A 56,741-nucleotide genomic window follows, 5' to 3' on the forward strand; every position below is an offset into this window, starting at 1 on the left:
CCCAAGCACAAGCTCACCGCGAGCCTCACCTGGGACGTCAACGAGCGCTTGAGCACCACCCTGGAGGGCGAGTACTACGCCTCTCGCGAACGCTTCCCCGGCGGGCTCCCCACGTCGGGGCAGAATTTGTCGCTCTATGAGCAGGTGGGCAACAGGCTCGACGGCTATGAGCTGTTCAACCTGCGCGCCTCCTACCAAGTCTCCGACAGCGTGCGCCTGACCGGCACCGTCTATAACCTTCCCGACAAGGACTTCGGCAAGGCCGATGCCTACCAGCATGAAGGCGAGACCTACCACGCCTACCGCTTCACCCAGACCGGCCGCGCCACCGACGGCATCTACCTCGACGGCCGCAGCCTATGGCTTTCGGCCAGCTACGCGTTCTGACCCCGCGCCTGACTGGCGTTTCGCATCGTTATTTGCCCCGCCAGCGTGGCGGGGCTTTTACATGCCGACGATCCTGGCCAGGCCAGAGACGACAGCGCCCCGCACTAGGCGGGGCGCTGTGGCACGACCTGCAAGGGCGCGGTATTACAGCTTGCTCTCGAGCTCCGGCAGCACCTCGAACAGATCACCGACTAATCCATAATCCGCCACTTGGAAGATCGGCGCCTCCTCGTCCTTGTTGATCGCCACGATCACCTTGGAGTCCTTCATCCCCGCCAGGTGCTGGATGGCACCCGAGATACCCACGGCGATGTAGAGATCCGGGGCAACGATCTTGCCGGTCTGGCCGACCTGCATGTCGTTGGGCACGAAGCCGGCGTCCACCGCGGCCCGTGAGGCGCCGATGGCGGCCCCCAGCTTGTCGGCAATGCCGTCAAGCAGCTTGAAGTTGTCGCCGTTGCCCATGCCGCGGCCGCCGGAGATGACGATCTTGGCGCCGCCGAGCTCGGGGCGGTCGGACGCGGCGAGCGCTTCCTTGATGAAACGCGACTGGGCGTTGTCGGCAACGTGGTCGACCGCCTCGATGGCGGCGCTACCGGAGCTGGCAACGGCGTCGAAGGCGGTGGTGCGCACGCTGATCACCTTGAGCGGGTCGTCGCTCTTGACCGTGGCAATGGCGTTGCCGGCGTAGATCGGCCGCTGGAAGGTGTCGGCGCTCTCCACCGCGATGATCTCGGAGAGCTGGCTGACGTCCTTGAGCGCGGCAAGCCGCGGCAGCACGTTCTTGCCGGTGGTGGAGGCAGAGGCCAGCACGTGGCTGTAGTCGTCGGCCAGCGCCACCAGCAGCGCGCCCATGGGCTCGGCCAGCTGGTGGGCGTAGACGGCGTGGTCGGCGAGGCGCACCTTGCTCACTCCGTCGAGCTGGGCGGCGGCCTCGGCGGCGGCCTGGACGCCGTCACCGGCCACCAGGACATGGATATCGCCGCCGATGGCGTGGGCCGCGGCCACCACGTGGGCGGTGGCGTCGGCGAGATGGCCGTCGTGAAGATCGGCGAGAACCAGAATGCTCATATGATCGACTCCTATTAAAGCACCTTGGCTTCGTTCTTGAGTTTGTCCACCAGCTCGTCGACGGAGCCGACCTTGACGCCGCCCTGGCGCTCGGGGGGCGGGGTGACCTTGAGCAGGCTGACCCGGGAGCCCACCTCGACCCCCAGCTCCGCCGGGGTCTTGACGTCGAGCGGCTTCTTCTTGGCCTTCATGATGTCGGGCAGCTTGGCGTAGCGCGGCTCGTTCAAGCGCAGGTCGGTGGTGACGATGGCCGGCAGCGTGAGTTCGACGGTCTGCAGGCCGCCGTCTATCTCGCGGGTCACCGCGACCTTGTCACCGTCGACCGCTACCTCGGAGGCGAAGGTGCCCTGGGGCAGGCCGCTAAGCGCCGCCAGCATCTGGCCGGTCTGGTTGTTGTCGGTGTCGATGGCCTGCTTGCCGAGGATCGTCAGCCCCGGCTGCTCGTCTTCCACCACCTTGGCCAGCAGCTTGGCCACCGCCAGCGACTCGACCCGTTCGTCGGTCTCGAGGTGAATGGCGCGGTCGGCGCCCAGCGCCAGCGCGGTGCGCAGCTGCTCCTGGGCGGCCTTGGGGCCGACGGTCACCGCGACCACTTCGGTGGCCACGCCTTTTTCCTTGAGCCGCACCGCTTCTTCCACGGCGATCTCGCAGAAGGGGTTCATGGCCATCTTGACGTTGGTGAGGTCGACGTCGCTGTGATCCGGCTTGACGCGGATCTTGACGTTGTAGTCGATGACGCGTTTGACCGCGACCAGTACCTTCATAGTGTCCTCGCTTGGTTCACTAGGCAGTAGGGAAACACTGCACAAAAGTCTGCGCTTGCGTGCTCTGAGCAAGGCTCTCGCAGATGGCAGCACCGCTCGGGACTCACCCGTCGACGTCCCTCGCTTGCTGGCAACGACGATCCCCTGAGGTTCGGGTCGAACGTCGGTTACCACCTTATGTAGGGGTGTTGCAGTGCATCTATTATGCATATCATGGCCAGAAACTAGAAGCAAACGACCGTTTTAATCCAGATTTGATATAACCTGTTATGCCATCGCCTGATCAAGCACAATGACAGGCAGCGACCAGACCGTGGAGGAGAGAGCAGGTGGAACACGTAGAACGCGATTCGATGGAGGTCGACGTCGTCATCGTCGGCGCCGGGCCCGCGGGCCTCTCAGCGGCCTGCCGCCTGATGCAGCAGGCCAACGACGCAGGCCAGGAACTCACCGTATGCGTGGTGGAAAAAGGCTCCGAGGTGGGCGCGCATATCCTCTCCGGCGCGGTGTTCGAGCCCCGTGCCCTGGCCGAGCTGTTTCCCGACTGGGAGGAGCGCGGTGCCCCGCTGACCACCCCGGCGATTCGCGACGAGCTGTATCTGCTCAAGGACGCCGACAAGGCCCAGAAGCTGCCCAATGCGCTGGTGCCCAAGAGCATGCACAACACCGGCGGCGACATCCAGCGCTACGTGATCAGCGCCGGCAACCTGTGCCGCTGGCTGGCCGAACAGGCCGAGAGCCTCGGCGTGGAGATCTTTCCCGGCTTCGCCGCCCAGGAGACCATCGTCGAGGATGGCGTAGTCAAGGGCATCCTGATCGGCGACATGGGCGTGGCCGCCGACGGCCAGCCCAAGGACGGCCATATGCCCGGCATGGAGCTGCGCGCCAAGTACACCCTGTTCGCCGAAGGCGCCCGCGGCCACCTCGGCAAGCGGCTGATCGAGCAGTACGACCTCGCCAAGGGCCGCGACCCCCAGCACTACGGCATCGGCCTCAAGGAGCTGTGGGACGTGCCCGCCGACAAGCACGAGCCGGGCCTGGTGCTGCACGGTTCCGGCTGGCCGCTGGCCAAGGATACCCACGGCGGCTGGTTCCTCTACCACGCCGAGAACAGCCAGGTAGTGGTGGGCCTGATCATGGATCTCTCCTACCAGAATCCCTGGCTGTCGCCGTTCGACGAATTCCAGCGCATGAAGCACCACCCGCAGCTCAAGCAGTACCTGGACGGCGGCTCGCGAGTCGCCTACGGCGCCCGGGCGATCACCAAGGGCGGGCTCAACTGCCTACCCAAGATGACTTTCCCCGGCGGGCTGCTGATCGGCTGCGACGCCGGCACCCTCAACTTCGCCAAGATCAAGGGTCTGCACACCGCCATGAAGTCGGGCCTGGTAGCCGCCGAGAGCGTCTTCGAGGCGCTTGCCGCGGGCGACGAAGGCGGCCAGGAGCTGACCGCCTTCACCACCAAATGGGAAGCCAGCTGGGCCTACGCCGAGCTCAAGGAGAGCGCCAGCTTCGGCCCGGCGATCCACAAGTACGGCACCGTCGGCGGCGGCGCCTACAACTTCCTCGACCAGTTGCTGGGCGGCAAGCTGCCGACTGTCCACGACACTACCCCGGACCACGCGGCGCTCAAGCCGGCCAGCGAGTTCGAGAAGATCGACTACCCCAAGCCCGACGGTAAACTCTCCTTCGACAAGGCCTCCTCGGTGTTCCTCTCCAACACCAACCACGAAGAGGACCAGCCCTGTCACCTCAAGCTCGCCGACCCGGAGCTGCCGATCCGCGACAACCTGCCCAAGTACGCCGAGCCGGCCAGCCGCTACTGCCCGGCGGGGGTCTATGAAGTCGTCGAGGACGACGCCGGCCAGCCGCGTTTCCAGATCAACTTCCAGAACTGCGTGCACTGCAAGACCTGCGACATCAAGGACCCGGCCCAGAACATCACCTGGGTGGCGCCGGAGGGCGGCGGCGGGCCCAACTATCCGAATATGTAACCCGGCGCTGGCCGGGCGTTCGAAGCGCTAAGAAGACCAATGCCACTGGCCCCGGGCCGGTGGCATTTTTTTCGGCTTACCGTCCGCGCAGGGCGTCGTCCAGGGCTTCGACTACCCTCTCCTGCTGCTCCTGTTCCAGGTAGGGGTGCATGGGCAGGCTGAGCACCCGCTCGCAGGCCGCTTCGCAGGCGCTCAGCCGGCGCGCCGGGTCGGCCACCGCCGGCTGGCGATAGAGCGGACGGGGATAGTGGATGGCAGTGGGAATCCCGGCATCATTCAGCCGCGCCGCCACCGCGTCGCGCCCCTCCAGCTGCAGGGTGTACTGGGCGTGGACGCTGGCGTTGCCGGGCAGCAACCGCGGGCGATCGAGCGGCAGCGCTGCCAGCAGCCGGTCATAGCGCTCGGCCACCGCCTGGCGCTGCGCCACCTCCGCGTCGAATTCGTCGAGCTTGACCAGCAGGATCGCCGCCTGCAGCGTATCCAGGCGGCTGTTCATGCCCAGCTGCAGATGCCGGTAGCGCCCCGCGTCGCCGTGGTTGATAAGGCGCCGCAGGCACGTCGCCAGCGCCTCGTCGTCGGTGAACAGCGCCCCCCCGTCGCCGTAGCAGCCCAGCGGCTTGCTGGGAAAGAAGCTGGTGCAGGCCACCCGGCTAAGGCCGCACGAAGCACGGCCATGGCGGCGGGCGCCGAAGCTCTGGGCGGCGTCCTCTATCACCGCCAGTCCGTGGCGCTCGGCCACCGCGCCAATCACCTGCATATCGGCACACTGGCCGAACAGCGAGACCGGCATGATCGCCCGGGTACGCGGAGTGATCAGCGCCTCCAACGCCTGGGGCTCGAGCAGCAGAGTGTCGGGGGCGATCTCGGCGTAGACGGGTTTCGCCCCGCACAGTGCCACGCTTTCGGCGCTGGCCACGAAGCCGAATCCCGGCACGATGACCTCGTCGCCGGGGCCGATGCCGAGCCCCATCTGCGCCAGCTGCAGGGCCGCGGTACCGCTGCCGCAGGCGATGCAGTGGGCTACCCCGACCCGCGCCGCGAGACGCTCCTCGAGCGCTGCCACCTCCGGGCCCTGCACATAGCGCCCGTGGGCCAGCACGCCCTGGATGGCGGCATCGAGGCGCGGCTTGAGCCGTGCCTGCTGGGCGGCCAGGTCGACGAAGGCCATCGCCATGCTCACTTCCCGCCGCTGCCGACGTCTGGCGTCACGTCGAGCGTGCGCAGCCGCGGGTGCTGCTCATCGTCCCGCGGCGGCTCCGGCGTTGCCTCGCCAATCGCTTGTACCGCCGCCAGACAGGGGCGCACCGCCTCGATACCGAAGCCGCGCCCGGCGAGGATCTCGCGATAGCTAACGGTATGCAGGTCGGTGAAGCCGGCGGAAAACTCGAACGCCTCGCCGTCGCAGGTCACCGAACGGTAGGTAGGCTGCCGCCCGCGCACCTCCTCGGGGAGGTCCTCGGCATCGATGGACAGGAACCAGCGCACCCGTGCCCGGCGATACTCCAGATAGCCGCTGGCTTTGTGGGCGTCGCGATAGTGGAGCCTGAGCCGCTGCAGGTCGCCGAACACCATCTGCAGCATATCGAAGAAGTGAATGCCGATATCGGCCACCACCCCGAAGGAGCGACGCGGGTCGCCCTTCCAGCTCTCCTGATACCAGGGACCGCGGGAGGTGATATAGGTGAGGTCCACCTCATGATTGTCGCGCCCGTCACGCTCGACCCGGTCGCGCAACTCATGGATCACCGGGTGGTGACGCAGCTGCATGATCGAGTACACCCGCCTGCCGCTGTCGGCCTCCACCCGGCGCAGCTCGTCGAGCTGCTCGACGCTGGCCGCCAGTGGCTTCTCGCAGATCACCTCGCAGCCGAGGTAGAGCCCGGCGGTGACGTGTGCGCTATGCAGATGATTGGGCGAGCAGACCACCAGATAGTCGAGGGCCTGCCCCTCGCGCTTGCGCCACCAGGCGTGCTCGAGGAAGCGTTCGAACTCGGTGAAGAAGGCGCAGTCGGTGGAGATCGAGTCGATCACACCCACCGAATCGTTGATATCGTAGGCGGCCACCAGTCGATGGCCGGTCGCCTGTATTGCCTGCATATGGCGAGGGGCGATATAGCCCGCCGCACCGATCAGGGCAAAGTTCATCGCTGCCTCCCTGGCGCCGGGTGGGACGTCACAGGGGTAAAGGTAGCGGATCAGTCGCCGCTTGCCACCGGTCGCGCCGGGTCCTCGATCCACTCGCTCCAGGAGCCGGCATACAGCCGCGGCAGCGGCAGGCCGGCCACCGCATAGGCAAGGATAGTGTGGCAGGCGGTCACCCCGGAGCCGCAGTAGCTGACCAGCTCGTCGGCGCGCGGCAGCTCGGCTGCCAGCTGCTCGGCGGGCTTGAAGCGGCCGCTCTCATCCAGGTTGGCGGCGCTCGGCCGGCAGCGGGCGCCGGGAATGTGGCCGGCCACCGGGTCGATGGGCTCCTCTTCGCCGCGAAAGCGCGCCGGGCTGCGCGCATCGAGCTTGAGCGCCCGCCCCGAGAACACCTCATCGGCATCGACCCAGGCCGCTTCATCGAATGCCGGCCGCCAGTCACTTGCCGCGGGCGCGTCAGCACCTGGCACCAGCGCTCCATCGACGGCCTGCCAGGCCGCCAGGCCGCCGTCGAGCACGTAGACCTCGGGATGGCCGGCCCAGCAGGCCAGCATCCACCAGGCCCGCGCCGCGGCCAGCTGGCCGCCCATGTCGTCGAACACCACCAGCGGCCGGGACGGCGAGACGCCCAGGCGCTGCAGGGTGGCAGTGAAATCCTCGCGGCTCGGCAGTGGATGACGGCCGCCCTGCCCCGGCGCTGCCGCCAGGTCGCGATCGAGGTCAAGGTGCAGGCTGCCGGGGAGGCTCGCCTGCTGCCAAAGTGCCGCGCCGGCGTCTGGCTGCTTGAGGCGTGCGCGGCAGTCGAACAGCTGCGGGACAGGCGTGGCCGCCAGGCGACCTTGCAGCGTCGCGGCGTCAATCAGCGGTGATCTCATGCGGATTCTCCAAGCGGTTCCAGGGGCGCGCGCAGGGCGATCAGGCGGCGCTTGCCGGCGTGGGTGAAGCGCACTTCGATGACCGGATTGGCCGGGTCGCCCTCGACCACCTGAATCTCGCCCTCGCCGAACACCGCATGGCGTACGCGCTGACCGACATCGAAGGCCGCCGCCGCGTAGTGGCCCGGCGGGCTGGCGACGCCGCTGGCGGCGGCGCTGACGTCCAGCGTTCGGCCGCTGGCGGTCAGGTAGCGCTCCACCAGCGCCGGCGAGGCGACCGGCAACGGCGCCTGGGGCGGGTCGGCGGCGCCCAGCGCATCCGCCACCCGCTGGCAGTCATCCCAGGCACTCTCGGCGATGAAGCGGCTGGGCCGGTGCTCGCCGCCGTCGTGGACCATCAGCAGCTGCTCCCGGGCGCGCGTCATGGCGACGTAGAACAGCCGTCGCTCCTCTTCCAGGCGCTCCGGGGTCAGCGGGTTGTCACGGCTGTAGTGGGGGAAATCCTCTTCGTTGACGCCCCACAGTGCCACCAGCGGCCACTCCAGGCCCTTGGCGCCGTGCACGGTGGAGATCAGGATGCCCTCGGCGTCGCCGGCGCCCATCGCCTCATCCTGAACCGGCCGCTCGAGCAGGGCAATGAAGGCCTCCGGGTCATGGTCGAGCTCGGCGGCCTGTTCGATCAGCACGTCGAGCAGGCGCACGTCCTCCTCGCCCTTCTCGCGCCGCGCCGCGGCGCGCTTGAGTACCTTCTCGGCATCGAGGCGCTCGACCACCTCGGCCAGCAGCCGCGACGGCGGCCAGGCGGCCAACTTGGGCAGGTCGCAGAGCAGCGCCCAGCGGCGCTTGAGGTTGCGCCGCTGGATCGGCTTGAGGCTGGCCAGCAGCGGATCGTCGCGGCTCGGCCACTGCTGCGACTCGGCGAGCCGCGTGGCCAGCGCCTGCAGCCGCTCGCGGGCCACGAAGGGCGTCGGCTGGGCGAGCAGCAGCAGCAGATGCGCGGGATCCTGGAGCAGCGCCGGCTGACGCGCCAGGCGCAGGTAGCCGGCCAGCGCCTGCACCAGCGGCAGCCGGAACACGAAACGGTCCTCGCGGGCCAGGCGAAACGGCAGCCCGGCGCGCAGCAGCTGCAGCTGTACCGACACCGACAGCGCCCAGCTGCGCACCAGCACGCAGCCGTCGCTGAGGGCCCGGCCGTCACGCTGCCAGGCATCGAGTGCCTCGACCAGCGCACTGCCGCCCTGGGCCACGCTCAGGCGGGTCCTGGGGTTGTCCGCCGCCGCCAGGCACAGCTGGTCGGGACGCCGCCGATTGGCGGCGATGGCATGGTTGGCCGCCAGCGCCAGCGCATCACCGTGGCGGAAGGTGGTCGACAGCGGATAGTCGTGGGCGGCGCCGAAGGTGCGGGTAAAGTCCTCGAGCATGGTATCGGGATGCGCGCCGCGCCACTCGTAGATGCACTGATTGGCATCACCCACCGCCATCACCGCGGCCCGCTCGCCGGCCAGCAGCGCCAGCAGCCGCTGCTGGGCCTCGTTGATATCCTGATACTCGTCGATGATGACATGATCGAGAAAGCCCTCGACCCGCTGGCGTAGTGCGGCATCGGCCTCCAGCGCCCGCAGCGGCCGATACAGCAGATCGGCGTAGGTCATCAGACGGTGCTGCTCGAGCAGCGCCTCGGCGGCGTCGAAGGCATCGACGAAGTGGCCGGTGTCGTCACCGAAGTCGAGGCGCTCGTAGAGCGCCTGGGGCGCCTCCATCTCGGCCTTGACCAGCTCGCAGAAGTGGCCGAAGGCCTCGAGCCGGTCGCCGTCCAGCGCCGACTCGAGCTGCACCTCGTCGCCGTGCAGGCTGTGCTGCACGGCCTGGCGCAGCAGCCGCTCGCGCTGCCACTCCTGGGCCAGCAGCTCACGCGGCGCCAGCACCCCCCAGCGGGTCAGGGTGCCGGTCAGGCGATGGCCGATGGAGTGGAAGGTACGCACGTCGGGCAGCGCCTGGCCGGGTGGCGCCCAGCGCGCCAGCTTGGCGGTGAAATCCTCCCGCGCGGCGCGGTTGAACATCAGTACCAGCAGTCGCGACGGCGGTGTGCCCCGGGCCAGCAGGTTCAGCACCCGCGCCACCATGGTGGTGGTCTTGCCGGCCCCGGCCACCGCGGCGACCCGGGCGTGGCCGCCGGCGTGGGCGACCACCGCGCGCTGCTCGTCGGTGAGCTTCACATCGCCTCCAGTTCACCGAGCGGCTGCCAGTGGCCGGCACTGACCAGCCCTAGCTGCTCGCGGCCATCGACCGCGCGACTCTCGCCCTCCTCCACCAGGCGGTAGAAGACGTTGCGCCCCAGCCGAGCGGCCAGGCCGAAGCGCACCGCAACCTGCGGCACCGGCGTGCCCTCCGGCGTGGCGGTGACCGTCAGCCGCTGCTCCTCGCCCAGCGCCACGCGGTCGCCGACGTTGGTGGTCAACCACCAGCTGTCGCCATCGCGCTCGGCATCGACGACCACGAAGGCGCAGTCCTCGACCGCGATTTGCCACTTCTCGGCGGGGCTGACCAGGTAGTGTTCGCCGTCCGCTTCACGACGCAGCAGGGTGGAGAGCAGCCGTATCAGTGATGCACGACGGATCAGCGTGCCCTCATGCAGCCATTGACCGTCGGCGCGGATGGTCAGGTCCATGCGCCCACTGAGCGCCGGATGCCAGCGCTCGAGGGGCGGAATCGCCCCGGTGGCGTGGGTGGCGCTCAGCAGCGGTTCGAAGGACATGGCATTCTCCCGGTAATGCGACGCGCTCAGACCAGCCCGGCGGTGGCCAGGCTATCGCGCATCTCGGCCGGCGCGTGGGGCGCGGCCTGGCGAAACAGCCGGTAGAAATTGGCGGTGGTCTGCATCGCCACTTCATCGACGCTGATCCCGCGCTCGGTGGCGATGCACTCGGCCACCTCGACCACCCAGGCCGGCTGGTTGGACGCACCGCGATGCGGTACCGGTGCCAGGTAGGGGCTGTCGGTCTCGATCAGCAGGCGGTCGAGGGGAATCTGGCGCGCCAGTTCGCGCAGCGCGCCGGCATTGCGGAAGGTGATGATCCCCGACAGCGAGATATAGAAGCCGTGGCGCACCGCCTCGCGTGCCATGCCGAGGTCTTCTGTGAAGCAGTGCAGCACCCCACCCACAGCCGGGTCGGTGTGCGCCTTGATCAGTTCCAGCGTCTCGTCGCGCGCCTCGCGGGTGTGGATGATCACCGGCAGCTCGAGCTCGCTGGCGGCGATCAGCTGGCGCCGAAAGCGCTCGCGCTGGACCTCACGACTCGGCACCGTCTCGGGCGAGCGCTGCAGATAGTGGTAGTCGAGGCCGCATTCGCCGATGGCCACGGCCGCATAGCGCTCGGCCACCTCCTTGATGGCCTCGACGCTGGGCTCCTGATCCACCCGGTGCAGCGGGTGGACCCCCGCCGAGATCACCACGTCGTGATGCACGCGGGCAATGGCGGCCACCGCGGGCACCTCTTCGAGGGTCACGCCGATCGCCAGAAACTGTCTGACCCCACGCTCACGGGCCGCGTCGAGGGCGGCGCCGAGGTCGCCATCGAAGGCGCTGAGGTCGAGTCGGTCGAGGTGGCAGTGCGAGTCTACGAACATGCGGTGTGATACCAGAACGGTGAGTGAGTGTCAGCGCACGGCGCTGCTAGAGGGTATAGGTGGCGGCTCCCTTGTCGAGATGCCCCGCCAGGTGCGTCTCGATACGGTCGCGCACGGCCTTGTCGTCGGCACTGAAATGCACCCCGATGCCCGGCCGGCGCCGTCCGGAGACTCCCGGGGGCGAGATCCACACCACCTGGCAGGTGACCGGCAGACGATCGCTCTCGCCGGGCAGGGTCAACAGCAGGAAGACCTCCTGACCGAGCTCGTAGCGCGCCTCGGTAGGCACGAAGATGCCGCCGCGCTCCAGCGTCGGCATATAGGCCTGCAGCAGCGTCGGCACATCGGGAATCGGCAGTGATAGGGCTTTCTGAGCGGCCATGGAGATCGCCTCTAGGGTAACCGGGAGAGCACGGTGGCTCACGAACGCAGCAGCGCCGACCAGCGCACCAGCCAGGCTTCCAGCACCAGCTGTGGGTTGGGGTTACCGCCCACTGCCAGCAGGTGGCGCTGCTCTTGAGCATAGTCGAGCAGCCGGAACCAGTCGTGAATACGCGCGTTCTTGACCGCCTGCCGGTACAGCGGCAGCAGGTCGGGATTGCGCAGCTGCCGGCGATCCCCCGACAGCCCCAGCCGAATCAGGTCTTCGAGCCAGGCAATACCGTACCACAGGATGCGCTCCACCGATTGCCCCGACAGCCGCGCCGCCTCTGCGACCGGCTCGGCACCGCGTACCAGCGCATCGAACAGCTCGTGTAGCGACTGGCGCAGCGCGCGGGCCTCGGGGTCGGCCATCTCGCGGGCCAGTAGCGGTAGCCCACCGGCGGCCTCGAGCCAGAACGGCGCTTCATCGACATCGCCGAGCGCCTCGCCCAGCCATTCGAGGCACGCCGCTGCTGGCGGCACCGCCAGGCTCCACTGCTGGCAGCGCGAACGAATGGTGGGCAGCATGCGCGAGGGGATATCGGCCAGCAGCAGGAACAGGGTGCGCTCGCCGGGCTCCTCGAGACTCTTGAGCAGCGCGTTGGCCGCGGCCACGTTCATGGCCTCGGCCGGCTGCAGCACGATCACCCGGTAACCGCCCTGCTGCGCGGTCTGATTGACGAAGGCGTTGACCTCACGGATCGGGTCGATGCGGATCTGGCGACTCTTCTCCACCGGCGACACCCGCAGCAGGTCGGGATGGTAGCCCGAGGACAGCATCGCGCAGCTATGGCAGCGGCCGCAGGCCAGCGCGCCGGGCGCCTGACACAGGCTGCGCGCCACCATCGCCTCGGCCAGCTCCTGCTTGCCGACCCCGTGCGCACCGCTGAGCAGCAGCGCATGGGGCAGGCGCCCGGCGTCCTGCTGAGCGGTGAGCCGCTCCCACAGCGCCTGCTGCCAGGGATAAGGCGCGGGGACGCTCATGACGGGGCCTCCAGCAGCGCTGCCAGGCGCTCACCGAGCTGGGCCTGAACGGCATCGAGCGTCCCGCCGGCATCGATCACCGCGATGCGCTCGGGCGCCTGGGCGGCGCGCGCCAGGTAGGCATCACGGACCCGTGTAAAGAAGGCCTCGCGCTCGCGCTCGAAGCGGTCCGGCTGCGAGCCTCGCGCTGCCAGGCGCTGTCGGGCCGCCGCCAGCGGCATGTCCAGCAGCAGGGTCAGGTCGGGGCGCAGCTGGCCCTGCACGAAATCTTCCAGGGCGGCAATCCGCGCCGCCGGCAGGCCGCGCCCGCCGCCCTGGTAGGCGAAGGTGGCATCGGTGAAGCGGTCGCACACCACCCAGGCGCCGCGCGCCAGCGCCGGGCGGATCACCCGCGCCAGATGCTGGGCGCGGGCGGCGAACACCAGCAGCAGCTCGGCATCGTCGTCCAGCGGCTCGTCGCTGGCAGGGTCGAGCAGTAGTTCGCGGATCGCTTCGGCGCGCGGCGTGCCGCCCGGCTCGCGGCTGCGTACCACCTCGATGCCGCGGGCGCCGAGCCAGTCGCAGACCCAGGCCATGTTGGTGGTCTTGCCGACCCCTTCGCCGCCTTCGAGGGTGATAAAACGTCCGCGCTGCTGCATGGCTACTGCCGCTCCGTAATCAGCGATTCCGTATATACCGATTGACCGCGTTATTGTGCTCGCGCAGCGTACGGGAGAAGTGATGGGTGCCGTCGCCCCGGGAGACGAAATAGAGCGTCTCGCCGGGCAGCGGGTTGACCGCGGCCTCGAGCGAGGCTCGCCCGGGCATGGCGATGGGCGTCGGCGGCATGCCGTCGATCACATAGGTATTGTAGGGCGTGGCTTCCTGCAGGTCGGCGCGGGTGATGCGCCCCTCGTAGCGCTCGCCCATGCCGTAGATCACCGTGGGGTCGGTCTGCAGCCGCATGCCCGTCTGCATGCGTCGCTTGAACACCCCGGCGATCTCGCGGCGCTCTTCCGGCGCGCCGGTTTCGCGCTCGATCAGCGAGGCCATGATCAGCGCCTCATAGGGCGAGTCGATGGTCAGGTCGTCGTCGCGCGCCTCCCACACCTCTTCCAGCACTCGCTCCATACGGCTCAGCGCCTGCTGAAGGATCTCCAGGTCGCTGACGCCCTTGTGGTAGCGATAGGTATCGGGGAAGAACCAGCCCTCGGGATGCACGCCCTCGCGGTCGAGCAGCGCCATCACCTCGTCGTCGGAGAGGCCTTGGGTGCGATTGTCGAGCTTGGGGGCGTTGTCGAGCAGCTGGCGCATCTGGCGGAAGGTCCAGCCCTCGGGAATCGTCAGCGGATAGGTGACCACACGGTCGCTGCCCAGCAGCTCGATCAGCTCGCGGCCGCTCATGTCCGCTTCGAGCATGTACTCGCCGGCGCGCAGGCGCGGCACCGACTCGGGTTCGATCCGCGTCAGCAGCCGAAACGCCCAGTCGTCGGCGATGATCCCACGCGCCGCCAGGTCGGCCACCACACGATTGTAGCCGGCGCCGCGCGGCACCTCGTAGAGGGTGTTCTCGGCCAACGCCAGGGGCGCCTCGAGTCGCGACTCCCAATAACGATAGCCCCCATAGACGGCGGCTGCCGCCACTATGACCAGCACCAGCAGGCCTTTCACCACTCGCATCTCGTATCCTCGATCATTCCCGTCTCAACGTGGCGACGGATAGCCCAACAGCGCATGCGCGGCATCCTGCAACAGGCGGTGACGCGCGTCCAGCGTCCAGCGGCGTAGGCACTCGCCTTGGGCGTCGTCCAGCCGTACCAGCGGCCACAGGCCCTGCAGCGAATTGCCCAGCCACACCGCCTCGGCATCGAGCAGTACCGCCGGGCCGGCCTCGACCTCGCTGATGGCCAGCTCCGCCAGCAGTGCCTCGCGCAGGGTCCCGGCCACACCGCAGTTCTCCAGCCGTGGGGTCTCGAGGCGACCGTGCCGCGACCAGAACAGGTTCATGCAGGTCGCCTCGACCAGCAGCCCGTGGCTGTCGCTGAGCAGGCCCTCGGCAATGGCGTCGTCCTGCCATTCGCTGCGCGCCAGCACATTCTCCAGGCGGTTGAGGTGCTTGATCCCGGCAAGTGCCGGCTGGCGCCCCAGGCGCAGCCGGCAGTGACGCACCCGTACGCCGTCACGCCAGCGCTCGGGCTGCGGGGTAAACGCACCAACCTGCCAGCGCAGTTGCGGTGACGCTTCGGCCGGCGGCCGGTAGCCGCGCCCGCCACTGCCGCGGGTGACGATCAGCTTGAGCACGGCGAGCCCGGCTGGCGCTTCGGCACAGCAGGCGCGCAGGCTATCGGCATCGGGCGCGGCGAACCCCAGCCGCTCGGCACCGCGCTGCAGCCGCGCCAGATGCTCGCGCCACAGCAGCGGCTGGCCGTCCCGTAGCAGCACGGTCTCGAATAGGCCATCGCCGTAGGCCAGTCCGCGATCGTCGAGCGGCAGCGTATCCACGCGGCCGCCTCAGACGCGGGTGAAGATCAGCGAGCCGTTGGTGCCGCCGAAGCCGAACGAGTTGGACAGCGTCACGTCGATCTTCATCTCCCGCGCCGTGTGCGGCACGTAGTCGAGATCGCAGCCCTCCTGGGGGGTGTCCAGATTGATGGTCGGGGGCGCCACCTGATCGCGGATCGCCAGCACGCTGAACACCGCCTCCACCGCCCCGGCGGCCCCCAGCAGATGGCCGATCATCGACTTGGTGGAGCTGACCGCCACCGATTCGGCGCCACTGCCCATGACCTTCCTGACCGCGCGGCTCTCGGCGAGATCGCCGGCGGGCGTGGAGGTGCCGTGGGCGTTGATGTAGTCGATGCTGGCGGCGTCGATGCCCGCATCGCGCACCGCATTCTGCATCGATAGCGCTGCCCCGCGGCCGTCTTCCGGCGGCGCGGTCATGTGGTAGGCGTCATCGCTCATGCCGAAGCCCTTGAGCTCGGCGTAGATGGTCGCCCCGCGCGCCTTGGCGTGCTCGTACTCTTCGAGCACCATCACGCCGGCACCGTCGGAGAGCACGAAGCCGTCGCGGTCGCGATCCCAGGGACGGCTGGCCGCCGCGGGATCGTCGTTGCGCGTCGACAGCGCACGCGCAGCCGAGAAGCCGCCCAGGCCGAGCGGCGTGGTGGCCATCTCGGCACCGCCGCAGATCATCACGTCGGCGTCGCCGTAGGCGATGGTGCGAGCGCTGTAGCCGATGTTGTGGGTGCCGGTGGTGCAGGCGGTGGTGATGGCGATATTGGGCCCGCGAAAGCCATGCTGGATCGCCAGGTTGCCGGAGATCATATTGATGATCGAACCCGGCACGAAGAACGGCGAGATGCGCCGCGCACCGCCCTTGTTGAGGGCGTTATGGTTGTGCTCGATCATCGGCAGCCCGCCGATCCCCGAACCGATTGCCACGCCGATGCGATCGGCGTTGTCCTCGGTGCACTCGAGGCCGGCATCGCTGATCGCCTGCGCTCCCGCAGCCACGCCATACTGGATGAACAGGTCCATCTTGCGCGCGTCCTTGGGGTTCAGGTAAGGACTGATATCGAAGTCCTTCACCGAGCCGCCGAAGCGCGTGTTGAAGCCGCTGACATCGAAATGCTCGATGGCGGCAATGCCGCTCTTGCCGGCCACAATATTCGCCCAACTCGCGTCGACGGTGTTACCCACCGGCGTTACCAGACCGAGCCCGGTCACCACGACCCTTTTCCGAGACATCAGCTCTCCTCCAAACACCCTTGATGGCACGGCCACGCCAAGCAGGCTGCGTGCCGTTTTGCGCGCATTATACCTGAACCTGAGCGACCTGTGGCCGTCACGAAACCATCCGCGTCAAACCGGCGGTCAGCGGGCGTCAGCGCCATACGAAAACGGGAGCCGTCCTGCTTGCAGGACGGCTCCCGTAACGGCCACTGGCCGCGATCCGGCAGCGTGAGACGCTGACGTCACACCTTACTGGTGAGCGTTGACGTAGTCGATCGCTTCCTGAACGGTGGTGATCTTCTCGGCTTCTTCGTCGGGAATCTCGGTATCGAATTCCTCTTCGAGCGCCATCACCAGCTCGACGGTATCCAGCGAATCGGCGCCGAGGTCTTCGGTGAAGGAGGAGGTGTTCTGGATGTCCTCTTCCTTGACGTTCAGGCGCTCGGCCACAACCTTCTTCACGCGCTCTTCGATAGTGCTCATTATGTGGTCACTCCAGTCGTTCAAAATAGCCGTTGAAAATCCAGCCGTTCGAAATCCGCTAGCCCAAAAAGCTGCGGGGTAGTGTATAGACCGCCTCCAGACGACGCAACATACGCGACGCGAGGGCAGTCCGCGCGCTTTCAGCGCATGTTCATGCCACCGTTCACGTGCAGCGTCTCACCGGTGATGTAGCCCGCCGTTTCACCGGTCAGGAAACCCACCGCAGCGGCGATTTCCTCCGGCTGGCCGAGCCGCGACAGCGGGATCTGGCCGAGCAGCATCTCATGCTGCGCTTCGGGCAGCGCCTCCGTCATGTCAGTGGCGATAAACCCCGGCGCCACGTTGTTGACGGTGATATTGCGCGACGCCACTTCCCGCGCCAAGGCCCGGGAGAAGCCCTCCATACCAGCCTTGGCCGCAGCATAGTTGCTCTGGCCGAGATTGCCCATGGTCGCCACCACCGAGCTGATGCTGACGATACGCCCGAAACGCACCTTGGTCATGCCGCGCAGACACGCCTTGCTGACGCGATAGACCGACTTGAGATTGGTGTCGAGCACCGAATCCCACTCGTCCTCTTTCATGCGCATCAGCAGATTGTCGCGGGTGATGCCGGCATTGTTGACGAGAATGGTCGGTGCGCCGAACTCCTCGCCAATGGCCTTGACCAGCGCATCGACGCTGGCCTGGTCGGTGACATCCAGGCAACGGCCGGCGCCCTGGATCCCCTGGGCCTTGAGATCGGCATCGATCTTCGCCGCACCGCTTTCGCTGGTCGCGGTGCCAATCACCACGCGACCCTGGCGGCCCAGCTCGTGGGCGATGGCGCGCCCGATACCGCGGCTGGCGCCGGTGACCAATGCAATTCTCGCTTCGCTCATAGCCTGTCCCGATTGAGTCATGATCCTGATCGACCGACGCCCGGCGTCAGCCCTGCTTGCCGGCCTCGTGGGCCAGTTCGAGCGCCGCGCTCAGGCTATCGGGGTCGTTGATCGCCAACCCCTTGCTGCCACGGGCGATGCGCTTATTGAGCCCCGTCAGCACCTTGCCCGGGCCGCACTCGATGAACACCTCGGCGCCCTGTGCCGCCATCGACTCGACGCAGGCGGTCCAGCGCACCGGCCGGTAGAGCTGCTCGATCAGCCGCGTGCGCAGGGTATCGACGTCGGCATGCGCCAGCGCATCGACATTCTGCACCACGGTGTAGCGCGGCGCGCGCAGTTCGATCGCGCCCATCGCCGCCTCGAGGCGCTCGGCGGCGGGTCGCATCAGCGCACAGTGCGACGGCACCGACACCGGCAGCGGCAGCGCTCGCTTGGCGCCGGCTTCCTGGCATGCGGCAATGGCACGCTCCACCGCCGCCGTCGCGCCGGCGATCACCACCTGACCGGGGGCATTATAGTTGACCGCCGAGACCACATCACCCTGAGCCGCCTGTTCGCAGGCCGCCTCAACGGCGCCATCGTCGAGCCCCAGGATCGCCGCCATGGCGCCCTCGCCCGCGGGCACCGCGGCCTGCATCGCCTCGCCGCGCAGCTTGACCAGTCGCACGCCTTCGGCAAAGGTCATCACCCCGGCGCACACCATGGCACTGTATTCGCCCAGGCTGTGCCCGGCCATCGCCGCCGGCCGCGGCCCCTCGAGCTCCTGCCACACGCGCCAGATCGCCACGCTCGACGTCAACAGCGCCGGCTGGGTACAGGCGGTGGCGTTGAGGTCCTCTTCGGGACCCTCCTGCACCACGTGCCAGAGATCGTAGCCCAGCGCGTCCGAGGCCTCCTCGAAGGTCGTGCGCACTACGCTATAGCGTTCCGCCAACTCGCGCATCATGCCCATGTGCTGGGAGCCTTGTCCCGGAAACATGAGGGCCAGGGATTGAGTCATGGCTATCACCTCTGGGGGTTGTCTGCGTCCATTCCACGGGGGTCGGCCCCGCTAACGCCTCGGCCGCACGCGACCGACGCGTTAGCACGCCGCCAGTGATCCAGTTCCCGCGCCAGGTGCTGTGGCAGCGCCTGATCGACCTCCTGCATGGCACGCCCCACCGCATAGCCGAACCCCGCCGCGTCGGCACCGCCGTGGCTCTTGACCACGATAGCGTTCAAGCCCAGCAGACTGGCGCCGTTATAGCGCACCGGGTCGAGCTCGCGCTTGAGGCGCCGCAGCGCCGGACGCGCCAGCAAACCGATCAGTCGACTGCTCCAGTGGGCATCGAAGGTCGCCTGCACGCGCTCCATCAACATCCGCGCCAGGCCCTCACTGGCCTTGAGCACGGCGTTGCCGACGAACCCGTCGCACACTACCACATCGACACGCCCCGAATAGATACCGTCACCTTCGATGAAGCCACGATAGTCCAGCCCGGGCACCTCGCGCAGCAGGGCGTCCGCCTCGCGCACGCTGGCACTGCCCTTTGTCCCCTCGACGCCGATATTGAGCAACGCGACGCGCGGCGCCTCAAGGCCATCCACGCGCCGCGCCATCACCGCCCCCATCAGCGCGAAGTCGACCAGCCGCGCCGCGGACGCCTCGACGTTGGCGCCCAGATCGAGCAGGTAGCAGCGGCCGCCCTCACGGGTCGGCACCGCGGTGCTGATCGCCGGCCGCGGAATGCCTGCCACGGTACCCAAGGCGCGCCGCGCCAGGGCCATCAGCGCACCGGTATTGCCGGCACTGACGCCGGCGTCGGCATCGCCCTTGACCAGGCTGTCGAGCATCATGGCCAGGCTGCTGTCGCGCGGCGCGCGTAGCGCCTGCGAGGGCTTCATGGCCTGATCGATCACCCGCGGTGCATCGCACAGCGTCAAACGCTCGGCGGCAGCACGCAGATCAGCAGGCAAGGCGTCCACCTCAGCCGCCAATAGCGCCCGAGGACCGAACAGACTGGCAGAGAGTCGTGACTGCGAAAGCAGCGCACGCGCAGCCCCCTGGACGGTGGCGCGGGGACCGAGGTCCCCGCCCATCGCATCGATGGCGACGCGCATGATCAGCGGGCGATGACCGCCAGGATGAACGTCGACTTAAACGTCGACGACCTTGCGGCCACGGTAGAAGCCGTCCGGGGAGACGTGGTGGCGCAGGTGGGTAGTGCCGGTTTCCTTGTCCTGGGACAGGGTCGGCGCGCTCAGCGCATCGTGGCTACGACGCATGCCGCGCTTGGAACGGGTCTTGCGATTCTGTTGAACTGCCATGAGAGATCACTCCAGAGTGTATCGATGATGAATCAGGATTTGTCTTTCAAGGTACGCAGCACCTCGAAAGGACTGACGGTGGACGCCTCTTCGACATCGGGCGCCTCACCGCTGGTCAGCTGGTCGCGCGAGACGCGACACTGCGCCTCGTCGTGGTAAATCACCTGCGGCAGGCTGAGGAGCAACTCGTCCTCGAGCACGCTGAGGAGATTCAGCTGTTCGTTTTCCACCAGCACCGGTTCATGAGTGCTAGGCAGCTCGGCCGCCAACGCATCGCTACTGACCATGCCCAGCAGGAACTGGCTCTCGACGCGCTGCGCCATCGGCGTCAGGCAGCGCCGGCACGGCAGTTCCAACTCGGCGCTAAGCCAGCCGTCGATGACGCGACGCCCCTGGGCATCGATGGCGAAGTCCAGGCGCACTTGGACATCGCCGGACTGTTCGCCGGCTTCGGCAGCAAGGCGCGCGAAACCCGCGAGCGGCACCAGCCCCTCGAGACGTTCGCTATTGGCAGCGAGCCGATAGGGCTCGACCTGCAGAGGAAGTCGTGTGGTCAACATAGGCGCGCAATGATAGGCACTCCCCCCGCCCCTGTCAAAGCCCCGATGCACGGCATCTCGCAGTGCTGTACAAGCCAGCGCGGCGCGGGGCAGACTGGCGCTCTATCGCGCTGCCGACCTGTCTCTAAGGAGAACTCCATGCCGGACCTGGTCCTTGCTTCCAGCTCGCGCTGGCGACGCCAACTGCTCGAACGCCTGGGCCTGCCGTTCGACTGTGCCAGCCCCGACATCGATGAAACCCCGCGCCCCGGGGAGACCCCCCAGGCACTGGTGCATCGCCTGGCGCTGTCCAAGGCCAGTCGCCTGGCAGAGGCATACCCGGCCCATCTGATCATCGGCTCGGATCAGGTGGCCGTGTTCGACGGCGAGATCCTCGGCAAGCCCGGCGACGAGGCCACCGCCCGCGCCAACCTGGCACGCTTCTCCGGACAGCGGGTGCACTTCATCACCGGGCTGGCGCTGCTCGACAGCGCCCACGGCCGCCACCAGGTGTCCCACGCCACCTACGACGTGGTGTTTCGCCGGCTCAGCGAAGCCGAAATCGCCCACTATGTGGCCCGCGAGCAGCCCCTCGACAGCGCCGGCAGCTTTCGCATGGAGGGGCTCGGCATCAGCCTGTTCGAGAAGCTCGAGGGCGACGACCCCAATACGCTGATCGGCCTGCCGCTGATCCGGCTGTGCGCGATGCTGCGCGAGGCGGGCATGGACCCACTAGCGCCTAGCGCCTAGCGCCTAGCGCCTAGCGCCTAGCGCCTAGCGCCTAGCGCCTAGCGCCGCAGAGCGTCGCCTTTTGCCATCTCGACGTCAAAAGAACATCTCTGCGGATAATGCCCGGCACACACCCCGCACCAGAGAGCTTGGCGCTCGGCGCTTGCAGCTCGGCGCTATCAAGGCAACTGATAGCGCAGCGGCGAGTGCGAGCTGGGCAGCCCCATCCACTCCGCGGCGACCCGCCCGAAGTGGCGCGAGAAGCGCTCGAAGGGATCGAGGCGCGGGGTGTAGTCGCGCAGCCGCGGCTCGTCGAGCAGCTCGCGGGCCAGGCCGTCGAGGCTCTGTATCTCATCGACCAGCCCCAAACCCAAGGCTTGTTCACCGCTCCATATCAGCCCCGAGAAGATCTCCTCGTCGTCGGCCAGCCGGTCGCCGCGCCCGGCGCGCACCGCGTCGACGAACTGGCGATGGGTGGTCTCCAGCACGTCCTGCCAGAATAGCCGCTGGCTCGGGTCGATCTCCGAGAAGGGGTCGAGGAACGCCTTGTTGTCGCCGGCGGTAAACACGCGCCGCTCGACGCCCAGCCGGTCAATGGCCTCTTCAAGACCGAAGCTGGCCGACACCACGCCGATGGAGCCGACCAGGCTCGACGGCGCCACCAGGATCTCGTCTGCGGCGGCGGCAATATAGTAGGCGCCGCTGGCGCCGACATCCTCGACCACCGCGTAGATCGGTTTGTCGCCCTCGTCGCGCAGCCGCATGATCTCGTCGTAGATACGCTGCGACTGCACCGGACTACCGCCGGGGCTGTTGATATGCAGCACCACCGCCGCCGCGCTGTCGCTCTCCCAGGCGCGCTTGAGCCCCTCGATGACGCGCTCGGCGTTGGCCGGCGATTCGCTGTCGATCACGCCCTTGACCTCGACGACCCCCAGATGACGCTCGCCCGGCGGCACCTCGCGCACAGGCCAGAAAAGCCCATACAGCGAGGCAGACAGCGAGGCCAGGATCAGCGCGGCAAAGAAGAAACGGAAGAACAGCTTCCAGCGCCGCGTACGGCGCTGCTCGGTCAGCACGCCACCCACCCAGCGATCCATCATCTCGATCTGCGCCAGGCGCTGCCGCTCGCGCAGCGTCTCGGCATCATCGCCCGGCGCGGCAGCAGGCTCGCCAGACTGCCCGGCGAGCGCGTCACGCCGCTGCTCGGCGCTCAGCTCAGGGCCCTGGGTCCACTTGTCCTGGGCGGGGGGATCGTCTCGCTTGTCGTCACTCATCGGCGGTCCTGCTCGTGTAGTGGGTGAATCATGACGGGCGGCTCAGGCGTGCAGCCAGTCGATCAACTCGGGGAAGGCATGGGCGGTAAAGCTTGGCTGGCAGGCGACCAGCCGCCGGGGCTCGTGAACGCCATAGGTCACGGCGATACGATCCATGCCCAGCGCGCGGGCCATCTCGAGATCATATTCGGTATCACCGACCATTACCGCATCCCCGACATCGACGCCGGTCTCGGCCAGGAGTTCCTCGAGCATCTGCGGGTGTGGCTTGGAGCGCGTCTCGTCGGCGGTGCGGCTGGCATCGAACCAGGCGCCGCTGCCGTTGGCGGCAAACACCCGATCGAGGCCGCGGCGACTCTTGCCGGTGGCCACCGCCAGACGCGTGTCGCGCCCTCCGCGCAGCCGTGCGATGCCCTGCTCGACGCCGGGAAAGAACTGCAGCGGCGTCTGGTCGGCGGCGCGAAAACGTCGCGCATAGTGCTGACGCAGTGTCTCGGCGCGCGCGGCGCTGATCCCCGGACACAGCTTGTCAATCGCTTCGGGCAGGCCCAGGCCGATGATGTCGCGCACCGCGGCACGGCTCAGTTCGGCGAGGCCGGTATCGCGGGCTGCGGCCTGCATGCAGTCGACGATGCGCGCCTCCGAATCCATCAGGGTGCCATCCCAGTCGAAGATGATCAGTCGATAGCGCATCGGCGCTCCTGTGTCGCAATAGAAATAGATGTAGACGCCCGTCAGCGTGCCTTACGGGCGCGAACCAGCACCGCCTCGAGCTCGTCGCCCAGCGGCGCCTTGATATGCACCGGTCGGCCGCTGGTGGGCTCGGGAAAGGTCAGTGCCGCGGCGTGCAGGAACAGCCGCGACAGCCCCAGCCGGCCGGCCAGATGCTGACCCTCGCGGGAGCCGTACTTGTCGTCACCGAGCAGCGGATGGCCGGCATGCGCGGCATGTACGCGGATCTGGTGAGTCCGCCCGGTCACCGGCTCGGCCTCGATCAGGGTGGTGCCGGCGAAGGCTTCGCGCACCGCGAAGCGCGTCCGCGACACCTTGCCCTCGGGGTCGACACGCACCCGGCGCTCGCCGTTACCGGCCTCGAAGCGGTCGAGCCGGGCACTCACGTAGTCGCGCCGCGCCGGCCAGCGACCGGCCACCAGGGCCAGATACTGCTTGTCCATCTGGCGCTGCTTCAAGGCATTGTTGAGCGCCACCAGCGCCGGGCGCGACTTGGCCAGCAGCAGGCAGCCGGAGGTGTCGCGATCGAGGCGATGCACCAGCTCGAGGAAGTCGAGATCGTCGCGCACCTGGCGCAGCGCCTCGATCAAGCCGATCTTGACCCCGCTGCCGCCGTGCACCGCCAGTCCCGAGGGCTTGTTGATCACCAGCCAGTCGGGGCCCTCGACCAGTACGCTACCGGCCAGCAGGTTGCGCAGGTTGTCGCTGACCTCACGGGTCGCCTCTTCAGGCGCTAGCCGCAGCGGCGGGATACGCACCAGATCGCCATCGACCAGGCGGTAGTCGACCTTGACGCGCTTCTTGTTGACGCGCACCTCGCCCTTGCGCACGATCCGATAGATCAGAGCCTTGGGTGCGCCCTTCAGGCGGGTACGCAGGAAATTATCGATGCGCTGCCCGGCCTGCGCCTGGGTCACCTCGACCCACTGTACCGCCCTGCCTACTTCTTGCCCGTCGGCCATGCCCACCTCGACTTGCCATGATGCTCGAAGGCGGCATTCTACCCCAGGAGCTGCCGCGGTGCGCCAATTGCTGCCCCAGGGCATAGCTGGTATATTTCAACCTCGCTCAAATGGGCAACCAGCGCCCGGACGATGCGCCTGCACGACAAACACGCAGGCCAGAGCGACGATCAAGGCCGCAGTCATGCTGGCAACGCCGCATGCCCTGCCGCCGGCAGTAACCAGCAGTAGATTACCGAGCAGTTGATAACAGCTTTTGAACGCCACGCCCGACCCTGGACTCCTCCCGCCCCTCTCGGCGCGAGCAGTACCGGCCAAGGGAATACCTAACAGCGTGCCGGGGGCCGGCGTTGGCGAATCGATGAATGCCAGGTGTCTGGCGGATGACCGCAGGGCCGGATGGGCGAGGCGCCCACCGAAACATGTCCTGCCTCCGCCGCGTACTCAACATGATCATGCCGAGGCAGGCGCCACCCGCCCCTGCCCTGGCCGGGCGCAACCGCATCCGCGACATGCGCTGAGCACAAGCACGCAGCACCCAGAGGTTCGCCTTCGTCGACGCTCTGGAGCCCCTTCGTTGGGGCTCCCTGGCCGCCATCCGGCGCGCCTTGAATAGCGAGACAACATGAAACGGATGCTCATCAACGCGACACAGCCTGAAGAGCTGCGTGTCGCCCTCGTCGATGGACAGCGCCTGTACGACCTGGATATCGAATCCGGCGCACGGGAGCAGAAAAAAGCCAATATCTACCGCGGCAAGATCACCCGGGTAGAACCCTCCCTGGAAGCCGCCTTCGTCGACTTTGGCGCCGACCGCCACGGCTTCCTGCCGCTCAAGGAGATCTCCCGCGAGTACTTCGTCAAGGAGCCCTCCGGCCGTCCCAACATCAAGGAAGTGCTCAAGGAAGGCCAGGAAGTCATCGTCCAGGTCGACAAGGAGGAGCGCGGTAACAAGGGTGCCGCCCTGACCACCTTCATCAGCCTGGCCGGCCGTTTCCTGGTATTGATGCCCAACAACCCCCGCGCCGGCGGCATCTCGCGCCGCATTGAGGGTGACGAGCGCGCCCAGCTCAAGGACGCCATGGGTCAGCTGACCCTGCCCGACAAGATGGGCGTGATCGTGCGCACCGCCGGCATCGGCCGCTCCACCGAAGAGCTGCAGTGGGACCTCGACTACCTGGTACAGGTGTGGGAATCGATCACCGAAGAGGCCGGCAAGCGCCCTGCGCCCTTCCTGATCTACCGCGAGTCCAACGTCATCATCCGCGCCATGCGCGACTACCTGCGCCAGGACATCGGCGAGGTGCTGATCGATAGCCCCGAGGTGCACGAGGAAGCGCTGGCCTTCATTCGCCAGGTGATGCCCTCCTACCAGCAGAAGATCAAGCTCTACGCCGACGAGGTGCCGCTGTTCTCGCGCTTCCAGATCGAGTCGCAGATCGAGACCGCCTACCAGCGTGAAGTCAAGCTGCCCTCCGGCGGCTCCATCGTCATCGACCATACCGAGGCACTGGTCTCCATCGATATCAACTCGGCCCGCGCCACCCGCGGCAGCGACATCGAAGAGACCGCGCTGCAGACCAATTCCGAGGCCGCCGACGAGATCGCCCGTCAGTTGCGCCTGCGCGATATCGGCGGCCTGGTGGTGATCGACTTCATCGACATGAGCCCAGCGCGCAACCAGCGCGAAGTCGAGAACCGCATGCGCGACGCCCTCAAGCTCGACCGCGCCCGCGTGCAGATCGGCCGCATCTCGCGCTTCGGCCTGATGGAGATGTCACGCCAGCGCCTACGTCCCTCGCTGGGCGAGACCAGCGGCGTGGTCTGTCCGCGCTGCGACGGCCAGGGCACCATCCGCGACGTGCGTTCGATGTCGCTGTCGATCATGCGCCTGATCGAAGAGGAGGCGATGAAGGAGCGCAGCGCCCAGATCCGCGCCATCCTGCCGGTGCCGGTGGCCACCTACCTGCTCAACGAGAAGCGCAGCGTGCTGGCCGAGATCGAACGCCGCCAGGGCGTCCAGGTGGTGCTGCTGCCAAGCCCCGAGATGGACACCCCGCACTACGACGTGCAGCGCCTGCGCGACGACCATATCAGCGACGAGGACGCCGACAAGTCGAGCTTCGAGCTGTCCACCGATACCGAGATCGGCCAGGAGCCGGACCTCAGCGACAGCAAACCGATACAGCGTGCCGAAGCGGCGGTCAAAAGCGTGGTGCATAACGCCCCGGCACCGGCCTCCCTGCAGCAAGATGATGCCCCGGCCCCCCAGCCCGAGGCGGCCCCCGCGGTCCAGCAGCCGGCGACACCGGCGGCAGCCAACGACGGCGTATTCTCACGGCTGGTCAAGGGCCTCAGCAAACTGCTCGGCAGCGACGAGGCGCAGCCGCGCCAGCAGCCCTCTCAGAAAACCGCCAGCGACGCTCGCCAGTCACGCCCCCAGCAGCGCAGCGATGCCGGCAGCAGCGAAGGTCGCCAGGAGCGCGGCGGACGCGGTGGACGCAGCAACAATCGTCGCGGCGGCGGCCGCAACGATGCTCGCCAGGACAGCGGTCGTAGCGACGCCCGCCAGGAGAGTGGCCGTCAGCAGGCCGAGTCGCGCCAGCCGCGCAGCGACGCCAAGCCCGAGCGCACCGGCGACAACCGCCAGAGCGACGATAACCGCACCCCCCGCGGTCGTGGCCGTGGTCGTCAGCAGGACGATGAGCGCCGCAGCGCCAACCGCTCAGGCGAGACCCGTGGCAATCGCGAAGCGAGCAAGCCCCAGACCGCCGACGAGGCCCCGAACAAGGCCCAGGAGGCGCCCAAGGACGACGGCAAGCCCAAGCGTACGCGCAACAACCCGCGCAACCGCACTCGCAAGCACGCGGTGAACCCGCAGGCCGAGGCCGAGCAGCAGCGCCTGCAGGCACAGGCCCAGGAAACGCCTGACGCCAAGCCGCAAGCCGCACCCGAGCCCAACGCCAAGCAGCCCGAAGCGCCCAAGGCCGAGCAAGCCAAGACCGACGCCAAGCCCGTCGAGGATCAGCCCAAGGCAGAGGCGCCCAAGGCCGAGCAAGCCAAGGCAGACGCCAAGCCCGCCGCCGAGCAGCCCAAGGCAGAGGCGCCCAAGGCCGAGCAAGCCAAGGCAGACGCCAAGCCCGCCGCCGAGCAGCCCAAGGCGGAGGCAGCCAAGGTAGATGCCAAGTCTGCCGCCGAGCAGCCCAAGGCAGACGCGCCCAAGGCCGAAGAAGCCAAGGCCGAGCAAGCCAAGGCCGACGCCAAGCCTGGCGCTGAAAAGCCCAAGGCCGAGGCAGCCAAGGCCGACGCCGAGCAGCCCAAGGGAGAGGCGGCCAAGGCCGACGCCAAGCCCGCCGCCGAGCAGCCCAAGGAAGAGGCGCCCAAGGCCGACGCCAAGCCCGCTGCCGAGCAGCCCAAAGTCGAGGCACCCAAGGCCGAGCAAGCCAAGGCCGACGCCAAGCCTGGCGCTGAAAAGCCCAAGGCAGACGCGCCCAAGGCAGATGCCAAGGCAGACGCCGAGCCGCCCAAGGCAGACGCGCCCAAGGCCGAGCAAGCCAAGGCCAACGCCAAGCCCGCCGCCGAGCCGCCCAAGGCAGACGCGCCCAAGGCAGACGCGCCCAAGGCCGAGCAAGCCAAGGCAGATGCCAAGCCTGGCGCTGAAAAGCCCAAGGCCGAGCAAGCCAAGGGCGAGGAAAGCAAGGCCGACGCTGCGGCGCGCCGCCGCCGGCGCCGTGCCCATAATGACCCGCGCGAGATCCGCCGCCGCGAGCAGCAGGCCAAGGCCGACGACGGCCAAGCGTGATGCGCGAGGGCGCCGAAACGTATCGGCGCCCTCACGCTACAACCGACCCAACGACAACGCCCGCAGGCACTGCCTGCGGGCGTTTTCGTTAATGGCCTGGCGTTGACTCAGTGCGCAAGGCGTGGCTCTCGCACCAGCGTTACGCCGAAACGTGCCTCGACCGCGGCGGCAATCTCGGCGGCGAATGTCAGCAGCCCCTCGGCATCCCCGCCGCCGTGGTGAACCAGCACCAGCGCCTGGCGCTCATGCACGCCGAACGCCCCACGCCGAAGCCCCTTGAGCCCGCAGCGGTCGATCAGCCAGCCCGCGGCCAGCTTGACCCGCCCGTCGGACTGTTCGAAGTGTGGCATGTCGGGACAATCGGCCAGCAGCTGCCGCGCCTGCTCGGCGCTTACCAGCGGGTTCTTGAAGAAACTCCCCGCGTTGCCGAGCTGAGCCGGGTCGGGCAACTTCTCACGACGGATGGCGGCGACCGCCTCGGCGACCTCGAGCGGCGTCGGTGCGGCGCCCACCCGCGACGCCAGGTCGCCGTAGGCTAACCGCGGCCGAGGGCTTTCGCTCAGCGTCAAGGTCAGGGCCGTGATCACCACGCGCCCTTCCAGCTCCCCCTTGAAGATGCTGTCACGATAGCCGAAGTGGCACGCGGAAGCGGGCAGCGTCTGCTGACGCCCCGAGGCCAGATGCAGCAGCTCGACGCTTTCCAGCACCTCGGCCAGCTCCACGCCATAGGCGCCGATGTTCTGGATCGGCGCCGCGCCGCAGTGACCGGGAATCAGCGCCAGGTTCTCGATCCCCCACCAGCCACGCGTGACGCTCTCCATGACCAGCGTGTGCCAATTCATGCCAGCATCGACGCGCAGCCTGATGCGCCCGTCAGCGTCGCGTTGATAGCGCCATCCGGCGAAAGTCGGCTGCACCACCAGGCCCGCCAGACGCCGCGGCAGGATCAGGTTGCTCCCCCCACCCAGCACGGTCAGCGGCCAGGCCTTCCGGCGCGCAGTCTCCAGCGCGGCAGCCAGCGTCGCAGGCGTCTCGGCGGCGATGAAGCGTTCGGCGACGCAGGGCAGCCCCAGCGTGTTGTCCCGCTGCAGGTCATGCTCGAGATGCAGGCCCGGGCCGATGCTCACCGCCGCTGTTCCAGGCGCTGCTGCAGGTGGTCAATCAGGCCATCGGCGGCGCGTTCCACCAGATCGAGCACCTCATCGAAGCCCTGCTCGCCACCGTAGTAGGGATCGGGCACGGCGCGACCGGGCTCGCCGGCGAAGTCGAGCAGCAGCCCGACATGCGCGGTGCAGTCGTCGGGCCGCATCGCCTCGAGGCTGGCCAAGTTGTCATCGTCCATGGCCAGCAGGTAGTCGAAGCGGGAAAAATCTGCCGCCTCGAGCTGACGGGCGCGCAGTTGACTAAGCTCGACGCCGCGCTGCCTGGCCGCCGCCTGCGCCCGGGCATCCGGCGCCTTGCCAACGTGCCAGCCGCCGGTGCCGCAGGAGTCCACCTCGACGGCCTCGCTCAGGCCGGACTCGGCCAGGCGACGACGGAAGACACCCTCGGCAGTGGGGGAACGGCAGATATTACCCAGACAAACGAACAGAATCCGCATGCAGTCTCCTCATCAAGTTTGCTGCTCGGCCAGCCACTGCCGCACCCGGGCGAGGTCCTCGGCAGTGTCGACACCGGCCGGATGGTGATCACAGGCCAGCGCCACCTGAATGCGATGACCGTGCTGCAGGGCGCGCAGCTGCTCGAGCTGCTCGAGCTGTTCGAGGGGCGCCGGCGCCCACTGGCGATAGGCATTCAAGAAGCCGACCCGATAGGCGTACAGGCCGATATGGCGCAACCAGCTGTCGCTCTCGAGCAGCGCCGGGCGGGTGGCGAAGGCGGCTCTATCCCAAGGCACCGGCGCCCGAGAGAAGTACAGCGCCCGCCCCTGAAAATCGCGCACCACCTTGACCACGTTGGGATTGAAGAGCATCTCGACGTCGCTGATCGGTTCGGCCAGGGTAGCGATGGAGGCGTCGTCGTCGGCGGCCAGGCGCGCCGCCACCTGGTCGATCAGCGACGCCGGCAGCAGCGGCTCGTCGCCCTGCACGTTGACCACGATCGCCGCGTCATCGAGGCCGAGCCGCTCGGCCACTTCAGCCAGCCGATCGGTACCCGAGGGGTGATCGTCGCGGGTCATCAGCGCGTCGCCGCCCACCGCCTCGACCGCCGCAGCGATACGCCTATCATCGGTGGCCACCACGACCCTCGCCGCCGCGCTGGCCAGCGCCTGTCGCCATACCCGCACCACCATCGGCTCGCCGCCGATATCCAGCAGCGGCTTGCCGGGCAGGCGCGATGACGCGTAGCGCGCCGGCACCACCACCACGAAGTCGCTCATGCCGAATCGCCCATCGACGGCCCCTTGCCGAGCTTCTCGTCGGTGTCCATGACCCGCGCCTCCTCCTCCAGCATCACCGGGATACCGTCGCGGATCGGGAAGGCCAGGCCGTCGAAGTGGCATTTGACTTCGTTGGCGTCACGATCGTACTTGAGCTTGCCCTGGCACAGTGGGCAGACCAGCATGGCCAGCAGTTGCTTGTCTAATGTCATGAGATTGGCCCCTTGGCACGCTTGCAGTGATGGGAAGTCCCGGCGAGGTCGGCAAGACGCGTCTCCAGCCAGGCGATAAAGGCGGCGTCCGGCTCAGCCTCGACCTCCAACGCCCAGTGGCGCGGGTCGTGCATGGCGCGGCACTTGACCGCGTCCTTGGCGGTCATCACCACCGGACGCGCATCATCGAACGCCAGCTCGGCGGCGCGATAGTGATGATGGTCGGCGAAGGCGTGGTGCTCCACCTCGAGCCCCAGCGCCGCCAGGCTGGCAAAGAAGCGCTCGGGGTGACCGATACCCGCCACGCCGTGCACCGACGCCTCGAAGGGCAGCGGACGCAGCGCATGACGCTCGCCGCTGGCCAGATGATGCCAGCGTTGCGGCGTCAGCTGCATGCGATACCCGGATGGCGTGGTCGGCGAGTCGTGCTCGCCGTTGATCAGCACGGCATCCACCCGCGCCAGGCGTTCGACGGGCTCGCGCAGCGGCCCGGCAGGCAAGCAGCGGCCATTGCCCAGCCCGCGTCGTGCATCGACCACCACCAGCTCGAGATCGCGTCCCAGCGCCAGATGTTGCAGCCCATCGTCACTGAGGACAATGTCACAGCCGGCATCGATCAGCGCCCGGGCACCGCGCGGTCGATCGGGGTCGACCACCACCGGCACGCCGCTCTGCTCGGCGAGCATCAATGGCTCGTCACCGCAGGCGTCGGCCGACGTTGCGGGGGTGACACGCAGCGGGTAGTCCGCGCTGTGGCCAGCGTAGCCGCGGGACACGATGCCGGGCCGCCAGCCTCGCGCCTCGAGCCAGCCGACCAGCCAGGCGGCGAGCGGCGACTTGCCGGTGCCGCCGAGGGTAATATTGCCGATCACGATGACCGGTACCGGCGCCTGCCATACCGCCTTGCGTCCGGTGGCATAGTCGCGCGCGCGGCGCTCGACCGCCCAGCGATACAGTGCCTCCAGCGGCCGCAGCAGCCTGAGCCAGGCATCGCCGCGGTAGGCGGCGCCCAGCCAGCGCTCGCCGAGACGCAGGCTCATGGCAGCGCCGACTCCTGAAACTGCAGTCGATGCAGCGCCGCATAGGCACCGTCCCGCGCCAGCAGTTCGCGATGGCTACCCTGCTCGACCACTTGGCCCTGCTCCATGACCAGGATGCGATCGGCGCGCTCGATGGTCGACAGGCGGTGGGCAATGACGAAGGTGGTGCGCCCCCGGCAGACCGTTTCCAGCGCTCGTTGTATGTAGCGCTCCGACTCGCTGTCGAGTGCCGAGGTGGCCTCGTCGAGGATCAACAGCGGCGCATCCTTGAAGATGGCGCGGGCGATCGCCAGCCGCTGGCGCTGCCCGCCGGAGAGCATCACGCCGTTATCGCCGATCACCGTGGCATAGCCGTTGGGCAACTGGGCGATGAACTCATGGGCATAGGCGGCTCGCGCCGCGGCCTCGATGGCAGCGGGATCGGCATCCGGCATGCCGTAGGCGATGTTGGCCGCCACCGAGGCATTGAACAGCGTGACCTGCTGGGACACGATGGCGATCTGGCGACGCAGCGGTGACAGCTGATACTGCTCCACCGCGATGCCGTCGATCAGCACCTCCCCTTCGCTGGGCCGATAGAAGCGCGGCAGCAGACTGACCAGGGTCGACTTGCCGCTGCCCGAGCGCCCGACGATGGCGATCATTTCCCCCGCCTTGACCTCGAGATCGATGCCCTTGATGACCTCGGGCTGATCATCGGCGTAGCGGAAATGCACATTGCGCAGCGTGACATCACCCACCAGGCGCTGGGGCAGGCGCTCGCCACTGTCCTCTTCGGCAGGCTCGTCGAGCAGTTGGAAAAGTTCACCGGAGGCAGCGATGCCCTTCTGGATCTCGCTGTTGATCTCGGTCAGCTGGCGTACCGGCTTGGCCATCAGCGAGGCCGCGGTGATGAAGGCCACGAACTCGCCGGCGGTCATGTCGTCGAGCAGCGCCGGTGACATCGCCAGCCACACCAGCAGCGCCAGCGACAGCGCGATCAGCAGCTGGATCACCGGGGTGCTGATCGCCTTGGTCAGCGCCTCTTTCATGCTCTGCTGGCGGTTGTATTCGCTGGCCTCGGCGAAGCGCGCCTTCTCGAAGGTCTCGGCGCCGTGGGTACGCACCACGCGATAGCCGGACAGTGCCTCCGAGGCCACGTGGGTGACATCGCCCATGGAGTGCTGGATACGTTGCGAAATGCGCCGGAAGCGCTTGCTGGCGTAGTTGACCACGCCGCCAATCACCGGCGTTACCGCCAGAAACAGCAGCGTCAGCATCCAGTTGGTCCACATCAGATAGCTGATCAGCCCCACCACGAACAGCCCTTCCCTGAGCAGAATGGTGATGGCATTGGTGGCCGCGCCGGTGACCTGTTCGACGTGATAGGTGACCCGCGAGATCAGGTGGCCGCTGGAGTGAGAATCGAAAAAACGCCCCGGCAGATGCAGCATATGATTGAACACGTTGCAGCGCAGCGCATGGACCACGTTACGGGCGACATTGCTCATGAAATAGGTGCCGAGGAAGGTCCCCACCCCGCGCGCGGCGAACATCCCCACCACGAACAGCGGCAGGAACAGCCGGAAGGCGGCATCGGGATTCTGGATGCCATCGATCAGGCGCTTCATCATCTCGGCAAGCGCAGTGCTCGAGGCGGCGTAGATGGCGTAGCCGACCACCGCCACGGCGAACGACTTCCAGTGCGGTTTGACGTAGCCCAGCAGCTGTTTGTAGAGGGTCCAGCCGGATTGTTGCGTCACGGTGTCTCCACGGGTGTCGATGAGTCATGGTCGTCGCGGGTGGCGATACGAATCTGCTGAATGCCCTGCGCACCGGCGCGGTCGAGCGCCGTGACCACGGCGCCATGGCTGCTGTGCCGGTCTGCCTCGACGATCAGCCCATGCTGGCGGGCCGCCTCGGCGACCTCGGCCAGCGCCACCGCCAGTCCACTGGCGTCGAGCCGTCGCTCGCCGAGGCGATACTCCCCCTCCCGGGTGACCACCAGGGTGACCGGCGAGGCCTCCAGCGGCGCGCCGCTGTCACTGTGGGGCAGCTCCAGCTCCAGTGCCTGACGGGTCTCGAAGGTGGTCGAGACCATGAAGAAGATCAGCAGCAGGAATACCACGTCGATCAAGGGGGTCAGGTTGACCTCCACCGGCGCACGACGGTGACGCACGAACTTCATGATGCTGCCCCGGAGGCCTCGGCGGCGGGCTGTTCGGCCAGCGCGATGGCGCCCTGATGGTGTGCCAGGAATTCCACCAGCAGCCCGGCCTGCTCCTCCATGCGCACGGTGATGTCCTCGACCCGGCGCTGGAAATAGCGATGGAACATCAGCGCAGGAATCGCCACCGTCAGCCCTGCCGCCGTGGTCACCAGCGCCTGGGAGATACCGCCGGCCAGGTCGGCGCTGCGCTCCGCACCGCCGGCGCTGACGATCACCGCGAACACCTCGATCATCCCCAGCACCGTGCCCAGCAGCCCGATCAGTGGGGTAATCGCCGCGATGGTGCCCAGCGGGCTGAGAAAGCGTTCCATGTCATGGATCACCGCCGTTGCCGCTTCCTGGAGCCGCCCGCGCACCTGCTCATGGCCCAGCCGCGCATTGCGCAGCCCGGCGGCCAGCACCCCACCCAGCGGCGAGTGGCTCTCCAACCAGTAGAGATTGACGGGCCCCTGGCGAATCAGGGTACACACCTCCTGGCCGAGCCCCAGCGGCGCGATACGCCGCGCGCGCAGGGTCCACAGCCGCTCGATGACGATCACCGTTGCCACCAGCGAACAGCCGAGCAGCGGCAGCATCAGCCAGCCACCGGCGACCAGGGCGTCGAGCAGATCCATAGCGGCACTCCTAATGCGCATCGGGTGGCGCTGATTCTACCCCATGACACCGGTCCCCGACACCGCCACGCCACGCCGCCAGGTCGCGCATCGGCTCGCCGCTTGGCGGCGACGCATCGCCCAGCCGCCAACTCACTGCGCCGTCGAGGGCGGTATTCCATAGGCAGCGACCGCGCAGCCGCCGCACCACCTCTTCATTGGGGTGCCCGTAAGGGTTGTCACGCCCGGCGCTGAACACCACCTGCCGTGGATCGAGCAGCGCGACCAGCTGCGGCCCGGTACTGGTGTGGCTGCCATGATGACCGGCCACCAGCAGCGTCAGCGGCGCCTCGATCTCGAGCAGGAAGAAACGCTCTACCTGACGCCCCACGTCACCGGTGATCAGTACGCGCTGGGTCCCGGCCTCGACCAGCAGCACGCAGGAACGGTCGTTGCTCGACCACTCGGCGTTATCCCCGGGCGGCGGCCACAGCACGCGAAACGTCACCTCGTCCCACTGCCACGACTGTCCGGCATGACAGGGTGCGAAGGGGACCCCGATCTGCTCGCCACGCGGTGCCATGAACTGCCCCACCTCGTGTGCCGCCAGCGCCGGGACGCCACCCGCATGGTCGAGATCGTCATGGCTGACGATGACACGCGCGAAACGCTGCGGCCGGGACCACAGGTCGGCCAACGGCATGAACCCTGAGCGAAAGCGCGGCCCGGTATCGTAGAGCAGCCTGTGGTTGGCGGTACGCAGGTCGACTAGCTGGCCCTGGCCGACATCGTGTACCCGTACCTCCAGCACGCCCGGCGGCATGCTCGGCGCTGACAGCGAGAGCGGCACCAGTCCCAGTGCCAGGCTCGCCGCCAGACGCAGCCGGCGAGGCAAGCCGGGCAGCGCCCAACAGATCGTCAGCAGGATCAAGGCGAGCACCAGCGGCCAGCGCTGCCAGGGCGCCGGTGTCCACGCCGGCAGCCAGCTCATGGCCACGCCGAGCAGGCCATTCAGCGCCTCGGCGAACTGCCCAAACAGCCACCAGCACAGCGCCGAGAGCGGCGGCATCCAGGCCAGCAGCCAGCCGAGCAGCCCCAGCGGCACCATCAGCGAACTGACCAGTGGTACCGCCAGCAGGTTGATCAGCGGTGCGGCGGGCGCCAGCCTGTCGAAGGCCGTGAGTACGGCCGCCGCCATCAGCGGTGCCAGCAGCAGCTGGGTGCGCAGCAGCGCCCACAGCCAACCGCGCACCCCACGCGGGCGCCGACGCCCCTGCCAGATCACGATCAGCAGCGCCACGGCAACGAAGGAGAGCCACAGCCCGGGGCGCCACAGGGCGATGGGGTCGAGCAGCAGCACCATGCCCAGCGCCAGCCACCAGGCCTGCCAGGGACCAGGGGCGTGGCGCCCGCTGGCCACCCAAAGCCCGACCAGGGTCATCAGCATGGCGCGCTGGGCCGGCGGCGCGAAACCGGCCAGCATGGCATAGCCCACGGCGGCCGCCCCGGCCAGCCACCACGGCCAGGTCGCCAGCCGCCAGCGGGTGGGCGTGGCGAGCCGCGCAATGCCGCGTCCCAGCAGCAGGGTGAAGGCGGCGACCAGGCCCACGTGCAGGCCCGAGATCACCACCAGGTGGGTGGTGCCGGTGGCATTGAGTCGCGCCCAGTCGTCCTGGTCGAGACGCTCACCGGCGCCCAGGGTCAAGGCCGCCAGCCAGCGCCTGGCAACGCCCTCCTCCAGGCGCCGATCGAGGAACTCGAGGCCGCGCTGAGCGGGCTGCGGCGGCGGAGTGGATAGCCGCACCGGTTCGGGGTCACGCCGCACATAGCCGGTGGCGTCGATCCGTTCGCGCCACAGCCAGGCGGCATAGTCGAAGGTGTGGGGATTGGCGAAACCGGTCGGCGGGCGCAGCCGCACCGCCAACTGCCAGCGCTCGCCAGGGCGCATCTCGGGGGCTTGCCCCTCGGCGTCGAACAGCGTCAGGCGCACCCGGCGCAGGTCGTCACAGCCTGGACGCGGGGCGAGCGCGGGCTGGCATGCCTCCACCGCCACCAGCAGCCGCGTCAGCTCGCCCTGGGGATCGACCTGCAGCAGCCGTCCCTGCAGCTGCAGGTCGGCGCGCGACAGCCCCTGGGGCAAGCTCGCAGTGGTCGCCTGCAGCACCGGCCAGGCGGCCAGGGCTACTACCCCCAGCAGCGCTAGCCGGCGCCAGTGCCGCCAGGCCAGCAGCCCCAGCAGCAAACCGGCCTCGGCGAGGCCGGAGGGGGCCAGCCGGCCGACGGCGATTCCGAGTAGTGCCGCCAGCGCCAGCGGCAGCGCCCATCCCATGCGCATCGCGTATCACGTCCGTGTGTTGCCGCCTGCGTCGACGCCGCAAATAAGCGGCTGTGATCGTGGCGGGCCATGAGCCTAGTATGGATAATAGCTGACTTCGAGCCACCCCAGCGCCACCACGAGCCCACCATGCCGCGCCGACTGCTACAGCGCTACATGCCCCACCCCGACACCCTCAAGCGCAAGCGCTCACTGCGCTTCATGGGGCGCCTGATCGGCGATCCTTCGCTGTGGGTGCTATCACGACGCAGCGTGGCCAACGCCTTCATGGTGGGGTTGTTCAGCGCGCTGCTGCCGATCCCTTTTCAGATGGTGGTGGCCGCCTTCGGCGCCTGGCTGCTGCGCTGCAACCTGCCGCTCTCGGTGGGACTGGTGTGGATCACCAATCCGCTGACCATGCCGCTGATCTTCTACGGCAACTACCGGGTTGGCGCCTGGCTGCTCGACACCCCGGCCCGGGAAGCACCGACCCGGCTATCAACGCGCTGGATCGCCGAACAGATGGTCGACATCATGCCGATCCTGGTGGTGGGGTCGCTGGTCTCGGCGGTGGTGATAGGGCTGGCCGCCAATCTGGTCATTCGCCTGATCTGGCGCTGGCAGGTGTCACGCAGCTGGCGCCGCCGGCGCTTACGCCGGCGGCGCCGTCAACGTGACGGCGAGGAGTGCTGATCAAGCCGCCGAGAGCCGGCCACCGTCGAGGCGCAGCACGCGGTCCTGATGCGCGGCCAGCGCCGGATCGTGGGTCACCACCACGAAGGCGCAGGCAGTGGTCCGCGCCAGCTCGTCCATCAGCGCCAGGATGCTCGCCGCAGTGGTCTGATCGAGGTTGCCGGTGGGCTCGTCCATCAGCACCAGGCTGGGATCGGTGATCAGCGAGCGGGCAATCGCCACTCGCTGGCGCTCACCGCCGGACAGCTCGCCGGGCTTGTGCTCGGCGCGCTCGGCCATGCCCACCCGCCCCAGAATCTCGAGGGCTCGTGCCTGGGCCTGCTTGCGCGTCTGACCGCGAATGATCAGCGGCAGTGCGGCATTCTCCAGCGCCGTCAGCTCGGCCAACAGATGGTGGAACTGGTAGACGAAGCCGATATGGCGGTTGCGAAACTTGCCCAGCGCCGCCTCCTTGAACTGCGCCAGCGACTCGCCGGCCACCTTGACCTCACCGGCACTGGGGCTGTCGAGCCCGCCGAGCAGGTTGAGCAGCGTGGTCTTACCCGAGCCTGAGCTGCCGACCACCGCGACCCGCTCGCCGGCGCGCACCTCGAGGTCCAGCTCGTGGAGCACGGTCAGATCCTGTGGCCCCTCGCGGTAGGTGCGGGTCAGGCCGCGGCACTCGAGCAGCACCTTGCCCGCCGCCTGCGCGGCGGGATTATTGACGTCGTCACTCATAGCGCAGCACCTCGGCAGGTTGAATCCGTGCCGCACGCCAGGCTGGATAGAGCGTCGACAGGAAGGTCAGCACGAAGGCCGCACCAACGATGTTGCCGACATCGGCCCAGTCGAGGCGCGACGGCAGATGACTGATGAAGTAGACGTTGGAATCGAGGAACTGGATACCCAGTACCGATTCGAAGAAGTTGATGATGTCCGAGATGCTGAGCGCCAGGATCACCCCGAGTATCACCCCGATCAATATCCCGATGATGCCGATCGCCAGGCCCTGGACGATAAAGATGCCCATGATCGAGCGCGGCGTGGCGCCGATGGTGCGCAGGATGGCGATATCGGCGTGCTTGTCGGTGACCACCATTACCAGCGTCGAGACGATATTGAACGCCGCCACCGCGATGATCACCGTCAGCAGCAGGCCGATCATGCGCTTCTCCATCTGGATCGCCTGGAACAGGTTGCCGTGGGAGAAGGTCCAGTCGATGCCGCGGTAGCCGCTGCCCAGCTCATCGATGATGGCGCGGGTCTCGCTGTTGGCGACGAACAGGTCATCGAGCTGCAGACGCAGCCCCTCGACGTTGTCGCCCAGCCGCGCCAGGGTCTGCATGTCCTCGATATTGGCGTAGGCCAGCCCGGCATCGAGATCGGCGCCGACGCTGAAGATACCGCTGACCGTGAAGCGCTTGAGACGCGGAAACACCCCCGCGGGGGTGATCGAGGCCTCGGGCACCAGCAGGGTCACCCGGTCGCCGACGCTGACGCCGAGGCTGCGCGCCAGCATCGAGCCGAGCACCAGGTTCCACTCGCCGGGCTGCAGGTCGTCGAGGCTGCCCTGCTGCATATGCCGGCTGATGATCGAGACCCGGTCCTCCCATTCGGGCTCGATACCGTTGACCATGGCGCCCTCGTTGCGCCCACCCACCGAGAACATGCCCTGCTGCTGGATATAGGGGGCTGCGCCGATCACCCGCTCGCGCTGGGTCAACTGCTCGGCCAGCGACTGCCAGTCGCTGAGGCCTTCGCGCGCCTCGATCTTGGTGTGCGGCACCATCCCCAGGATGCGATTACGCAGCTCGTGGTCGAAGCCGTTCATCACCGACAGCACCAGGATCAGCACGGCAACGCCGAGCATCAATCCCAGCATCGAGGTCAGTGAGATGAACGAGATAAAGTGATTGCGGCGCTTGGCCCGCACGTAGCGCAGACCAAGCATGATGGGCAAGCGGTCGAGCATCGCGATCGATTCCTTTTCAGAAGGCGCACATGGTACGGCTTTTTAGGCTCAGGTGCATCGTTGTCGGTGGCAGCATCCGGGCCGCCTGCGCCACAGCATGCCAGGCTTGCATCCGCACCGACAGCGCCCTACATTGCGCGCTCTGGTCCCGGCATCGCCGGCCACGATCCATCCAGCGTGAGAAGACCGCATGGCGTTACGTGTGTTCCCCGAGTGGCACCCTCAGGATGCCGTCCAGCTGACCTGGCCCCACGCCCGCGGCGACTGGGCGCCCACCCTGACGCGCATCGAAGCGACCCTGGAAGCCATGGTGGTGGCGATCAGCCGCTACCAGACGCTGCTGATCACAGTGTCTGACCAGGCCACTCGCCAGCGACTGGCGCGGACCTTCGCCCGGCTCGGTGTCAGCGACGAGCGGCTGCGACTGGTGGTCGCAGCCGCCGACGACACCTGGACCCGCGACCACGGCCCGATCGCCGTCGAAGAGGACGGCCGGGTGGTGTTGCGCGACTTCACCTTCACCGGCTGGGGCGGCAAGTTCGCCGCCGAGCATGACAACCGCCTGAGCCGCCAACTCGCCGCGCAGGGGGTGTTCGCCGCCCCGCTCGACACCCGCGACCTGGTGCTCGAGGGCGGCGCCATCGACAGCGATGGCCAGGGCACCCTGCTGACCACCGAGGCCTGCCTGCTCAACCGCAACCGCAACCCGCACCTCGACCGCGCCGGCGTGGAGGCCGCGCTGGCCGAGGCGCTGGGGGCAACGCGGGTGCTGTGGCTGGCACACGGCCACCTCGAGGGCGATGACACCGACAGCCACATCGATACCCTGGCGCGCTTCTGCGACCCGCAGACCATCGCCTATGTCCACTGCGACGACGAACAGGACGACCACTACCCGGCACTCGCCGCCATGCGCGCCGAGCTCGAGACGCTGCGCCAGGCCGACGGCGCGCCCTACCGGCTGGTGCCGCTGCCCTGGCCGCGGCCCTGCTTCGACCCCGACGACGGCCACCGGCTGCCGGCCACCTACGCCAATTTCCTGATCATCAACGGCGCCGTCTTGGTGCCCACCTACGCCGACGCCGCCGACGCTCGCGCCCTGGCGGCCCTCGCCGGGGCCTTTCCCGGACGCGATATCATCCCCATCGACTGTCGCCAGGTGATCCGCCAACATGGCAGTCTGCACTGCCTGACCATGCAGCTGCCCCGCGGCAGCCTGGCAGGCGCGCCCCACTCAGCGGAGGGAACCCCATGACATCCACTCTGACGGTTGGCCTGGTTCAGCAGGCAGCCTGGCCGGACAAGACCAGGAGCCTCGCCGAAAGCGAACGCGGCGTGCGCGAGCTGGCGGCCCAGGGCGCCCAGCTGGTGATGCTCCAGGAGCTGCACGCGACGCACTATTTCTGCCAGTACGAGGACCCGGCGCTGTTCGATCTCGCCGAGCCGCTCGACGGCCCCACCGGCCAGCGCCTGGCGGCGCTGGCCGCCGAGCTCGACATCGTGCTGGTCGGCTCGCTGTTCGAACGCCGCGCCGCCGGCCTCTACCACAATACCGCGGTGGTCTACGACCGCCAGCAGGGGCGCGTCGGCCACTACCGCAAGATGCATATCCCCGACGACCCGGGCTTCTACGAGAAGTTCTACTTCACCCCCGGCGACGCCGACGCCGCGCAGGGCTTTCAGCCCATCGACACCTCGCTGGGTCGCCTGGGCCTGCTGGTGTGCTGGGACCAGTGGTACCCGGAAGCCGCGCGTCTGATGGCGCTGGCCGGCGCCGAGCTGCTGCTCTACCCCACCGCCATCGGCTGGCACCCGCCGGACGACGATGCCGAGAAGCGCCGCCAGAAGGACGCCTGGACGCTGATCCAGCGCAGCCACGGGGTGGCCAACGGCCTTCCAGTGCTGGTCGCCAACCGCGTCGGCCACGAGCCGGACCACAGCGAGGTCAGCCCCGGCATCGACTTCTGGGGCGGCAGCTTCGTGTGCGGCCCCCAGGGCGAACTGCTGGCCCACGCCGGCGAGCAGAGCGAGCTGCTGCTGGTCGAAGTCGACATGGCCCGCGGCGAAGACACCCGGCGCATGTGGCCCTACCTGCGCGACCGGCGCATCGACGCCTACGGGGATCTGACCCGACGCTATCGGGATTGAGTTCTGCGAGAACGTTACGGGCTAAGACGCCGACACGAGCGGCCCTGGGGATAGGCCAAAGCGGGGGTTCTTTTCCAGGGATGGAAAAGGTAGCGCCCAGGGATGGGTTTACAGCGCCCCCGCGTAGGCCTATCGCCGGGAAAGCCGCGGCTATCGAAGCGGCTCTCCCAGAGTATGGCTTACTTCCAGAAATCTCGGATCGAGGCGATGCCCTGGGCGCCCACCGCGCGGGCGTGGTCGGCATCATAACGGGTCATCCCGCCCAGCGCGAAGACCGGCGTGCCGGCGGTCTCCACCAGCTGCTGGAAGTCGTGCCAGCCCAATGGCGCGGCATCCGGGTGGGTGGGCGTGGTACGCAGCGGCGAGAGGGTGACGAAGTCGCAGCCGATCCGCGCCGCCTGGTCGAGCTGGGCGCGGTCGTGGGTCGAGGCAGACAGCCACTTGCCCTCGGCGATGGGCCGCCGCTCGAGGCTCATCAGTCGCTCGCTGGTGAGATGGATACCGTCGGCGTCGACCTCGTCGAGCAGGCTCGGCTCGCCGTTGAGCAGCAGCCGCGCGCCGTGCTCGCGGCACATCGCCAAGGCCTGCTTGGCACGCGTGACATAGGCATCATGCTCGAGGGTCTTGGCACGCAGCTGCACCAGGCGAATGCCGTCCTCGCGCAGCGCCCGCTCCAGCTTGGCCAGGAAGTCGGCGTCGGCCTCCTCCTCGGCGCTGATCAGATACTCGGTAGGCAGCATCACCGCACGCAGGATGGGCAGATTGGCCGCCGGGAAGGGGTAGTTGACCAGCTCCTCCATCGGCACCCAGCGCACCGCCTGGCCCTCACGGCCAAACGGCTCGCCGGCAAACTCGTGAACCTGCCACACGTCGAGCAGGATATGCTTGTCCGGGTACTCGTGATGCACGCGGATCAGCGGCTGAGCACGCTGGATCTCGACCCCCAGCTCTTCGTGAAGTTCGCGGCGTAGCGCCTCGAAGCCGGTTTCATAGGGTGCCAACTTGCCCCCCGGAAACTCCCACAGCCCCCCATGATCGACATTGGAGGGGCGCCGCGCGATCAGCACCTCTTGGCGATCGCCACTGACGATGGCGGCGGCCGCCACATGTACCCGTCTCTTGACCATTATCCTCGTACCCTTGTCTTCACGGGCGCACCCGTACTGCTCGGACCATTGACGCCGCTCAACTGCGGTAGTCGGCGTTGATCGATACATATTCATGGGACAGATCCGAGGTCCACACCGTCGCGTCGGCTTCGCCGCGGCCCAGTCGGATGTGAATGGTGATCTCCTCGCCGGCCATTACCGCGCTGCCGGCCTCCTCGGTATAGCTGGCCGCGCGACCGCCGTGTTCGACCAGGCGAACCTCCCCCAGGTCGATGACCACCCGCTCGACGTCGAAGTCGTCTACCGGGGCGCGCCCCACCGCCGCCAGGATCCGCCCCCAGTTGGCATCCGAGGCGTAGAGCGCGGTCTTGACCAGCGGCGAATGCGCCACGGTAAAGGCCACGTCCAGCGCCTCCTGGCGCGAACGCGCCTGGCTGACCTCGAGGGTCACGAACTTGGTCGCCCCTTCGCCGTCGCGGATGATCGCCTGGGCCAATTCGACCAGCACGCCGTCGAGGGCCGCGCGGAAACGCGCCACGTCATCTTCGGCGCTAACTGCCGGACCCTGCCCGGTGGCGATCAGCATGCAGGCGTCGTTGGTGGAGGTGTCGCTGTCAACGGTGATGCAGTTGAACGAGCGTGCCACCCCCTCGCGCAGCCACAGCGCCAGGTCGGCCTGGGCGATGCTGGCATCGGTGGCGACGAAGCCGAGCATGGTCGCCATGTTGGGCTGGATCATCCCCGAGCCCTTGCTGATGCCGCTGATGGTCACCGTCTCGCCGCCGATCTCGACGCTGGCCGTGGCGCCCTTGGGACGCGTATCGGTGGTCAGGATGCCCTCGGCGGCGGCGGACCAGCCGTTGGCATCGAGGCTCCCCAGCGCCGCAGGCAGGCCGTCGAGAAGCCGCTGCATGGGCAGCGGCTCGCCGATTACCCCGGTGGAGAACGGCAGCACCGCGGTGCCCGCCACCTCGGCCAGGCGGCCCAGTTCTGCGCAGCTGGCCTCGGCGTCGCGCATGCCCCGCTCGCCGGTACCGGCGTTGGCATTGCCGGTATTGATCAGCAGGTAGCGCGGCGTCTCGAGGGCCAGGTGGCGCTTGGCGACATGCACCGGCGCGGCGCAGAAGGCGTTGCGCGTGAAGGTGCCCGCCACCGTGGCGCCGGGGGCGATTTCGATCACCACCAGGTCGCGGCGCCCCGGCTTCTTGATGCCGGCCATGGCGCTGCCCAGCCGCACCCCCTCGATCGCCGGCAGCGCCGGAAACGTGCCCTTGCCTACTGCCATGCGCTTTCTCCTTGCCCGATGCGTATCAACTCAGTTTGCCGCAGCACTGCTTGTACTTCTTGCCCGACCCGCAGCTGCAGGGGTCGTTGCGCCCTACTTTGGGGCCTGCACGGCGCACCGGGCGGCCGTCGGCGCCCGGTGCCGGCTGGGCGCGCTCGGCATCCGCCGCCGGATCGTCGTCGAGCGCCTCATGGCGCATGGCGGCGCCCGCCTTCTGACGTTCCAGCTCCTCGCGGCGCTTACGCTCCAGCTCCTCGACCTCGTCCGGACGGCGCACCTTGACGTGACTCAGAATGCGCGTGATATCCGACTTGATGTTGATCAGCAGATCCTGGAACAGGGTGAAGGACTCGCGCTTGTACTCCTGCTTGGGGTTCTTCTGCGCATAGCCACGCAGGTGAATGCCGCGGCGCAGGTGGTCCATGGCCTGCAGGTGCTCCTTCCAGCGCGAATCGAGGACCTGCAGCATGACCTGCTTCTCGAAGCGCCGCATCAGCTCTTCGCCGACGGTCTCGACCTTGGCGGCATATACCTCGCGGTGCTGAGTCTGCAGACGCTCGCGCAGCTGCTCCTCGTGGAAGCGCTCGTCCTCCGCGGCCCACTGCACCACCGGCGCATCGATGTTGAACTCGGTCTTGAGGTGCTCCTGGAGCCCCGCCAGGTCCCACTGCTCCTGCAGGCTCTGGGGCGGCACGAACTCGCTAATGGCCTGGTCGAGCACCTCTTCGCGGATGCCCAGCACGTTTTCCGAGACATCGTCGGCACCGAGGATCTCGTTACGCTGCTCGTAGATCACCTTACGCTGGGCGTTGGCCACATCATCGTACTCGAGCAGCTGCTTGCGAATATCGAAGTTGCGGCTCTCGACCTTTTTCTGTGCCCGCTCGACGGCATTCGAGACCATCTTGTGCTCGATCGCCTCGCCGCGCTCCAGGCCCAGGGCCTGCATCAGGCGCTGCACGCGGTCGGAGCCGAACAGCCGCATCAGGCTATCCTCCAGCGACAGGAAGAAGCGCGTCGAGCCGGGGTCGCCCTGGCGCCCCGAGCGGCCGCGCAGCTGGTTGTCGATGCGTCGCGACTCGTGCCGTTCGGAGCCGATCACGTGCAGGCCGCCGGCGGCCAGCACCGCCTCGTGGCGTGCCTGCCAGTCGGCCTTGGCGCGCTCGATATCGGCGCTGCTGGGGTCGTCGAGTTTGGCGACCTCGGCCTCCCAGTTGCCGCCCAGTACGATGTCGGTCCCGCGACCGGCCATATTGGTGGCGATGGTAATGGCACCGGGACGGCCGGCCTGAGCGATGATCTCGGCCTCGCTCTGGTGCTGCTTGGCGTTGAGTACGTTGAAGTCGAGCTTGGCCTCGCGCATCAAGTCGGCCAGGTACTCGGATGTCTCGATCGACGCGGTACCCACCAGCACCGGCCGGCCGGCCTCGGTCTCGGCCTGGACATCCTTGATGATGGCCTCGAATTTCTCCTCGCCGGTGAGATAGACCAGATCATTGAGATCCTTGCGTTCCAGCGGCCGATTGGTGGGAATCACCATCACGTCGAGGCCGTAGATCTGGCGGAACTCGAACGCCTCGGTGTCGGCGGTGCCGGTCATGCCGGCCAGCTTTTCATACAGGCGGAAGTAGTTCTGGAAGGTGGTCGAGGCCAGCGTCTGGCTCTCGCGCTGCACCGTCACGCCTTCTTTCGCCTCCACCGCCTGGTGCAGGCCCTCCGACCAGCGGCGCCCGGGCATGCTGCGCCCGGTGTGCTCGTCGACGATCACTACCTGGCCGTCGTTGACGATATAGTCGACGTCGCGCTGATAGAGATGGCGGGCGCGCAGCGCCGAGTGCATGTGCTGCAGCAGGTTGAGATTCTGCGCCGCGTAGAGCGAGTCGTGCTCGCCGAGCAGCCCTTCACTGCGCATCAGCTCTTCGACCTTGTGGTGGCCGTCTTCGGTCAGCTCGACCTGTTTCTGCTTCTCGTCGAGGAAGAAGTCGCCGCTGGCCGGATCTTCGGGATCGCTGCACTTGGTCAGGCCAACCGCCAGCCGATCGACGACCTTGTACATCTCGGTGTTCTCTTCCACCGGGCCGGAGATGATCAACGGCGTGCGCGCCTCGTCGATGAGGATCGAGTCGACCTCATCGACAATCGCGTAGTGCAGCCCGCGCTGGACCTTGTCCTCCAGCGAAAACGCCATGTTGTCGCGCAGGTAGTCGAAGCCGAACTCGTTGTTGGTGCCGTAGGTGATGTCGCAGGCATAGGCGGTTCGCTTCTCCTCACCGCTCTGGCCGGCATAGATGGTGCCCACCGAGAGGCCCAGGAATTCATAAAGCGGGCGCATCCACTCGGCGTCACGCCGCGCCAGGTAGTCGTTGACGGTCACCACGTGCACGCCCTTGCCGGGCAGCGCGTTGAGATACACCGCCAGAGTCGCCACCAGGGTCTTGCCTTCGCCGGTCTTCATCTCGGCGATACGCCCGCGGTGCAGGGCGAGGCCACCGATCATCTGGACGTCGAAATGGCGCATGCCCATCACCCGCTTGCTCGCCTCGCGTACGGCGGCAAAGGCCTCGGGCAGCAGGCGGTCGAGGGTCTCGCCGTCGGCCAGGCGTTCACGCAGCTGGTCGGTGATCTGACTCAGGGCAGCATCGTCGAGGGCTTCATAGCGTGACTCGAGCTGGTTGATCTCGGTGACCGGCTTGGCCAGGCGTTTGACTTCACGGTCGTTCTTGGAACCGACCATCTTGCGTAATAGAGAATTCAGCATTGCGTGTTCACTCGTCGCGTGGAATCGAAACACAGCGTCTCGACCGGCATGGCACGGTCGCCGCTGGCGCCTCCTGGGGCGGCTTCAGGTGGAGTGAGTGAACAGGCGAGGCGGGCCTCGACGCGACAGCACGTCGGCACCCGCGACGGGGCGTAGCAGCAGTGTCAGCGCATGCGGAGCACGCGCCCGACGCGGCACGTCGGGGCGCCGCCGCGCCGGCGGCAACCAGCGCCGCCGACGTGCCAGGCGCCGGCTTTCGGCACGAATGCTGTCCGGCACCAGCCAGCAGATCTGCACCACACGACTGACCAGGCGCACGTCACCCTGAGCCAGGCCCGCCGGCAGCAGGCAACCCACCAGCAGGCCGGCCAACCACCAGCGACTACGCACACGGCGTCGCGAGCCGATCGCCGTGGGGCGACCGGCATCCGGCGTGGCCGACTCGCAGCAAGCGGGGGCGGCGTGACTCATGCTGTCGATGTACTCTCTGGCATGCTAGATTGCCTGTTATCGTCTGGCGTCCTGAGTGCAAGCCCATGAGTATAAAGGTTAAGCGTTTCCGCGCCCAGCCCGTGGCTCGGCTACTCGGTGGTCAGGGCGAACTCGGCGGGCTGATGCGCATGGCGCAGCTGATCGACCGCGCCCAGCGGCTGCTACGCGAACAGCTCCCTGAAGAGGTACGCGAGCACGTGTTCGTCGGCGGCTACCGCGACGGCAAGCTGACGCTGATCACCGACCGTGCGGTGTGGCTGACCTGGCTGCGCTATGAGCAGCCACGCCTGCTGGCGCTGCTCCACCAGCAACGCGAGTTCGAGGCGGTGCTCGGCTTCACCCTCAAAGTCCGTCCGATACGACCGCCCAAGGCACCGCTGCGCCAGGCCCGTGCCCTTTCGGCCACGGCCGCCGACGAGCTCTCATCCTGCGCCGCCGACACCAGCGACCCGCGCCTCAAGGGGGCCTTGGAGCGACTCGCCAGCCACGCCGAGCGCAGCAATCGCTCCCGCTAATGCGCCCCGCACAGGGGTAGAAATGACAGCGCCGCCCCTTAAGGAGGCGGCGCTATATCAGCACTGGTCAGTTACCCGTCCGCGGCGCATGCGCCGGCAGCATCACGCCATGGCCGGCGCGGCGTAGGAGATCGGCGCGCGCTGCGCCTCGTCTTCGAAGGTAACGATCTCGAACGACTCGGGATGTGCCAGCATCTCGCGACACAGCTGATTGTTCAGCGCGTGCCCCGACTTGATGCCGCGGAACTCGCCAATCAGGCTGTAGCCCAGCTGATAGAGATCGCCGATGGCGTCGAGCACCTTGTGCTTGACGAACTCGTCGTCATAGCGCAGGCCGCCCTCGTTAACGATGCGGTAGTCGTCCACCACGATGGCGTTGTCGAGGCTGCCACCCAGCGCCAGATTGTGCGAGCGCAGGAACTCGAGATCACGCATGAAACCAAAGGTGCGCGCCCGCGAGACCTCCTTGACGAACGAGGTGGTCGAAAAATCCACGGTGGTGGTCTGCTCGCGCAGCTCGCTGACGGGGTGGTCGAAATCGATGGCAAACGCCACCTTGAAGCCATTGTGAGGCAGGAAACGTGCCTCCTTGTCATCCTCGCGCACCACGATTTCGCGCTTGATGCGGATGAACTTCTTGGCCGCCTGCTGCTCGTCGATGCCCGCCGACTGGATCAGGAACACGAAGGGGCCGGCACTGCCGTCCATGATCGGCACTTCCGGCGCACTGACGTCGACGAAGGCATTATCGATGCCCAGGCCAGCGAAGGCCGACATCAGATGCTCGACAGTCGCCACCTTGACACCGTCCTGGGACAGCGCCGTGCACATGGTGGTGTCGGTGACGTTCTCGGCCCGCGCAGGAATCATCACCTGGGGCTCGAGATCGGTGCGCACGAAGATGATGCCGGTATTCGGCGGCGCCGGACGCAGCGTCAGGTAGACTTTTTCACCGGAGTGCAGGCCGACGCCGGTCGCACGAATGGTGTTCTTGAGGGTACGTTGTCTAATCATGGGCAGTAGCCAGGCTGATATTAGTTATCAAACACTGTTCACTATAACAGCGAACAAGCGTTTCAACAAAAAAAACATCCCTGGCCACGCCTATGCGATCGATAGCACGCCTCAATCGGCCTGACGACGCAGGAACGCCGGGATGTCCAGGTAGTCATCGAGCTCCTGGGACTTGCGCTTCTCGGCCCGCGCCTTGACCGCCGCTTCCTGCTCGGACTTGGCCGCCTGCTGGCGCATTACCGCCGGCTGCTGCTGCAGGGTACGGTAGTCGGCAGACTCGGGGCGCGCAGCCACCGCCTCGCGCGGCGCGGCTTTCTGCTGACGGCCTTCGAGGCCCGCCGCCACCACGGTGACACGCAGCTCATCGGACATGTCCATATCGATGGAGGTACCCACGACGATGGTGGCGTCCTGGGAAGCGAATTCCTGAACGGTGGCACCCACGTCGTTGAACTCCCCGATGGAGAGGTCCGGCCCGGCGGTGATATTGACCAGGATGCCGCGCGCGCCATGCAGGTCGATATCTTCCAGCAGCGGGCTCTTGATGGCTTTCTCCGCAGCTTCACGGGCGCGATTCTCGCCGGTGGCACCGCCGGTGCCCATCATCGCCATGCCCATTTCGGACATCACGGTGCGTACGTCGGCGAAGTCGACGTTGATGATGCCGGGGCTGGTGATCAGCTCGGCAATGCCCTGCACCGCGCCCAGCAGCACGTCATTGGCAGCGCTGAAGGCGGTCAGCAGGCTGGCGTTCTTGCCCAGCACCGCAAGCAGTTTCTCGTTGGGGATGGTGATCAGCGAGTCGACGTGCTCGGAGAGCTCCTTCATGCCCTCCTCGGCGGCGCGCATGCGCTTGGGCCCCTCGAAGGGGAATGGCCGGGTCACCACCGCCACGGTGAGGATACCCAGCTCCTTGGCCACCTGGGCGACCACCGGCGCGCCCCCGGTGCCGGTACCGCCGCCCATGCCGGCGGTGATGAAAATCATGTCGGCGCCATTGATCAGCTCGGCGATGCGCTCACGATCCTCCATCGCGGCCTGACGGCCCACGTCGGGATTGGCGCCCGCGCCGAGCCCCTTGGTGATCTCGCTGCCGAGCTGGAGCACGGTCTTGGCCGCCACACGCTTGAGCGCCTGGGCGTCGGTATTGGCGCAGATGAACTCGACGCCTTCGATGTTGCTCTCGACCATGTGATTGACGGCATTGCCGCCACCGCCGCCGACGCCGATCACCTTGATGACCGCGCTGCTTGAGGGTGCGTTATCTACCAGTTCGAACATAAGCCCCGTCTCCTGGACCGCTCGCGGCCCGTATCAGAAATTTCCTTTGAACCAGCCCTTGATCTTGTCCAGCGCCGGAAAACCGTCCTTGAGTCCCCGCCGGGAGACGTCTTCCCTTTTCGGCTGTGCCGATACTACTCGTCCGTGGCCGTGGAGGCCATGCCCCTGCCTGGCATCTCGCATACCGTAATGTAGCAAACCGACCCCGGTGGAATAAATCGGGTTGCGTACCACATCGGCCAGGCCCCTGACATTCTGCGGACTGGCGATGCGCACCGGCATGTGGAAGATCTCCTCGGCCAGCTCGACCACGCCTTCCATCCGCGAGGTGCCGCCGGTGAGCACCACCCCCGCCGCCACCAGGTCCTCGTAGCCGCTGCGCCGCAGCTCCTCGCGCACCAGCGTGAACAACTCCTCGTAGCGCGGCTCGACCACCTCGGCCAAGGCCTGGCGCGACAGGTCCCGCGCAGGGCGCTCGCCGACGCTGGGCACCTTGATCATCTCGTCGCTGGAGGCCAACTGGGTCAGCGCACAGGCATACTTGACCTTGATGTCCTCGGCGTACTGGGTCGGCGTGCGCAGCGCCATGGCAATATCGTTGGTGACCTGATCACCGGCGATGGGAATCACCGCGGTGTGGCGGATGGCGCCTTCGGTAAACACCGCGATATCGGTGGTGCCGCCGCCGATGTCGACCATGCACACGCCGAGTTCGCGCTCATCCTCGGTCAGTACCGCATGGCTCGAGGCCAGCTGCTCGAGAATGATCGCATCGACCTCGAGGCCGCAGCGGCGCACGCACTTTTCGATGTTCTGCACGGCATTCAGCGCTGCGGTGACCAGATGCACCTGGGCCTCCAAGCGCACGCCGGACATGCCCAGCGGCTCGCGAATGCCCTCCTGCTTGTCGATGGAGAACTCCTGAGGCAGGACATGCAGCACCCGCTGCCCTTCGGAAATCGCGCGCGCACGTGCCGAGTCGATCACCCGTTCGATGTCGTAGGTGCTGACCTCACGCTCCTTGATCGCCACCACTCCATCGGAATTCATCGAGCTGATATGACTGCCGGCAATGCCGACATATACCGAATGAATGTCGCAGCCGGCCATCAGCTCGGCTTCTTCCACGGCGCGCTGAATCGACTGCACCGTGGACTCGATATTGATCACCACGCCCTTCTTCATGCCCCGGGAGGGGTGCGACCCGATCCCGGCAATTTCAATACCGCCATCGTCGGTGGGCTGCCCCACGATCGCCACGACCTTGGATGTTCCGATATCCAGCCCGACTACCATATTGGAAGCGTTGGGTTGTCCTGCCATGGGTCGTGGTCACTCCTCAAACTTGTCGGTATTAAGTGTCCGTTAAAGTGCATCCTTAGACATAGACACAATTATAGGAACAACTTGCGTTGTTTCACCAGCAGTTGGTGAAAAACATACGTCAGAATACGGGGCTTTTTTAATAAAAGGAACACCCCATAGCGCGACCTGGCGGGAACTCGCTAAAAAAAACGCCTCTGGAGCCCTACGCTTCGTCGTCGCTCGCTGCCTCGGTTTCTCCGTGCCAGGCAACCGCCACCCCGTTGGGATAACGCAGGTCGATGTAGCGGATATGCGACGCCTGAGCCCCCAGCTGACGCTGCCAAGCGGCGCTCAATCGCGCCAGGCGTGCATCGCGATCATTACGCCCCAGCATCACCCAGGCGCCGTCATCCAGCTGCAGCCGCCAGGCTCCGCGCGCCTCGAGTCGCAGCTGGGTAATGGTCAACCCCAGGGTATCGAGCCGCGCCGACAGGTCGTGATAATACGCCAGTACTTCGGGACCGCTGTCCGCCGGTCCGGCCAGGTCAGCGAGGTCGCCGGGCGGCGACACCGGCCCGAAAGCGAAGGGCTCGCCCTCGGGATTGAGCAGGAAATCGTCGTTCCAGCGCGCCACCGGGACCTGCTCGATCAGCTCGAAGGTGAGTGCATTGGGCCACTCCCGCGAGACCCGCACCTCGGCCAGCCAATCGATTTCGCGGGCGGCACGACGCAGCTCGCCAAGATCCACCGAGAGCCAGGTATGACCCTGGATCAGCGGCGCCAGCTCGGCACGCAGATAGCCGGCACTGACGTGGCGCAACTCGCCGCTTATCGAGACCCGCTCGACAGGTCGGTCCAGCCACAGCCACAGCGCCCGTCCGCCGGCTACCAGCAGCACCACAAACAGCATCAGCCCGACCAGAGATCTCCGCGCATGGTGACTCATGGGATCTTAGTGCTCTCCGGAGGGGTCGAGGGTGGTCGCCAGGATGCGCCGCACCAGGGCATCGAAATCATAACCGGCGTGGGCCGCGGACTGCGGCACCAGGCTATGATCGGTCATGCCCGGCACGGTGTTGACCTCGAGCAGCCAGAAGCGGCCCTCGGCATCGCGCATCACGTCGACACGCCCCCAGCCCTCGCCGCCGATGGCCGCAAAGGCGCGTCGACACAGCTCGCCGAGCTCGGCCTCTTCGGCATCGCTGAGTCCGCACGGCAGATGATAGCGCGTGGTGTTGGAAATATACTTGGCCTCGTAGTCGTAGAAGCCACTGGGCACCTCGACGCGAATCGCCGGCAAGACATCGTCACCGAGCAGCGACACGGTATATTCCGGCCCCTGGATGAAGCGCTCGGCCATCACCTGAGCGTCGAAGCGGGCCGCTTCCCGGTAGGCGGTGGCCAGCGCGTCACGGCTATCGACGATGCTGATGCCCAGGGTCGATCCCTCGTGCACCGGCTTGACGATCAGCGGTAGCCCCAACCGCTCGCAGACTTGCTGCCAGTCGGCGTCCGCGTCGAGGGTCACGCTCTGCGGCGTGGGCAGTCCCAGCGCCTGCCACACCTGCTTGGTGCGCTGCTTGTCCATCCCCAGCGACGAGGCCAGCACGCCGCTGCCGGTGTAGGGAATCCCGAGCAGCTCCAGCGCGCCCTGCAGGGTGCCATCTTCGCCGCCGCGCCCGTGCATGGCGATGAAGACTCGATCCGGGGCCAGCGCCTCGAGGCCTGCCAAGCCGCCGTCGGCCAGGTCATAGCCGGTCACGTCGAGTCCACTGCGCTGCAGCGAGGCGAGCACCGCGGCCCCGCTCAGCAGCGACACCTCGCGCTCGGCGGAGTGGCCACCGAACAGCACCACCACGCGGCCGCAAGCGTCGCGAAAAGAAGCATCATTCATAGCGCCACCTTGTCCATATCCAACTGCGCCCCCGCCAGCGCCAGCGCGATTCCGCCGACATCGCCGGCCCCTTGGGTGATGAGGATATCGTCGGGGCGCAGCACGTTGGCCAGCAGCCCCGGCAGTTCCGACTTACTGGCGACGAACAGGGGGTCGACCTTGCCACGCTGGCGGATCGAGCCTGCCAGGGTACGCCCTTCGGCCCCCGGCAGCGGCGACTCGCCGGCGCTGTAGACGTCGAGCAGTAGCAGCGTATCGACCCCGGAGAGCACGCGCACGAAGTCCTCATAAAGGTCGCGGGTACGCGAATAGCGGTGCGGCTGGTAGACCATCACCAGCCGCCGCTGGGGCCAGCCGGCACGCACCGCACGGATCACCATCTCCACCTCGCGGGGGTGGTGGCCATAGTCGTCGACCAGCATCACCTCACCGTCGCCGCCCGGCGACGCGAAATGACCATGCACCTGAAAGCGCCGCCCGACGCCGGCGAATCCAGCCAGGCCGCGCTGGATCGCCGCATCGCTGACGCCGGCATCGCTGGCCACGGCGATCGCCGCCAGCGCATTGAGGGCGTTGTGCTCACCGGGCATGGACAGGCGCACGGCGAGGGGGGCCATCCCACCGGGACGGTGGGCGGTGAAACACACCTCGCCGGCCTGCTGCACGAAGTCGGCGATACGATAGTCGGCATCGTCGCTGAAGCCGTAGGTGACGAACTGGCGATGTACGTCGTCGAGCAACCCGCGCACATTGTCATCATCGATGCACAGGATCGCCAGGCCGTAGAACGGCAGGTTGTGCAGAAACTCGATGAAGGTGCTCTTGAGGCGCTCGAAATCGCCGCCGTAGGTGGCCATATGGTCGGCATCGATGTTGGTGACGATGGACACCATCGGCTGCAGATGCAGGAAGGAGGCGTCCGACTCGTCGGCCTCGGCCACCAGATAGTCGCCCTCGCCGAGGCGCGCATTGGTGCCGGCGCTGGTCAGCTTGCCGCCGATCACGAAGGTCGGATCGAGCCCGGCCTCGGCCAGCAGCGTGGCGGTCATGCTGGTGGTGGTGGTCTTGCCGTGGGTACCGGCCACCGCGATACCGTGGCGAAAGCGCATCAGCTCGGCGAGCATCTCGGCACGCCGCACCACCGGCACACGGTGATCGTGAGCCCAGCGGATCTCGGGGTTGCTGGCATCCACCGCGGTGGACACCACCACCACGTCGGCGCCCTCGGCATGGCGCTGGTGATGGCCGATGCACACCTCGACCCCGCAGCCACGCAGATGCTCGATCACGCTGGAGGCCTTGAGGTCGCTGCCGCTCACCTGGTAGCCCTGGTTGGCCAGCACTTCGGCAATACCGCACATGCCGGCACCGCCGATCCCCACGAAATGAATGCGTCGAATCCGCCGCATGCCGAGGCCAGCGGCGGTCGCTTGAGTGGCGTTGATATCAGTCAAAAGCAGTCTCCATGCAGCCGGCCACCAGCCGTTCGATGGCGTCGAGGCGCGCTTCGCCTCGCGCCCGCACGGCCATGGCGGCAAGCGTCTCGGGGTCCAATAGCACCGGCAGGCGCGCGGCCAGGGAATCGGGGGTCAGGGTCGCCTGGGGCATCAGCTCGGCGGCCCCGGCATCCACCAGCGCCTGGGCGTTGGCGGTTTGATGATCATCTACCGCATGGGGGAACGGCACGAACAGCGCAGGCTTGGCGGCGGCGGCCAGCTCGGCCACGGTCAGTGCGCCGGCACGACACACGACCAGGTCGGCCCAGTCATAGGCGGCCGCCATGTCATCGATGAATTCGCTGACTTCGGCACTCACCCCGACATCGGCGTAGGCCTGGCGGGTCGCCTCGGCCTTGTCGCGCCCGGCCTGATGATGCAGCGCCGGACGCTGCTCCGCCGACAGCCGGGCCAGCGCCGTCGGCAGACACTGGTTGAGCGCCTGGGCGCCCAGCGAGCCGCCCACCACCAGCAGCCGTAGCGGCCGCTGGGCCATCGTCGCGGCGCTGCGCGGCTGTGCACCCAGCGCCGCGATCTCCTCACGCACCGGGTTACCCAGCACCTCCGCGCGGCCGCCGAAGGCCTGGGGAAAGGCGGCATAGACACGCCGCGCCAACCGCGACAGCGCCTTGTTGGTCATGCCGGCCACGGCGTTCTGCTCGTGGATGATCAGCGGACGGCGCATCAGCCACGCCGCCAGCCCGCCGGGCCCACTGGCGAAGCCGCCCAGCCCCACCACCAATTGCGGGTCCAGCCGGCGGATGACAGCCCGCGCCTGGGCAATGGCACGCAGCAGCCGCCACGGTGCCTGCAGCCATCCGCTGGCGCCATTGCCGCGCAGACCGGCAATGTCGATGTGATGCAGCGGGATACCGGCCTCGGGCACCAGACGGTTTTCGATGCCGCGCGGGCTGCCCAGCCACTCGACGTGGACATCCTTGGCAGCCAGGCCACGTGCCAGCGACAGCGCCGGGATCACGTGCCCGCCGGTGCCGCCGGCCATGATCAGAACACGTCGGGGAAAACGCTGGCTCACTTGGCGACTCCTGTGGATCGCACCCCGGCGTCGCTACGCGCCCGCGGGGCGGTGGGTTGGGCGCGCCGTTCGGCACGCCGCGTCTCGCGATCGACGCGCATCAGCAGGCCGATCATGACCGCACTGACCAGCAGGCTAGACCCACCGTAGCTGAGCAGCGGCAGCGTCAGCCCCTTGGTCGGCAGCATCCCGGTGCTCACCGCAATGTTGATGAATGCCTGAGAGCCGATCACCAGCGCGATGCCATAGCTGAGGTAGGCGGCAAACGGCAGTCGTGCCAGCTCCGCGCGACGGCCGATCTTGAGGGCACGAAACACCAGCAGGGCAAACAGTCCGACCACCGCAATGGCACCGAACAGGCCGAGCTCCTCGGCCAACACGGCAAACACGAAGTCGGTGTGCGCCTCGGGCAGATAGAAGAGCTTCTGCACGCTGTTACCCAGCCCCAGCCCCAGCCAGTGTCCCCGGCCGAAGGCGATCAGCGCCTGGGTCAGCTGATAGCCGCTGGCGAACTGGTCGGCCCAGGGGTCGGCAAAGCTGGTCAGGCGCGCCAGGCGATAGGGCTCGGCAATCGCGACATAGAAGCCCAGCACCCCGACCACCAGCAGCAGCAGCCCGAAGCGCCACAGCGGCGCGCCGGCCATCAGCAGCATGCCCATCACGCAGCCGGTCATTACCACTACCGCGCCGTAGTCGGGCGCCAGGATCAGCAGCAGCGCGATTACCGCCACCACCAGCAGCGGGCGCAGGAAGGCGCCCCAGTGCTGTCGCACCTCGGCCAGAAAGCGCTCCAGGTAGCCGGCCATGTAGGCGATCAGGCACAGCTTGGTCACCTCCGAGGCCTGCAGGTTGAAGGGCACGCCGGGCAGCGACAGCCAGCGCTTGCTGCCGTTGATCTCGCGGCCGAAGATCAGCACCAGCGCCAGCAGCGCGATGCCGATCAACAGCAGCAGCGGGCCATTGACCTTCCACCACACCAGCGGCACCCGCGACACCCCGATGCCGGCCCCCAGCGCCATCAGCACGAAGATGCCGTGGCGAATACTGAAGTAATAGGGATTGCCGGTCAGGCTCGAGGCCACCTCGGTGGAGGCGGAGGTGACCATCACCCAGCCAATCAGCAGCAGCGACAGCGACGCCAGCAGCAGCCAGCCGTCGAACGGCTGCTCTGCGGTGGAGAAACGTGCCGCCACGCCACGCGCCCTGGTGCCTGCCTTCATGCCTCCGCCTCCGCCTGTCGGGCCAGCACCCAGCGTCGAAACTGGTCGCCGCGCTCCTGGTAGTTGGCAAACTGGTCGAAGCTGGCACAGGCCGGCGACA

The 56,741-nt window shown here is 67.6% G+C and carries 55 protein-coding genes (2 of these 55 only partly in view); 8 read left to right on the forward strand and 47 right to left on the reverse strand.

Annotation, left to right across the window (positions count from 1 at the left end):
- Positions 1–387: the 3' portion of a TonB-dependent receptor gene (locus BWR19_11890; protein ID APX93577.1), read on the forward strand. It extends 1,800 nt beyond the left edge of the window; 387 of the gene's 2,187 nt are visible here — the last part of the coding sequence; its start codon lies off the left edge, out of view; its stop codon occupies positions 385–387.
- A gap of 144 nt (positions 388–531) precedes the next feature.
- Here the strand turns inward: BWR19_11890 and BWR19_11895 are convergent, their stop codons facing one another.
- Both BWR19_11895 and BWR19_11900 read right to left on the reverse strand, forming a co-directional pair.
- Positions 532–1,458 carry an electron transfer flavoprotein subunit alpha gene (locus BWR19_11895; protein APX93578.1) on the reverse strand — a complete coding sequence of 309 codons (927 nt, stop codon included), beginning with the start codon at positions 1,456–1,458 and terminating at the stop codon, positions 532–534.
- Positions 1,459–1,472: 14 nt separating this feature from the next.
- Positions 1,473–2,222, reverse strand: coding sequence for an electron transfer flavoprotein subunit beta (locus BWR19_11900; protein APX93579.1), 750 nt, complete (start codon positions 2,220–2,222; stop codon positions 1,473–1,475).
- A gap of 329 nt (positions 2,223–2,551) precedes the next feature.
- Between BWR19_11900 and BWR19_11905 the strand changes: the two genes are divergently transcribed.
- On the forward strand, positions 2,552–4,216 hold the full coding sequence (locus BWR19_11905; GenBank protein ID APX93580.1) for an electron transfer flavoprotein-ubiquinone oxidoreductase: 1,665 nt from the start codon (positions 2,552–2,554) through the stop codon (positions 4,214–4,216).
- A 76-nt stretch (positions 4,217–4,292) separates the two neighbouring features.
- On the opposite strand, the gene BWR19_11910 is transcribed toward BWR19_11905, so the two are convergent.
- The 18 genes from BWR19_11910 to BWR19_11995 form a co-directional block, all read right to left on the reverse strand.
- Positions 4,293–5,384, reverse strand: a complete 1,092-nt coding sequence (locus tag BWR19_11910; GenBank protein APX95007.1) for an aminotransferase DegT — start codon at positions 5,382–5,384, stop codon at positions 4,293–4,295.
- Between the two features lie 8 nt (positions 5,385–5,392).
- Positions 5,393–6,361 carry an oxidoreductase gene (locus tag BWR19_11915; protein APX93581.1) on the reverse strand — a complete coding sequence of 323 codons (969 nt, stop codon included), beginning with the start codon at positions 6,359–6,361 and terminating at the stop codon, positions 5,393–5,395.
- Between the two features lie 50 nt (positions 6,362–6,411).
- Complete coding sequence (locus BWR19_11920) at positions 6,412–7,233, reverse strand: sulfurtransferase (protein ID APX93582.1); 822 nt, start codon at positions 7,231–7,233, stop codon at positions 6,412–6,414.
- A complete protein-coding gene (locus BWR19_11925) occupies positions 7,230–9,449 on the reverse strand; it encodes a DNA helicase UvrD (protein ID APX93583.1) in 2,220 nt (739 codons plus the stop codon). Before BWR19_11925 ends, BWR19_11920 begins: the two co-directional genes overlap by 4 nt.
- Positions 9,446–9,988, reverse strand: coding sequence for a hypothetical protein (locus tag BWR19_11930; GenBank protein ID APX93584.1), 543 nt, complete (start codon positions 9,986–9,988; stop codon positions 9,446–9,448). Before BWR19_11930 ends, BWR19_11925 begins: the two co-directional genes overlap by 4 nt.
- Before the next feature lie 26 nt (positions 9,989–10,014).
- Complete coding sequence (locus tag BWR19_11935; protein ID APX93585.1) at positions 10,015–10,860, reverse strand: hydrolase TatD; 846 nt, start codon at positions 10,858–10,860, stop codon at positions 10,015–10,017.
- Positions 10,861–10,906: 46 nt separating this feature from the next.
- Complete coding sequence (locus tag BWR19_11940; GenBank protein ID APX93586.1) at positions 10,907–11,242, reverse strand: pilus assembly protein PilZ; 336 nt, start codon at positions 11,240–11,242, stop codon at positions 10,907–10,909.
- Positions 11,243–11,280: 38 nt separating this feature from the next.
- Positions 11,281–12,267, reverse strand: coding sequence for a DNA polymerase III subunit delta' (locus BWR19_11945; GenBank protein APX93587.1), 987 nt, complete (start codon positions 12,265–12,267; stop codon positions 11,281–11,283).
- Complete coding sequence (locus BWR19_11950; protein ID APX93588.1) at positions 12,264–12,905, reverse strand: dTMP kinase; 642 nt, start codon at positions 12,903–12,905, stop codon at positions 12,264–12,266. Before BWR19_11950 ends, BWR19_11945 begins: the two co-directional genes overlap by 4 nt.
- A 19-nt stretch (positions 12,906–12,924) precedes the next feature.
- Complete coding sequence (locus tag BWR19_11955; protein ID APX93589.1) at positions 12,925–13,926, reverse strand: BCR, YceG family protein; 1,002 nt, start codon at positions 13,924–13,926, stop codon at positions 12,925–12,927.
- A gap of 24 nt (positions 13,927–13,950) precedes the next feature.
- Positions 13,951–14,748 (reverse strand): aminodeoxychorismate lyase, encoded by a 798-nt coding sequence (locus tag BWR19_11960; protein ID APX93590.1) that lies wholly within the window; start codon positions 14,746–14,748, stop codon positions 13,951–13,953.
- A 9-nt stretch (positions 14,749–14,757) separates the two neighbouring features.
- Positions 14,758–15,996, reverse strand: a complete 1,239-nt coding sequence (locus tag BWR19_11965; protein ID APX93591.1) for a beta-ketoacyl-[acyl-carrier-protein] synthase II — start codon at positions 15,994–15,996, stop codon at positions 14,758–14,760.
- 234 nt (positions 15,997–16,230) lie between these two features.
- A complete protein-coding gene (locus BWR19_11970; GenBank protein APX93592.1) occupies positions 16,231–16,464 on the reverse strand; it encodes an acyl carrier protein in 234 nt (77 codons plus the stop codon).
- Between the two features lie 140 nt (positions 16,465–16,604).
- On the reverse strand, positions 16,605–17,366 hold the full coding sequence (gene fabG, locus BWR19_11975; protein APX93593.1) for a 3-oxoacyl-ACP reductase: 762 nt from the start codon (positions 17,364–17,366) through the stop codon (positions 16,605–16,607).
- 25 nt (positions 17,367–17,391) lie between these two features.
- Positions 17,392–18,348 carry a [acyl-carrier-protein] S-malonyltransferase gene (locus BWR19_11980; GenBank protein APX93594.1) on the reverse strand — a complete coding sequence of 319 codons (957 nt, stop codon included), beginning with the start codon at positions 18,346–18,348 and terminating at the stop codon, positions 17,392–17,394.
- Positions 18,349–18,353: 5 nt separating this feature from the next.
- Entirely contained in the window at positions 18,354–19,454 is a 1,101-nt protein-coding gene (locus tag BWR19_11985; protein ID APX93595.1) for a phosphate acyltransferase, read from the reverse strand.
- A 30-nt stretch (positions 19,455–19,484) separates the two neighbouring features.
- A complete protein-coding gene (locus tag BWR19_11990; protein APX93596.1) occupies positions 19,485–19,655 on the reverse strand; it encodes a 50S ribosomal protein L32 in 171 nt (56 codons plus the stop codon).
- A 32-nt stretch (positions 19,656–19,687) separates the two neighbouring features.
- The gene (locus BWR19_11995; protein APX93597.1) at positions 19,688–20,215 is read right to left on the reverse strand and encodes a hypothetical protein; all 528 of its coding nucleotides are present in this window, start codon (positions 20,213–20,215) and stop codon (positions 19,688–19,690) included.
- Between the two features lie 138 nt (positions 20,216–20,353).
- Here BWR19_11995 and BWR19_12000 point away from each other — a divergent pair, with 138 nt between their 5' ends.
- Complete coding sequence (locus BWR19_12000; protein ID APX93598.1) at positions 20,354–20,944, forward strand: septum formation inhibitor Maf; 591 nt, start codon at positions 20,354–20,356, stop codon at positions 20,942–20,944.
- A 158-nt stretch (positions 20,945–21,102) separates the two neighbouring features.
- On the opposite strand, the gene BWR19_12005 is transcribed toward BWR19_12000, so the two are convergent.
- From BWR19_12005 to BWR19_12015, 3 genes are read right to left on the reverse strand one after another with little or no spacing between them, the layout of a single operon-like run.
- Positions 21,103–22,200: a S49 family peptidase gene (locus tag BWR19_12005; GenBank protein ID APX93599.1), complete on the reverse strand. Its 1,098-nt coding sequence runs from the start codon at positions 22,198–22,200 to the stop codon at positions 21,103–21,105.
- 42 nt (positions 22,201–22,242) lie between these two features.
- The gene (locus BWR19_12010) at positions 22,243–22,893 is read right to left on the reverse strand and encodes an HAD family hydrolase (GenBank protein APX93600.1); all 651 of its coding nucleotides are present in this window, start codon (positions 22,891–22,893) and stop codon (positions 22,243–22,245) included.
- 41 nt (positions 22,894–22,934) lie between these two features.
- Entirely contained in the window at positions 22,935–23,894 is a 960-nt protein-coding gene (locus BWR19_12015; GenBank protein ID APX93601.1) for a 23S rRNA pseudouridine(955/2504/2580) synthase, read from the reverse strand.
- Between the two features lie 625 nt (positions 23,895–24,519).
- Between BWR19_12015 and BWR19_12020 the strand changes: the two genes are divergently transcribed.
- Entirely contained in the window at positions 24,520–27,696 is a 3,177-nt protein-coding gene (locus BWR19_12020; GenBank protein APX93602.1) for a ribonuclease E, read from the forward strand.
- 107 nt (positions 27,697–27,803) lie between these two features.
- Here BWR19_12020 and BWR19_12025 read toward each other — a convergent pair whose 3' ends face one another.
- From BWR19_12025 to BWR19_12065, 9 genes are read right to left on the reverse strand one after another with little or no spacing between them, the layout of a single operon-like run.
- On the reverse strand, positions 27,804–28,805 hold the full coding sequence (locus BWR19_12025) for a UDP-N-acetylenolpyruvoylglucosamine reductase (protein APX95008.1): 1,002 nt from the start codon (positions 28,803–28,805) through the stop codon (positions 27,804–27,806).
- Positions 28,806–28,819: 14 nt separating this feature from the next.
- Positions 28,820–29,296, reverse strand: a complete 477-nt coding sequence (locus tag BWR19_12030) for a phosphotyrosine protein phosphatase (protein APX93603.1) — start codon at positions 29,294–29,296, stop codon at positions 28,820–28,822.
- 12 nt (positions 29,297–29,308) lie between these two features.
- The gene (locus tag BWR19_12035) at positions 29,309–30,076 is read right to left on the reverse strand and encodes a 3-deoxy-manno-octulosonate cytidylyltransferase (GenBank protein ID APX93604.1); all 768 of its coding nucleotides are present in this window, start codon (positions 30,074–30,076) and stop codon (positions 29,309–29,311) included.
- On the reverse strand, positions 30,073–30,288 hold the full coding sequence (locus tag BWR19_12040; GenBank protein ID APX93605.1) for a hypothetical protein: 216 nt from the start codon (positions 30,286–30,288) through the stop codon (positions 30,073–30,075). Before BWR19_12040 ends, BWR19_12035 begins: the two co-directional genes overlap by 4 nt.
- Positions 30,285–31,328: a tetraacyldisaccharide 4'-kinase gene (locus BWR19_12045; GenBank protein APX93606.1), complete on the reverse strand. Its 1,044-nt coding sequence runs from the start codon at positions 31,326–31,328 to the stop codon at positions 30,285–30,287. Before BWR19_12045 ends, BWR19_12040 begins: the two co-directional genes overlap by 4 nt.
- Positions 31,325–33,070: a lipid A export permease/ATP-binding protein MsbA gene (locus tag BWR19_12050; protein ID APX93607.1), complete on the reverse strand. Its 1,746-nt coding sequence runs from the start codon at positions 33,068–33,070 to the stop codon at positions 31,325–31,327. The genes BWR19_12045 and BWR19_12050 overlap by 4 nt, the downstream gene beginning before the upstream one ends.
- Complete coding sequence (locus tag BWR19_12055) at positions 33,067–33,495, reverse strand: biopolymer transporter ExbD (protein APX93608.1); 429 nt, start codon at positions 33,493–33,495, stop codon at positions 33,067–33,069. The genes BWR19_12050 and BWR19_12055 overlap by 4 nt, the downstream gene beginning before the upstream one ends.
- A complete protein-coding gene (locus BWR19_12060; protein APX93609.1) occupies positions 33,492–34,151 on the reverse strand; it encodes a biopolymer transporter ExbB in 660 nt (219 codons plus the stop codon). The genes BWR19_12055 and BWR19_12060 overlap by 4 nt, the downstream gene beginning before the upstream one ends.
- A 10-nt stretch (positions 34,152–34,161) precedes the next feature.
- Positions 34,162–36,465, reverse strand: a complete 2,304-nt coding sequence (locus tag BWR19_12065) for a DNA internalization-related competence protein ComEC/Rec2 (protein ID APX93610.1) — start codon at positions 36,463–36,465, stop codon at positions 34,162–34,164.
- Between the two features lie 129 nt (positions 36,466–36,594).
- Here BWR19_12065 and BWR19_12070 point away from each other — a divergent pair, with 129 nt between their 5' ends.
- Complete coding sequence (locus BWR19_12070) at positions 36,595–37,137, forward strand: ATP-binding protein (GenBank protein ID APX93611.1); 543 nt, start codon at positions 36,595–36,597, stop codon at positions 37,135–37,137.
- Here the strand turns inward: BWR19_12070 and BWR19_12075 are convergent, their stop codons facing one another.
- The gene (locus BWR19_12075; GenBank protein APX93612.1) at positions 37,138–37,854 is read right to left on the reverse strand and encodes a lipoprotein ABC transporter ATP-binding protein LolD; all 717 of its coding nucleotides are present in this window, start codon (positions 37,852–37,854) and stop codon (positions 37,138–37,140) included. It abuts the gene before it with no gap.
- Complete coding sequence (locus tag BWR19_12080) at positions 37,847–39,088, reverse strand: ABC transporter permease (GenBank protein APX93613.1); 1,242 nt, start codon at positions 39,086–39,088, stop codon at positions 37,847–37,849. Before BWR19_12080 ends, BWR19_12075 begins: the two co-directional genes overlap by 8 nt.
- Before the next feature lie 190 nt (positions 39,089–39,278).
- On the opposite strand from BWR19_12080, the gene BWR19_12085 reads away from it, so the two are divergent.
- Entirely contained in the window at positions 39,279–40,343 is a 1,065-nt protein-coding gene (locus tag BWR19_12085) for an agmatine deiminase (GenBank protein ID APX93614.1), read from the forward strand.
- Entirely contained in the window at positions 40,340–41,236 is an 897-nt protein-coding gene (locus tag BWR19_12090; protein APX93615.1) for an acyltransferase, read from the forward strand. The genes BWR19_12085 and BWR19_12090 overlap by 4 nt, the downstream gene beginning before the upstream one ends.
- Positions 41,237–41,415: 179 nt before the next feature.
- Here BWR19_12090 and BWR19_12095 read toward each other — a convergent pair whose 3' ends face one another.
- The 4 genes from BWR19_12095 to BWR19_12110 form a co-directional block, all read right to left on the reverse strand.
- Positions 41,416–42,363, reverse strand: a complete 948-nt coding sequence (locus BWR19_12095; GenBank protein APX93616.1) for a thiamin phosphate synthase superfamily — start codon at positions 42,361–42,363, stop codon at positions 41,416–41,418.
- A gap of 58 nt (positions 42,364–42,421) precedes the next feature.
- Positions 42,422–43,630: a bifunctional ornithine acetyltransferase/N-acetylglutamate synthase gene (locus BWR19_12100; protein ID APX93617.1), complete on the reverse strand. Its 1,209-nt coding sequence runs from the start codon at positions 43,628–43,630 to the stop codon at positions 42,422–42,424.
- A 25-nt stretch (positions 43,631–43,655) separates the two neighbouring features.
- Entirely contained in the window at positions 43,656–46,388 is a 2,733-nt protein-coding gene (locus tag BWR19_12105; GenBank protein APX93618.1) for a preprotein translocase subunit SecA, read from the reverse strand.
- A gap of 84 nt (positions 46,389–46,472) precedes the next feature.
- On the reverse strand, positions 46,473–46,796 hold the full coding sequence (locus BWR19_12110; GenBank protein APX95009.1) for a hypothetical protein: 324 nt from the start codon (positions 46,794–46,796) through the stop codon (positions 46,473–46,475).
- A 128-nt stretch (positions 46,797–46,924) separates the two neighbouring features.
- Here BWR19_12110 and BWR19_12115 point away from each other — a divergent pair, with 128 nt between their 5' ends.
- Positions 46,925–47,395, forward strand: coding sequence for a hypothetical protein (locus BWR19_12115; protein ID APX93619.1), 471 nt, complete (start codon positions 46,925–46,927; stop codon positions 47,393–47,395).
- Between the two features lie 102 nt (positions 47,396–47,497).
- Here BWR19_12115 and BWR19_12120 read toward each other — a convergent pair whose 3' ends face one another.
- From BWR19_12120 to BWR19_12160, 9 genes are all read right to left on the reverse strand, one after another.
- Positions 47,498–48,409, reverse strand: a complete 912-nt coding sequence (locus BWR19_12120; protein ID APX93620.1) for a UDP-3-O-[3-hydroxymyristoyl] N-acetylglucosamine deacetylase — start codon at positions 48,407–48,409, stop codon at positions 47,498–47,500.
- A 111-nt stretch (positions 48,410–48,520) separates the two neighbouring features.
- Positions 48,521–49,690 (reverse strand): cell division protein FtsZ, encoded by a 1,170-nt coding sequence (locus BWR19_12125; protein ID APX93621.1) that lies wholly within the window; start codon positions 49,688–49,690, stop codon positions 48,521–48,523.
- A 33-nt stretch (positions 49,691–49,723) separates the two neighbouring features.
- Positions 49,724–51,013, reverse strand: a complete 1,290-nt coding sequence (locus BWR19_12130) for a cell division protein FtsA (protein ID APX93622.1) — start codon at positions 51,011–51,013, stop codon at positions 49,724–49,726.
- Between the two features lie 205 nt (positions 51,014–51,218).
- On the reverse strand, positions 51,219–51,941 hold the full coding sequence (locus BWR19_12135) for a cell division protein FtsQ (GenBank protein ID APX93623.1): 723 nt from the start codon (positions 51,939–51,941) through the stop codon (positions 51,219–51,221).
- Positions 51,942–51,947: 6 nt separating this feature from the next.
- Entirely contained in the window at positions 51,948–52,889 is a 942-nt protein-coding gene (locus tag BWR19_12140; protein APX93624.1) for a D-alanine--D-alanine ligase, read from the reverse strand.
- Complete coding sequence (locus BWR19_12145; protein ID APX95010.1) at positions 52,886–54,298, reverse strand: UDP-N-acetylmuramate--L-alanine ligase; 1,413 nt, start codon at positions 54,296–54,298, stop codon at positions 52,886–52,888. The genes BWR19_12140 and BWR19_12145 overlap by 4 nt, the downstream gene beginning before the upstream one ends.
- Before the next feature lie 37 nt (positions 54,299–54,335).
- Positions 54,336–55,388, reverse strand: coding sequence for an undecaprenyldiphospho-muramoylpentapeptide beta-N-acetylglucosaminyltransferase (locus BWR19_12150; GenBank protein APX95011.1), 1,053 nt, complete (start codon positions 55,386–55,388; stop codon positions 54,336–54,338).
- A gap of 29 nt (positions 55,389–55,417) precedes the next feature.
- Positions 55,418–56,641: a putative lipid II flippase FtsW gene (locus BWR19_12155; protein APX93625.1), complete on the reverse strand. Its 1,224-nt coding sequence runs from the start codon at positions 56,639–56,641 to the stop codon at positions 55,418–55,420.
- Positions 56,638–56,741 carry the 3' portion of a UDP-N-acetylmuramoyl-L-alanine--D-glutamate ligase gene (locus BWR19_12160; GenBank protein ID APX93626.1) on the reverse strand. The gene runs 1,300 nt beyond the window's last position, so the window shows 104 of its 1,404 coding nt (coding positions 1,301–1,404); its start codon lies beyond the right edge, outside the window — the gene reads right to left on this strand; it ends in the stop codon at positions 56,638–56,640. Before BWR19_12160 ends, BWR19_12155 begins: the two co-directional genes overlap by 4 nt.

The organism is Halomonas sp. 1513, assembly GCA_001971685.1.
GTDB lineage: Bacteria > Pseudomonadota > Gammaproteobacteria > Pseudomonadales > Halomonadaceae > Franzmannia.

Excerpts from the sequence above, each read along its gene's own strand:
- BWR19_11895 (APX93578.1), bottom strand. The coding sequence starts at position 1,458 with ATGAGCATTCTGGTTCTCGCCGATCTTCACGACGGCCATCTCGCCGAC.
- BWR19_11900 (APX93579.1), bottom strand. The coding sequence starts at position 2,222 with ATGAAGGTACTGGTCGCGGTCAAACGCGTCATCGACTACAACGTCAAG.
- BWR19_11910 (APX95007.1), bottom strand. The coding sequence starts at position 5,384 with ATGGCCTTCGTCGACCTGGCCGCCCAGCAGGCACGGCTCAAGCCGCGC.
- BWR19_11915 (APX93581.1), bottom strand. The coding sequence starts at position 6,361 with ATGAACTTTGCCCTGATCGGTGCGGCGGGCTATATCGCCCCTCGCCAT.
- BWR19_11920 (APX93582.1), bottom strand. The coding sequence starts at position 7,233 with ATGAGATCACCGCTGATTGACGCCGCGACGCTGCAAGGTCGCCTGGCG.
- BWR19_11930 (APX93584.1), bottom strand. The coding sequence starts at position 9,988 with ATGTCCTTCGAACCGCTGCTGAGCGCCACCCACGCCACCGGGGCGATT.
- BWR19_11935 (APX93585.1), bottom strand. The coding sequence starts at position 10,860 with ATGTTCGTAGACTCGCACTGCCACCTCGACCGACTCGACCTCAGCGCC.
- BWR19_11940 (APX93586.1), bottom strand. The coding sequence starts at position 11,242 with ATGGCCGCTCAGAAAGCCCTATCACTGCCGATTCCCGATGTGCCGACG.
- BWR19_11945 (APX93587.1), bottom strand. The coding sequence starts at position 12,267 with ATGAGCGTCCCCGCGCCTTATCCCTGGCAGCAGGCGCTGTGGGAGCGG.
- BWR19_11950 (APX93588.1), bottom strand. The coding sequence starts at position 12,905 with ATGCAGCAGCGCGGACGTTTTATCACCCTCGAAGGCGGCGAAGGGGTC.
- BWR19_11955 (APX93589.1), bottom strand. The coding sequence starts at position 13,926 with ATGCGAGTGGTGAAAGGCCTGCTGGTGCTGGTCATAGTGGCGGCAGCC.
- BWR19_11965 (APX93591.1), bottom strand. The coding sequence starts at position 15,996 with ATGTCTCGGAAAAGGGTCGTGGTGACCGGGCTCGGTCTGGTAACGCCG.
- BWR19_11970 (APX93592.1), bottom strand. The coding sequence starts at position 16,464 with ATGAGCACTATCGAAGAGCGCGTGAAGAAGGTTGTGGCCGAGCGCCTG.
- fabG (APX93593.1), bottom strand. The coding sequence starts at position 17,366 with ATGACTCAATCGGGACAGGCTATGAGCGAAGCGAGAATTGCATTGGTC.
- BWR19_11980 (APX93594.1), bottom strand. The coding sequence starts at position 18,348 with ATGACTCAATCCCTGGCCCTCATGTTTCCGGGACAAGGCTCCCAGCAC.
- BWR19_11990 (APX93596.1), bottom strand. The coding sequence starts at position 19,655 with ATGGCAGTTCAACAGAATCGCAAGACCCGTTCCAAGCGCGGCATGCGT.
- BWR19_11995 (APX93597.1), bottom strand. The coding sequence starts at position 20,215 with ATGTTGACCACACGACTTCCTCTGCAGGTCGAGCCCTATCGGCTCGCT.
- BWR19_12000 (APX93598.1), top strand. The coding sequence starts at position 20,354 with ATGCCGGACCTGGTCCTTGCTTCCAGCTCGCGCTGGCGACGCCAACTG.
- BWR19_12005 (APX93599.1), bottom strand. The coding sequence starts at position 22,200 with ATGAGTGACGACAAGCGAGACGATCCCCCCGCCCAGGACAAGTGGACC.
- BWR19_12010 (APX93600.1), bottom strand. The coding sequence starts at position 22,893 with ATGCGCTATCGACTGATCATCTTCGACTGGGATGGCACCCTGATGGAT.
- BWR19_12015 (APX93601.1), bottom strand. The coding sequence starts at position 23,894 with ATGGCCGACGGGCAAGAAGTAGGCAGGGCGGTACAGTGGGTCGAGGTG.
- BWR19_12020 (APX93602.1), top strand. The coding sequence starts at position 24,520 with ATGAAACGGATGCTCATCAACGCGACACAGCCTGAAGAGCTGCGTGTC.
- BWR19_12030 (APX93603.1), bottom strand. The coding sequence starts at position 29,296 with ATGCGGATTCTGTTCGTTTGTCTGGGTAATATCTGCCGTTCCCCCACT.
- BWR19_12035 (APX93604.1), bottom strand. The coding sequence starts at position 30,076 with ATGAGCGACTTCGTGGTGGTGGTGCCGGCGCGCTACGCGTCATCGCGC.
- BWR19_12040 (APX93605.1), bottom strand. The coding sequence starts at position 30,288 with ATGACATTAGACAAGCAACTGCTGGCCATGCTGGTCTGCCCACTGTGC.
- BWR19_12045 (APX93606.1), bottom strand. The coding sequence starts at position 31,328 with ATGAGCCTGCGTCTCGGCGAGCGCTGGCTGGGCGCCGCCTACCGCGGC.
- BWR19_12055 (APX93608.1), bottom strand. The coding sequence starts at position 33,495 with ATGAAGTTCGTGCGTCACCGTCGTGCGCCGGTGGAGGTCAACCTGACC.
- BWR19_12060 (APX93609.1), bottom strand. The coding sequence starts at position 34,151 with ATGGATCTGCTCGACGCCCTGGTCGCCGGTGGCTGGCTGATGCTGCCG.
- BWR19_12065 (APX93610.1), bottom strand. The coding sequence starts at position 36,465 with ATGCGCATGGGATGGGCGCTGCCGCTGGCGCTGGCGGCACTACTCGGA.
- BWR19_12070 (APX93611.1), top strand. The coding sequence starts at position 36,595 with ATGCCGCGCCGACTGCTACAGCGCTACATGCCCCACCCCGACACCCTC.
- BWR19_12075 (APX93612.1), bottom strand. The coding sequence starts at position 37,854 with ATGAGTGACGACGTCAATAATCCCGCCGCGCAGGCGGCGGGCAAGGTG.
- BWR19_12080 (APX93613.1), bottom strand. The coding sequence starts at position 39,088 with ATGCTCGACCGCTTGCCCATCATGCTTGGTCTGCGCTACGTGCGGGCC.
- BWR19_12085 (APX93614.1), top strand. The coding sequence starts at position 39,279 with ATGGCGTTACGTGTGTTCCCCGAGTGGCACCCTCAGGATGCCGTCCAG.
- BWR19_12090 (APX93615.1), top strand. The coding sequence starts at position 40,340 with ATGACATCCACTCTGACGGTTGGCCTGGTTCAGCAGGCAGCCTGGCCG.
- BWR19_12095 (APX93616.1), bottom strand. The coding sequence starts at position 42,363 with ATGGTCAAGAGACGGGTACATGTGGCGGCCGCCGCCATCGTCAGTGGC.
- BWR19_12100 (APX93617.1), bottom strand. The coding sequence starts at position 43,630 with ATGGCAGTAGGCAAGGGCACGTTTCCGGCGCTGCCGGCGATCGAGGGG.
- BWR19_12105 (APX93618.1), bottom strand. The coding sequence starts at position 46,388 with ATGCTGAATTCTCTATTACGCAAGATGGTCGGTTCCAAGAACGACCGT.
- BWR19_12115 (APX93619.1), top strand. The coding sequence starts at position 46,925 with ATGAGTATAAAGGTTAAGCGTTTCCGCGCCCAGCCCGTGGCTCGGCTA.
- BWR19_12120 (APX93620.1), bottom strand. The coding sequence starts at position 48,409 with ATGATTAGACAACGTACCCTCAAGAACACCATTCGTGCGACCGGCGTC.
- BWR19_12125 (APX93621.1), bottom strand. The coding sequence starts at position 49,690 with ATGTTCGAACTGGTAGATAACGCACCCTCAAGCAGCGCGGTCATCAAG.
- BWR19_12130 (APX93622.1), bottom strand. The coding sequence starts at position 51,013 with ATGGCAGGACAACCCAACGCTTCCAATATGGTAGTCGGGCTGGATATC.
- BWR19_12135 (APX93623.1), bottom strand. The coding sequence starts at position 51,941 with ATGAGTCACCATGCGCGGAGATCTCTGGTCGGGCTGATGCTGTTTGTG.
- BWR19_12140 (APX93624.1), bottom strand. The coding sequence starts at position 52,889 with ATGAATGATGCTTCTTTTCGCGACGCTTGCGGCCGCGTGGTGGTGCTG.
- BWR19_12145 (APX95010.1), bottom strand. The coding sequence starts at position 54,298 with ATGCGGCGGATTCGACGCATTCATTTCGTGGGGATCGGCGGTGCCGGC.
- BWR19_12150 (APX95011.1), bottom strand. The coding sequence starts at position 55,388 with ATGGCCGGCGGCACCGGCGGGCACGTGATCCCGGCGCTGTCGCTGGCA.
- BWR19_12155 (APX93625.1), bottom strand. The coding sequence starts at position 56,641 with ATGAAGGCAGGCACCAGGGCGCGTGGCGTGGCGGCACGTTTCTCCACC.